The organism is Pseudomonas sp. UW4 (assembly GCF_000316175.1).
Taxonomy (GTDB): domain Bacteria; phylum Pseudomonadota; class Gammaproteobacteria; order Pseudomonadales; family Pseudomonadaceae; genus Aquipseudomonas; species Aquipseudomonas laurylsulfatiphila.
In genome coordinates this window covers 3,711,901-3,766,864 of sequence record NC_019670.1, presented here as the reverse complement: position 1 = coordinate 3,766,864, position 54,964 = coordinate 3,711,901, and the positions used below count along the sequence as shown (strand labels likewise).

The window sequence follows — 54,964 nt, the reverse complement described above, 5'->3', positions numbered from 1 at the left end:
GCAGGTCGGCGATGCCCTTGCTCCAGACCGCCACGCTGCTGACGTCGATCAGCCGGTCCTTGCGCCCCCACAGCAACAGCGCCGGGACGCTGATGTCGGGCAGGCGGGGCTCCATCGGCGGGCTGGCGCGGAAATCGCGGAAGATTTCTTCCAGCTCCTCGCGGGACTGTTCATAGCGCTGGGCCACGGCATCGAGCACGAGCTTCGGCACCCAGGGCGGGGACGCCATGGTCATGGCGTAGAAACGCCGGAATTCTTCCCGCGAATGAATCAGAAACGGGTTGTGGCCCTTGGCCAAATGCCGCTCCAGGTCACTGGGCTCGGGCGAGGTGACCCCGGCCGGGTCGATCAGGGCCAGGGACACAATGCGCTCCGGGTAATTGGCCGCGAGCCATGCCGCCATGTAGCCACCCATGGAGTTGCCGATGACATGGACTTTCTCGACGCCGCACACGTCCAGCAGCTGGATCATGCGCTTGGCCTGCAGCGGGATGTCGTAGCCGCCGCCGGCCTTGAAGCCGGTTTCGCCATGGCCGGCGATGTCCGGGATGATCACCCGGTGGCTGCCGACAAAGTGCCGGGCGAAACGCAGCCAGAGGTTCTTGTCGGCGCTGAAGCCATGGAGCATCAGCACACTGCTGGTGGCTTCGTACGGCCCGCCTTGCCAGGTCGAGACGGTCATCTCGGGGATGGGCACGACGATCTTGTGCAGCCGGTACAGCTTGGCCTCGGCCGCCATGCTCAGGTCATAGAGCCAGTAGCCGATGGCCGGGTAGGTCAGCCAGCTCCAGGCGACGAACACTGCGAGAACCACGAACAACAAAAGCATCACGCGTCTCCCTTCTATCAGCTCAGGACAAAATGTGATCGGCGGGTTTCAGCGCTCGGGTCAAGCGATGAAAGCTGAAACTGAACCCCGGAAACATCGCAATCACATGACCGCTCTTGCTTTGATACCAACTGTGGCAACCACCGGACTTCCACACGGTACGTTCCATTTCCCGGTGGATCATTTCAGTGTAGGTACGTTCCGCCTCATGGCGAACTTCGATGCTGCGTAAACCTTGAGCCTGCAAGGTGCGAATGCAGTCGAGGATGTAATTCATCTGCGATTCGATGATGAACAGCGCCGAGGTGTGGCCGATCCCGGTGTTCGGCCCGGTGACGATAAACAGGTTGGGAAAGTCGGGCAGGGCGGTGCCGAGGTAGGCCCGAGGGTATTGCGCCCAGACCTCCTTGAGGCGGGTGCCGTTTTTTCCCGTGACCGGGTAGGAAATCACCCCGTCGGTGGCGTCGTAACCGGTGGACCAGACGATCAGGTCCAGGTCGATGTGCTGGCCATCCAGGGTGACGATGCCGGTTTCGTCGATGGCGGCGATGCCTTGCTCGCGGCTATGCAGCGTCACGTTGCGCCGCGCCAGTGCCGGGTACAGCGTGCTGGACAGGATCACCCGTTTGCAGCCAATGGTGTAGTCCGGGGTCAGTTGACGCCGCAGTTTGGCGTCCGGCACCTGGCGTTTGAGAAAACGCAGGGCCTGGCGCTGGACCATGTGTATCGCCGGCTTCGAATACTTGAAGGCAATCACCCGGGTTTCGAACTGCCAGTAGATCCCCCAGCGCAGCAGTTTGTAGGCCGGCTTGAGCCCCAGCAGCCAGCGCTGGAAACGGCCAAAGCGGCGGTCGGCCCGGGGCAACACCCAGTGGGGCGTGCGCTGGAACACATGCAAGTGCCCCACGTCCGGGGCGATGGCCGGTATCACCTGGGCCGCACTGGCGCCGCTGCCGACGATGGCCACGCGTTTTTGCCGATAGTCGTAGCCGTGATCCCAGTTGTTGGTGTGAAACGATTTACCTTGAAAACGCTCCTGTCCCTTGAAGCGCGGCACCACCGGTTGGCTCAGCGGCCCGGTCGCGTTGATCAGGAACTGCGCGCAATACGTGCCCTTGCCGGCGGTGTAGACGGTCCAGCGCTTGCTGGTGTCGTCCCATTCGATGCGTTCGACATTCGCGTCCAGTTCCACCTTGTCGCGCAGGCCGAAGTGTTCCACCACGTGGCGGGTGTAGCGATGCAGCTCGGCCTGTTCGGCGAACATCTGCGTCCAGCGATAGGGCGCGAAAGACAACGAATACAGCGGCGAAGGCACGTCGACGGCCGCGCCGGGGTAGGTGTTCTGGCACCAGGTGCCGCCGAAGAAATCCCGCCGCTCCAGCAGGCGAAAATCGTCGATGCCGGCCTTGAGCAAATTGATTGCTGCACATTGGCCGCCAAACCCGCTGCCGATGATCAATACTTGAAAGGTCTGCATGGGCCTCCTCTTATGGTCATTGATCAACCCCTTCTTTCATGTATAGCCGTTTCTGGGGTGAGGCTTTTGCTTTTATGTGAGGGTGATGTCGCGATATTCAGCCCGCCAGCCGGTGATGGCTATTTAATCTCGCCCTGATAGACTCCAGCGCACAGGCACAGGCTGTTATCGCATTTCGTCGAGTGGCACAGAGGCCTTATGGAAAAAGCGGGAGGAAAGGGTTTCTCATTGGCCAGGAGGCTCTATACATCGCGAATCCTGGGGGTGGCCCTGGGATTGGTGTGCGTGAGCGCGGCGATGTATCCACTCGATCCGGCGCCTTGGGTCTGGGGGTTCATGTGGTTCAATGGCCTGGTCTGGCCGCACGTGGCTTATCAATGGGCGCGTCGGGCCAGAAAGCCTTATCACGCCGAACACCGCAATCTGCTGATCGATGCCTTTCTCGGCGGCTTCTGGATTGCCGCGATGCATTTCAATCCACTGCCCAGCGCGACCACCATTTCCATGATGGCCATGAACAACGTGGCCATCGGCGGCATGCGCTTCCTGCTGGCCGGGACGGCCGCGCAAGTGCTGGGCATTGGAGTCGGTTTGCAGATTTTCGCCCCGGCGTTCATTCCAGCGACCAGCCCGCTGCAGCTCTATGCCTGTTTGCCCTTGCTGTGCCTGTATCCGTTGGCGCTGGGCTGGATCTGCTTCCGCCAGGCCCATACCCTCGGCCGCCAGAAGCGTGAACTGCTGGCACTGAGCCGCACCGACAGCCTGACGGGCCTGTTCAACCATGGCACCTGGAAGGACCAGCTGGAAGTCGAGTTCCAGCGCTGCAAACGCCAGCAAAAAGGCGGGGCGATTGCCCTGATCGACATCGACCATTTCAAGGCCATCAACGACACCTACGGCCATGTTGCCGGTGACATCGTCCTGCGTCAGTTGAGCAAAATGCTCAAGCAGAACCTGCGAGCGACCGATGTGGCCGGGCGCTACGGCGGTGACGAGTTCTGCGTGATCCTTCCGGACCTGCCCCTGAACCGCGCTGCCATGGTCATGGATGCCCTGCGTGATCGCTTCGCCACCTTGGGCTACGAGCAGAGTCCGGCGCTGAAAGTCAGCCTGAGCATTGGCCTGGCGTCATTCGACCCGACGCACACCGATGCCACGCTTTGGCTCAACGACGCCGATCATGCACTGTACGAAGCCAAGACCACCGGGCGTAACCGCGTGATCTGTTGCGGCAATGGCAAACCCCATCGCGAACTGCTCGACTCGGCGTGACCTGTGGGAGCGGGCTTGCCCGCGATGGCGGAGTGTCAGGCAGCGGGGATGTTGGCTGTGATGGCCTCTTCGCGAGCAGGCTCGCTCCCACAAGGATCTGGGGTGAATACAAAATTTGTGTTCAACAAAAATCAGCTGTGGGAGCGGGCTTGCCCGCGAAGGCGGAGTGTCAGGCGGCATGGATGTTGGCTGTGATGGCCTCTTCGCGAGCAGGCTCGCTCCCACAAATGATCACGGGTGGATGCAAATGATGTGTTCACCGCAGATCCACTGTGGGAGCGAGCCTGCTCGCGAAGGCGGTGTATCGGGTTAAACCGTCATTCCTTCACGCTCATGAACTCTTCCGCGTAGCGGATGTATTCCTCAGGTTGCGTGTAGGTGTGAGTCAGTTCGGTCGCGCTCAGGTCCGACGTCTGGGTGAGGATCTGGCGTTGCTCGCGCAGGCTGTCGTAGGTCGCCTTGATCGCGGCGAAGTAGGCGCCATGGCCGTCGATGGTCACGCGCACACCCAGTTCGGCCAGGCGCTTGTCGTCCCGCAGCAGCGGGTTGCCGTAGGTGACCAGCATCAGCGGCACGCTCAGGTGCTCGGCGATCTGCTCCAGATGGTCGAAGTCCTTGACGCCCACCATGCAGATCCCGTCGGCCCCGGCTTGCTGGTATTGCCGGGTGCGGCTGATGATTTCCTGCACCGGCAGAATCCCGGCGTGGGTGCGGGCGATGATCGCCATTTCCTTATCGCAGCGCGCTTCCAGTGCCGCGCGGATCTTGCCGACGCCTTCGGCGACCGTGATCAGGTCGGTGGATTTGCGGCCGAACTGCGCGGGCAGCAGGGTGTCTTCGATGGTCAGCGCGGCGACGCCGGCGCGTTCGAGCTCGACGATGGTGCGCATGACGTTGAGCGCGTTGCCGTAGCCGTGGTCGGCATCGGCAATCACCGGCAACTGGGCGACACGGCCGATGCGGGTGGCCTGTTCAGCGAACTCGCTGAGGGTGATCAGGGCAAAGTCAGGGGCGCCCAGCACCTGCAGCGAGGCGACCGAGCCACCCAGGATCCCGACTTCGAAGCCCAGGTCGGCGGCGATGCGCGCCGACATCGGGTCGAACACCGAGGCCGTGTGGTAGCAGGTGTTGGAGGCGAACAGTTGGCGAAAATTGCGGCGCAAATCTTGATGAGAAAGCCTGGACATATGAGTTCCACCAATGGAATGGAAGGGCTTGAGCAAAAGTGTCAACGCCGAAGAAATAAAAGGCTATCACGCGAGCAGTGGGAGAATGATGACGAATTTGCTGGGTAAGCCAGATTGACGCCTGAGGCAGGAAACTGATAGGTCACGCCGCTGCGGCCTGGTGCCGCTGGTTGAGCAGCGGCACGGCGCGCACCGAGTCGCCGGGCTGCAGCTGCAAGCGCTTGGCGGTCAGGCGATCGACCACCAGGCTGTTGCCCGCCAGGCGGGCCGGGACGCAGGTAATGCGGCAGTTTTCCAGGCGACGATTGTGAATCAGCCAGAGCGGATCGTTAGCGTCCGGCGAGCCGATGGCCAGTTGCAGCGGTCGGCTGTCGCATACGGTGCGGATACCGGAAACCGGGGCCTCGATGACCGGTCCGCCGTCGAAGATATCGATATGGCCGTTGTGGGCAAAGCCTTCGGCGCTGAGGATTTTCAGGGCCGGCTCGGTGTTCGGGTGGGCCTTGCCGATCACCGCCTGGGCCTGTTCGGTGAGCAGGCAGGTGTACAGCGGCTGGCGTGGCATGAGTTCGGCGATGAACGATTTGTTGCCCAGCCCGGACAGGTGATCGGCATGGCTGAAATCCATCTTGAAAAAATGCCGGCCGAGGCTGTCCCAAAACGGTGAGCCGCCTCGTTCATCGGTACTGCCGCGTAATTCGGCGATCAGCCGGTTGCCGAACAGCTGCGTAAACTCGGCCACGAACAACAAACGCCCGAGCGAAAGCAAACGGCCGTTGCTTCCCTGGCGCTGATCGGGGCGCAGGTACAACGAGCAGACTTCCGATTGCCCGGTCAATTCGTTGCTCAGGAACAGGGTCGGGATCTGGCGCTGGATACCCAGGTCCGCGCAAGCACTGACCGTCAGCCCGACCCGGTAGTTGTACCAGGGCTCGCGCAGACCGATTCCACCCGTCAGGGCACTGACGCCCACCACCTGCTGCTCGTCGTCCTCGAGCACGAACAGGTAATCGGCATCGGCCCGATCGACCTGCCCGGCGAAGGTGCGTTGGGCCCAGCGGATCCGGTAGGCCAGGCGTTCTTCGTCGGCCGGCAGGCTGGTGAGTCCGGGGCTGGCCTGACGCACCAAGGTGAACAAGGCGGGCAGGTCGGTGATCTGGACCGGGCGGACAATCATGCGGCTGTTCCTTGTTCATGGGTGTTCAGGCGTTGGCGTTGACCCAGGCGGGCACTCACAGGGCGATCAGCCTGACCGGGCTGCCTTCGGTGACCTTCAACGCCGTGCACATGGCCGCGTCCAGCGTGACGGGTTGCCCGGCGATGTAATCGAGATCGGCGACGATGGCCCGATAATCCGTCAAGGACTCGTTGCTCACCAGATAGCTGCCCCGGGCATCGATCACCGGGCCAGGCTGCGTGAGGCCGCACTGGCTGTGGGTGATCGACCGAATGCCCGAGGTGCGCGCATAGAGCGTCGGGCCGCCATCGAACAGATCGATGTAGCTGTTGGTTTCGAAACCTTCACGCTCGAGGATATCGAAGGCCTCCTGGCCATCGGGGTGGATGCTGCCGATGCAGTCCTGTGCCGCTTGCGGCAGCATGGGCACGTAAATCGGATACTGCGGCATCAGTTCGGCGAGAAAGGTGCGGCTCTGCAGGCCGCACAGCCGTTCGGCCTCGACGTAGGGCAGGTCGAAGAAATGCTTGCCCACGGCATCCCAGAATGGCGAGTGCCCTTCCTCACTGCTGTAACCAACGATTTCGGTGATCACCGTTGCGGAAAACCGCCCGGGGTGGGCCGCGATGAACAACAGGCGCGCCCGTGACAGCAGTTCGGAATGGGCGGTGCGTACCTGTGCGGCATCGATATGGAAGCCGCGCAGCAAGGTGTGGCCACTGAGGTCGTGACACAACGACAAGGCCGGTACACCGTGCTCGATGTTCAGTTCCCGCGAGGCGCTGGTGAAGTGCCGGTTGCGCAGGTTGTAGAACGGCTCGCCGTACCCCGCCGTGGCGAGGATTTCCGAGCAGCCGACCAGGTGCTGCGTCGTCGGGTCTTCGAGGACAAAGAAATAGTTTTCCGGGCCATGACCCTCGACGTCTTTCTCGAACGAGGCACAGGAATCGAGAATTTTTTCGCGCAACCGTTCGCTATCGTCGGGCAGGGATGTGGCGCCCACCAGGCTTTCACGAGCCAGCTTCTGCAACTTTGGCAGGTCGGCCAACTCGACTGGACGCAAGACCAGCATGGAGACACTCCTGTATCAAACGATCCGGCGGTTTGAGCCGAACCTGACTATCACTGTCGGTTTTTCCACACATTTATTCGGTGGACATCTGATCGTTGTCAGGCGCCACTCTTTTTCTTGTCAGATGCTTGCTGGGGTTGCCTGCATTAAACGAGGAACGGACGGTTCGGCCGCTGGCGTTGCCGGGCCTGGCGCATTGATCGGGCATTGGAGAAAGGGCATCCGGGCTCCTGCTGGATGAGCGTGGCACATGTTTTAACAGTCCGTTGAAAAGAGTATTTAATTATCGCGTGCTGCCTGTCTAGTTAATTTTCGCATGGTCCGACCGTGCCCGAAAAAGGGGCGAAGTGCCTACAGCAAGGGGCTACGCCGATGTCGCAAAGTCTTGTAGGCAATTGCCTTGGTTGCAGTCAGTGATAACAGAAAATCCGCCGGGAAATGCCTGACGGAGCCCGCTTCAAACCGGAAAATTAAACACCCCCAAGGCCTGATGCCAGTCAGTTAAGCGTTTGATCACCGCAAACCTTGTGGGAGCGAGCTTGCTCGCGATGACGGCTGGACAGTCAAACAAGGGGTGCCTGACAGTCTGCCATCGCGAGCAAGCTCGCTCCCACAATGTCCGGGGCTTAACTGATCGGCATTACCCCCAAGGCCTGCTTGCTTGCGGCACAATTGCACGATGGCGCTCCCCTGACGCCGTTGTTCCTTTCCATCCCTGGAGTGATTGCCGGTGCAGGCGACCCGTTTAACCCTGATTTGTCACGCTCGAACCGTCGCACAGAAACTGGCGCGTTTTCCATTGGACGAACCTCTGGAGATGGACTGGCAAGCGCTAAGGCTTTCCCGTTGCAATCAGTTCAAGGGCGTTCCACGTCTTGTCTGCGGTCCGGAACTGCGCACCCGGCAAACCGCTGAGCTTTTCAGCAGTGCACCGGAAATTGTCGATGCACTGAAAGATTGCGACTTCGGGTGTTGGCGGGGTGAGCGCATCGGCGCTCTGCAAAAAAACGACCCCGGGGCGCTCGAGCATTGGCTGGAAGATCCGGCTTCGGCACCCCACGGTGGCGAGTCGCTGGTGCAATTGGGCGAGCGGGTGGGGGCGTGGTTGACCGCGTTGCAATCGACACCCGGACACATCGTTGCCATTACCCATCCCTTTGTCATCCGCGCTGCGCTGACGCACGTATTGCAGGGCGCATCGTCCAGCCTGATCGACGTCGAACCCCTGTCGGCGGTCGAACTGAGGTTCCATGGCCGCTGGCGGTTGCGCTTGCCGGGCACCGACCCCGAGGACCTGCTGTGATGAAAAGACTCCTGGTCATCGGCATCGGCGCCGGCAATCCCGACTACATCACGATGCAAGCGGTGAAGGCGCTGAATCAGGTCGATGTTTTTTTCCTCATGGACAAGGGGGAGAGCAAAGACAGGCTCATCGACTTGCGGCGCGAAATCTGCGAACGCTACATCACCGACCACGCTTACCGTTTTGTCCAGGCCCACAGCCCCGAGCGCGAGCGCGGTGAGGTGGACTACAGGAGCAGTGTCGACGACTTGAACCTGGCCAAACAACAGACCTTCGAACGGCTGATCAATGAAGAACTGTCCGACGACCAGTGTGGTGGTTTCCTGGTGTGGGGCGACCCCGCGCTGTACGACAGCACAATCCGTATCCTTCAGGCGATTCAGGCCTCGGGCGCCTGTGAATTCGAGTTCGAGGTGATCCCCGGCATTACCAGCGTCCAGGCCCTGGCGGCACAGCACAAGGTGGCGCTGAACCAGATTGGCCGCTCAGTTGAAATCACCACGGGCCGGCGGTTGGCGGCAGGGCAGGTGAGCGATGCCGACAGCCTGGTGGTGATGCTCGATGCCCAGGATGCTTACCATCAGGTGGCGGATCAGGACACCGAGATTTACTGGGGGGCCTATCTGGGGACGCCGAATGAAATCCTGATCAGTGGCAAGCTCAAGGATGTGGCGGATGAAATCGAACGGGTGCGCAAGGCGGCGCGGCTGGCCAATGGCTGGATCATGGATACCTATCTGTTGCGCAAGCCTTGATCAGTCGGTGACCGGGCTGACGCCTTCGCGAGCAGGCTCGCTCCCACACAGATGGTGTGAACACTGAAAGTCCACTGTGGGAGCGAGCCTGCTCGCGAAGGCGTCTTATAGGCCAACCGAAGGTAAAGCACTGCCCCCACGCCCAAACCGCTCCCGATACACCGATGGCGGCACGCCAACCACGGTTCGAAAGGCCACCCGGAAGCTTTCCACCGAGCGATAACCGCAACGTTCGGCAATCTGCTCGGTGTTCTGGTCGCTGCTTTCCAGCAGTTCGCGGGCGCGTCCCAGACGTTGCTGCTGCAACCAGGTTTTCGGTGACTGGCCGCTGGCTTCGGTGAAGCGACGCAGGAAGGTACGTTCGCTCATGGCGGCTTCACTGGCCAGGTCGCGCACTTCCAGCGGTTCGTGCAAGCGCTCACGTGCCCACTGCATGACGCGGGAAAGATCACTGCGCGGTGTAGGACTGACCGGCGTCGGAATGAATTGCGCCTGGCCACCGCTGCGTTGCGGCGACATGACCAGGCGCCTGGCCACGGAATTGGCCACTTGCGTGCCGAAATCCCGGGCCACCAGATGCAGGCAGGCGTCGATGCCAGCCGCGCTGCCGGCGGAGGTGATCAATTGACCGGAATCGACATACAGCACGTCCGGGTCCACCAGGATGCCGGGAAACCGCTCGGCCAGTTCCGAGGTGTAGCGCCAGTGCGTGGTCGCACCGTGCCCGTCGAGCAAGCCGGTGGCAGCGAGGACGAACACCCCGGAGCAGATCGACAGTAACCGTGCGCCCCGCGCATGGGCCTGGCGCAGGGCGTCGATGAGCTCTGCGGGGACCGTGGCGCTGCGGTCGCGCCAGCCGGGAATGATGATGGTGCGGGCATCGGCGAGCAATTCCATGCCGCCGTCGGCCAGGACCTGGATGCCGCCCATGGCACGCATCGGGCCTTGATCGACGGCGACGATACGATGTTCGTACCACGGGAAATCGAACTCAGGGCGTGGCAGGCCGAAGATCTCCACGGCGATGCCGAATTCGAATGTGCAGAGGCCGTCGTAGGCCAGAATCGCGACCATTGCCGGGTTGGGATGCATTTGGCGGAAAATTCCCGATCGGTGTCTTGTGCGCCACTTTAGCCGCAAATGCCGGGCGGATAAAGTCTTCCCACACCCACCGCCTCTTTGGAGTACAGCCCATGACCAGTCTGGTTCGAGAAATTCCCGCCGCCCCATCGGCCATCGCCCTTATGCATTTCAGCAACCGTCTGACGTTCGAAACCGATTGTTCAGACGTCTACGGCAGCCAGCAGGCTGGCGAAGTCGATTTCATTCTGGTGGATGTGCGTGGCCCGCTGGCGTTCGAGCGCGGGCATGTACCGGGAGCGATCAACATTCCCGGGCGCTTGCTGACTGCCGAAGGTTTGGCCGGTTATCCGAAAAACACTTTGTTCGTGGTCTATTGCGCCGGGCCTCACTGCAACGGCGCCAACAAGGCGGCGGTGAAGCTGGCGGCCCTGAGTTATTCGGTCAAGGAGATGATCGGCGGCGTGACCGGGTGGCTGGATGAAGGGTTTGAGTTGAGTGTCACGGAGCCGCGGCTGGCCCGTGAAGTGATCGGTTGCGAATGCTGACCTTCAAACACTGTTGATTTTTGTGGCGAGGGGGCTTGCCCCCGTTGGAGTGCGAAGCGCTCCCAAAACTCTCGACTATTAGTGAGATTCTGGGGGTTGCTGCGCAACCCAACGGGGGCAAGCCCCCTCGCCACAGGCAAGCCCCCTCGCCACAGGAATGTGCTTTGATCTGATTCAGCGACAGGCAGCGACCCACCACTCATCCAGCGTCGCCTGCAACCACGCCAACACCTCGGCATAGGCCGCACCGTCCTGCCCCCCCCGTGGCAATGGCGACTCATGGCCAAAATGCGCATTGAGCGTGGCCACCGACCCGGCGTTCCACTCCGGATGAAACTGCAACCCCAGCCGCGCCGGCCCGGCGCGGTACATCTGCTGCACACAGTGCTCGCTGCTGGCCAACAACTGCGCGCCAGGCGGCAGGTCGATGGCGTCTTCGTGCCACTCGAGTACCTTCAGCGCTTGCCCATCGATAAAGCTCACCGTGGTCCATCCGGTTTCGCTGCGGTCCATGCGCCGTACATTGCCGCCCAGACTCAACGCCAGCAACTGAGCCCCCAGGCATATGGCGAACACGGCCCCACCCAGATCCAGACTGCCTTTGAGCCATTGCCGTTCGGCCGCAAGCCAGGCCGGGCCGGCGTTGGATTCATAAGGCCCGCCCAGCAGGATCACCGGATCGGCGCTGACGGGCGGCAACTGCCCCAGGTCGGCGCGAAACACCTTCAGCGTCAGCCCTCGGGACTCGGCCCAAAAGGCGATGGCCCCCGGGCCTTCGGCGGGGTGGTGCTGGATCAGGTTCAACGTGGGCATCGCGCTACTCTCGATGGGACTCAAGGGCGCTCAATGTGCCGTAAAACACCCGGTATCGCCAGCCGGCCCGTTGCGTCTGATGGCGTCGAAAAGCCTGTAGGTCTGGTCTGCAAATGCGATCTGTCCGACAGACGTTGCGCCTTCATGGCGCGTTCACCGCAATGACTCGATCACGGTGCCACTTTTTTATAAGTTTTTGTCGTCCTGGCGTAATTTGCCCTCCTGTAGCCGCTCTAGACTGCCGGCCACTTCGGTTTCCGCTTACAAAACGAGGACCGAACGCTGCCAATCGAAGCTGCCAATAAAAGCCTCCGCACACAGGAGTTATAAATGAAGAAGCTAGTGATGTTCGGTGCCCTGGCACTGTCGATGTTGTCCCTGACCGCCGTGGCTGACGATGCCAAGCCGATCCGTATCGGCATCGAAGCCGGCTACCCGCCATTCTCGATGAAAACCCCTGACGGCAAACTCACCGGTTTCGACGTGGACATCGGCGATGCCCTGTGCGAGCAGATGAAGGCCAAGTGCACCTGGGTCGAGCAAGAGTTCGACGGCCTGATCCCTGCGCTGAAGGTCAAGAAAATCGACGCCATCCTGTCGTCCATGACCATCACTGACGACCGCAAGAAGAACGTCGATTTCACCATCAAGTACTACCACACCCCGGCGCGCTTCGTGATGAAGGAAGGCAGCGACGTCAAGGACCCGCTGACCGAACTCAAGGGCAAGAAAGTCGGTGTTCTGCGTGCCAGTACCCACGACCGCTTCGCCACTGAAGTGCTGCAACCGGCGGGGATTGTCCTGGTGCGCTACGGCTCCCAGCAGGAAGCCAACCTGGACATGGTCTCCGGCCGCGTTGACGCGCTGCTGGCCGACTCGGTCAACCTGGACGACGGTTTCCTGAAAACCGACGCCGGCAAGGGTTTTGTCTTCGTTGGTCCTGAGTACAACGATCCGAAATACTTCGGTGGCGGCGCCGGCATTGCCGTGCGCAAGGGCGATACCGCCCTGGCCGAGCAGTTCAACAAAGCCATCACCGAGATCCGCGCCAACGGCAAGTACAAGCAAGTGCAGGACAAGTACTTCAAGTTTGACGTTTACGGCGAGTAATCCAGCCGTTCGAGAAAGTGGCAGCCGTTGACGCGGCTGCCATTTTTTTTGTGCAATCATTTTCAGCACAAAGATCCCTGTGGGAGCGAGCCTGCTCGCGAAGGCGCCGGTACATTCAACATCCATGTTGGCTGGCTTGACGCATTCGCGAGCAGGCTCGCTCCCACAGGTGATTTCGCCGTGCAGACATCAGGAGTCCGTCCATGCAACGCATCGATCACAAACTTCCCTGGAGCCACTTGGGCACCGAGCGCACCCTCAGCGTGTTTCGTTATGGCGCGGGGCCGCGCAAGGTGTATATCCAGGCCAGCCTGCATGCCGACGAATTGCCGGGCATGCGCACGGCCTGGGAGTTGAAGAAGCGCCTGACCGAACTTGAGCAACAGGGACAGTTGAACGGTGTGATCGAACTGGTGCCGGTGGCCAATCCCATTGGCCTCGACCAGCACCTGCAAGGCAGCCACATGGGGCGTTTCGAGCTGGGCAGCGGCAAGAACTTCAACCGCTCGTTCGTCGAGCTCAGTGCGCCGGTGGCCGCGTTGATCGGTGATCGCCTCGGCAGCGATGCCCAGGCCAACATCGCACTGATTCGCCAGACCATGGGCCAGGTGCTCGACGACTTGCCGGCAGCGACATCGCAGCTGGAAGCCATGCACCGCCTGTTGCTGCGCCATGCCTGCGACGCCGACATCACCCTCGACCTGCATTGCGATTTCGACGCTGCGATACACATCTACGCGTTGCCGCAGCACTGGCCACAATGGCGATCCCTGGCTGCGCGTTTGCAGGCCGGCGTGGCGCTGTTGTGTGAAGACTCCGGCGGCAGTTCGTTCGACGAGTCCTGTTCTTCGCCCTGGTTGCGCCTGGCCCGGGCATTCCCGGCGGCGGCGATTCCCCCGGCCAACCTGGCGACCACGCTGGAGCTGGGCAGCATGGGGGACACTCGGGTCGACCAGGCCCGGGCCAATTGCGAGGCCATTCTCGGCTTCCTCGCCGAGCAGGGTTTCATCTGCGGCACCTGGCCGGCGGCACCGGCCGACTGCTGTGAAGGCATGCCGTTCGAAGGCACCCAATACCTGTTCGCGCCGCATCACGGCGTGGTCAGTTTCCTGCGTGAAGCCGGGGAATGGGTGGAGAAGGGCGATGCGCTGTTCGAGGTGGTTGACCCGTTGAACGACAAGGTCACCACCGTGCAGGCCGGCACCAGTGGCGTGCTGTTCGCCATTGATCGTGGGCGCTACACCCAGCCAGGTACCTGGCAGGCTAAAGTCGCCGGGCGTGAGCCGATTCGGGTGGGGAAGCTGATCAACGACTGATCCCGTAATTGTCTTTGGCTGTACTGGCCTCATCGCGGGCAAGCCCGCTCCCACAGTGGATTTGTGGCGTTTACAAAACCTGTGGGAGCGGGCTTGCCCGCGATGACGGCATTCGCCTCACCGGAGATGTTCCTGCCTGATTCACAGTGTTAGGCTCTTGCGCGAATCCTGCATTCAGTGAAGGAAGACCCATGTTGAAGATTCTCGCGCTGCTCACGCTGTTGGCATCCACTGCCGTTCACGCCCAAACCCCGCTGCAAACCGACCTGCCACTCAAGTACCTGGCGCAGGCCACCACCGATTCGAACCCTCAACCCCTGGTGATTTTCCTTCACGGTTACGGCAGTAACGAACAGGACCTGTTCGACATCAAGGACGACTTGCCCGCGTCCTACACCTACCTGTCGGTGCGGGCACCTTTGGTGATGGAGGCGGGCAGTTATCAATGGTTCCGCAAGAAGGGCGAAGGGGCCTATAACGGCGAGACCGATGATTTGCAGTCCAGCGGCCAGTTGTTGCTGGACTTCGTCGCACAGGCCGCGAAGAAATATCACACCGAGCCCGAGAAGGTGTTCCTGGTCGGTTTCAGCCAGGGCGCGATCATGTCTTACGAAGTGGGCTTGCGGCATCCCGAAGCGCTCGGCGGGATCGCTGCGTTGAGCGGGCGGATTCTGCCGGTGCTCAAGTCCGAGCTCAAACCGGATGAAAAGCGTCAGTCGCTGGCGATTTTCATTGGTCATGGCGAGCAGGACAAACGCCTTCCCTACAGCGACGGCACTGAAGCCAACAGCCTGTTGCAGAGCGTGTCACTGGAACCCGAGTTTCACGGCTACCCCGGTGTCGGCCACAGCATCAGCGCCGAAGAGATGCAGGACTTGAGCGCCTGGTTGCAGCGTCTTAACCCCTGAGCCTTATTTTCCGCTGACGATCTGTTTGATCAGGGTTTCATGGGCCGCCATGTCGCCGGGGCGGGAAATCACCTGGATCACCGCCATACGGGTGCCGGAGGCGGCCATCAGTGTGGTGGTGAGGGTCATGCCACCGCCTTGCGTGGCAGTGCCGTCGATCTGGCGCAGGCCCAGCCCGGATTTCTGGGTCAGGGTTTTCTCGCTGAGCTTGTTGTAGTCGGGCAGGGATTTGTGTTGCGCCGCATCGAAGTCGGCCACGGTACCGTCGAGGAAGCCGCCGTCGTTGTCCTTGACGCTGATACCGTTGGGCAGGGTGTTTTCAGCGGCGATCACCACGGTCTTGGTGGTTTCATTGCTGTACAGGGTGCCGCTGGCACCGTCCGGGCTGGCCGGCAGCGGGTTGGCGATGAAACCCTTGGGCAGGTTGAAGGTGAACTTGCTGCCGAGCATCGAGACTTTCCGGGCTGGCGCATCGCTGGAAGTGGCCTTGGCGGCCTGCGCATTCAAAGCCCCCAGGCCGGTAGCGGCTGCCAGTAGCAGGACAAGGGCTTTTTTACTCAACAAAAACATCGAAATCTCCAGGGATGGGCGCACGGTGGGGCGCGATCATCCCACGGAGGTTGTGCTGCATTCCAGCCTGCCCTACCGAGTGGTCACTTGCGGTGAGGTCGCTTTCCTGTGGCGAGGGGGCTGTCGGTGGCGAGGGGGCTTGCCTGTGGCGAGGGGGCTTGCCCCCGTTGGGTTGCGTAGCGACCCCAGAGTCTCGGCAACTTTCGAAAATTTTGGGAGCGTTTCGCACTCCAACGGGGGCAAGCCCCCTCGCCACATTGATCACTGATCTCATCACCCTCACAGGCTGGAACCGGCGGATCAGGCCTGGTTTTGCGGAAACAGGTTGCGACGGGTTTCTTCGTCGAATTCGGCCTTGAGCACCAGTTTCTCTTTCAGGCCGTGGGCGCGCAGGGCGGCCGGGCGGGTGCTGATTTCATCGTACAGGCGCTTGACGTTGGGGTACGCCGCCAGACCGTTCTCACCGAGGATGTACGGTGCGTAGTTGGCCCAGCCCCACAGGGCCATGTCAGCGATGCTGTAGGTGTCGCCGGCCAGGTACTGATGGCTGGCCAGGCGCTCGTCGAGGATGCGGTAATGGCGTTCGACTTCCTTGGAATAGCGGTTTTTTGCGTAAGGCAGATCTTGCGGTGCGTGGTGCAGGAAGTGCACCGCCTGGCCGGAGAACGGCGACAGGCCGGTGCCGATGAACATCAGCCAGGAGAGCATTTCGGCCTGGCCGGCCGCGGACGTCGGCACAAAGCGCTGATGTTTGTGCGCCAGGTGCAGCAGGATCGCCTGGGAGTCGAACACGCTGGCCTCGCCATCCACCAGCGCGGGTACCTTGGCGTTCGGGTTGATCGCCAGGAAGGCTGGCTGGTGTTGCTCGCCCTTGAAGGTGTCGACGCCGATCAGTTCGTAGGGCGTTTGCAGTTCTTCGAGCAGCAGGGCAACTTTCATCGGGTTCGGCGATGGGTGGAAAAAGAATTTCATGGTGCAGGCCTCAGTCGGGTAGGGGTTGGAACTGAGGCTGATGTTGAAGCAAACCCGTTCGATTGACGTACGGGGAAGTTGTTCTACTCGTGCGAAACCATCGAACGGGTTGCGGCTGCTTCAAAGGGCGGGATGCCTACGGTGAGGGCGGGCGACATCCTGGCTCGATGACATCATGCGGCTTAGCGTTTGATGGCCGCTCCTCCAGTGTCCGTCGTCGGGCCAACCGGCCGCGCCAGCAAGCGTTTGGTCACCCCCAGCATGGCCACCGACACCGCGACGCCCAGGACAAAAGCGTTCATCCCCATCGACGGTAGGGCCAGGGCCAATACCAGGCAAAACGCGGCGAACGAATACATGCCGGTGGCGGTGGCGCGCAGCAACGCGGCGGTAAAGGCCGGGCCACGGGTTTGCTGGGAGAACACCGCCATCACGCTGCCCAATACCGGGAACACCGCCAGCAGGCCGCTCCAGCGGTCGCCGACGGTGCTGGCCAGCAGCGTCACGACCAAGGTGAGCAATGCACCGGCCACCATGCGCAGCACAAGCTTGTCGGATTTCGGCCCCGGGCCACTGAGCACCGGTTGCACGGCGGGGAACAGATAAGGCGCGGCGAGCAGCGCGGTCGCGGCGGCGCACAGCGAGAACACCAGGGATCCCGGGATCAGCGACAGGGCAACCGCCACCAGCGTCCAGACCACCAGCGAGATCATCAACGCCAGGGGCCATCCGGCCCGTTGTGCGACCTGGGCGTAGGTCACGCAAAACGCAATCATCGCGAACATGGCTGACAGCGCCGCCGTGGCCGATTGCGCAGCGAACGCCTGGCCTTGCTCAAGGGCAAGGAACAACAGGATCGGTCCGACCACCACCGGCAATCCCGACAACCAGCCGGCCACGCTCGGTCCCCAGCGTTTGCCGGCCAGGGAAATCAGCAGCAGGAAGCCTGGGATTACCAGCAGTTTGAGGATCAACACGCGCATGTCTCCGACCTGTGTGAGGTGGCAACGGTAACATTGCATCGGCTAGATTGCTTTATCTGTGTGCGGATTTTGTATACATAAAACCCTTCGGAGTTTGTACGAAAGGAACTTTTACGCTTACGTTTCCTGGGCATCCTGCGATGAGGCCAAACCGCCATGAACCACCCACGATCACCGCTGCGTCATGGTCTGTGGCTGCTTGTAATGTTGAGCTGCCAGGCTTCCAGGTCAGCAGATGCCGGGTATGGCTCCGTAGACTTTGCTTTGTGGTGATCAGTGGCGCGGACAGTGGGTTGATTCTGCAGTTTTTGGGGTGACTCGTCGGGCTCCTTCGCGAGCAAGCTCGCTCCCACAGGGGAGTGCATGTTCGCTCCTACAGGCCGGGCGGCGTTCCGTTTTTCCAAGTACACAGTCAAAAGCAAAGACGAATCAGCGAATAAAGTGAATCTTCCCGCTGTCATCATTGCCCATGTAAATGCCATAAACCCCGGCCTGCCGCTCCTCGATATAACGCTCGAGAATCTGCCGGATCGCCGGATAATAAATGCTGTCCCAGGGAATCTCTTCAGGCGCGAAGAACTTGTAGTCGAGGGTTTCCGGCCCATACTGCCCGGTGATCTCCAGCGCGATGGCGCGGAAGATGATGTACACCTCACTGATCCTGGGCACGCTGAAAATCGAGTAGGGCGAGACGATTTCCGCACGCACGCCACTTTCTTCCCAGACCTCGCGCAAGGCCGCCTGTTCGGTGGTTTCGCCGCTTTCCATGAAGCCCGCGGGCAGGGTCCAGGTGCCGGGGCGCGGCGGGATCGCGCGCTGGCACAGGAGGTACTTGCCGTCCTGCTCGATGATGCAGCCCGCGATGATTTTCGGATTGATGTAATGGATGTAGCCGCAACCGCGGCACATCAGGCGCTCGTGCGTATCGCCCGGCGGCAGCTGCTGACCGAGATCAGCGCTGCCGCACTTGGGGCAAAAGCTCGGGCTGAACATTTCAGCGACCTATGCGCGGTTCTTTCAGCGCGATGGGCAGGGTGATCGCCGGGATGTCGCCGGTTTCTTCCTGCTTGCGCTTGAGGTAGTCCAGGGCCACGGCAGCAGCCGCGCGCACGTGGTCGACGCAAGCCTGGTGAGCGGCCAGCGGATCGCCGCCCTTGATCGCCTCGACCATGCGTTCCATTTCCTGGTTGCTGGCGCCGCGACGGTTCTCCTGGGACACCGAGGTCGCGCGCAGGTAGCTGATGCGTGCCTGCAACTGGCGCAGCTGGGTGGCCGCGACATGGTTGCCCGAGCCTTCGAGCAGCACGTCGTAGAAACCCTGCACCGAATCGATGACCTGTTGCAGTTCGCCGTCCTTGAGCGCCTTGCGGTTTTCTTCGAGGGCTTTTTCCAGGGCCTTGATGTCCTTGGCCTTGGCGCGCAGGGTGAACAGTTGCACGATCAGCCCTTCGAGCACGCAGCGCAGCTCGTAGATGTCCACGGCGTCGGCCAGGGTAATGATCGCGACACGCGGGCCCTTGGCATCGGCGAATTCCACCAGGCCTTCGGATTCCAGGTGACGCAAGGCTTCGCGCACGGAAGTACGGCTGACGCCCAGGCGATCGCACAGATCGCGTTCGACCAGACGGTCTCCCGGCAGGAGCTGGAAGTTCATGATGGCGCTTCGCAGTTTATCCAGCACGATTTCGCGCAGGGTGACGGGGTTGCGATTGACCTTGAAGCTGTCGTCGAGTGGCAGGCGTTTCATGGGGTCCGCTCTGATTGTGGCTGTCCATGCAAAAAGAGCACTTCGATTACGGGAATCCCTGTGCTCGGTCGGATCAAACAGCCAAGGGTTAACTGGAGGCCTCGGCATCGGCTTCGGCGAAGGCTTCACGGGCGAGCCGGAAACTGTCTACGGCAGCGGGGACACCGCAATAAATGCCGACCTGAAGCAATATTTCGCGTATTTGCTCACGACTCAGGCCGTTACGCAAGGCGCCGCGCACATGCAGCTTGAGTTCATGGGGCCGGTTGAGGGCCGAGATCATCGCCAGGTTGATCATGCTGCGTTCCTTGAGCGACAAACCCTCACGGCCCCAGACATGACCCCAGCAATACTCGGTGACCATCTCCTGCAAGGGGCGGGTGAAGTCGTCGGCGTTCTCGATGGAGCGCTTGACGTAGGCCTCGCCCAGCATCTGGGTGCGGATCTTCAGGCCTTTTTCGTATTTTTCGTTGTTCATTGGCGTAGCTCCCCTGGGCTCAAAGGCCGCCCATCAAGGTGTATTTGAGTTCCAGGTAATCCTCGATGCCGTACTTGGAGCCTTCACGGCCCAGCCCCGAGGACTTGATGCCGCCAAACGGTGCGACTTCGGTGGAAATCAGCCCTTCGTTGATCCCGACCATGCCGTACTCCAACGCCTCGCTCATGCGCCAGGCGCGGCCCAGGTCGCGGGTGTAGCAGTAGGCGGCGAGGCCGAATTCGGTGTCGTTGGCCATCTCGATGGCCTGGGCCTCGGTGTCGAAACGGAACACCGCGGCCAGCGGACCGAAGGTTTCATCGCGGGCGACTTTCATCTGTGGGGTGACGCCTGTGACCACGGTCGGCTGGAAGAAACCGTTGCCCAGCGCATGGCGTTCGCCGCCGCACAGCAGGCGTGCACCCTGGGCCAGGGCGTCTTGCACGTGCTCTTCGACCTTGGCCACGGCGCGCTCGTTGATCAGCGGGCCCTGGGTCACACCTTCTTCGAAACCGCTGCCGACCTTGAGCTGCGAAACCCGTTCGGCCAGTCGAGCGACAAAGGCATCGTGGATGCCGGCCTGCACCAGGAAGCGATTGACGCAGACGCAGGTCTGCCCGGCGTTGCGGAATTTGGCGATCAGCGCACCGTCGACTGCGCGCTCCAGATCGGCGTCGTCGAAGACAATGAATGGCGCGTTGCCGCCCAGCTCCAGCGAGACTTTTTTCAGCGTCGGCGCGCACTGGGCCATCAGCAGTTTGCCGATGGCGGTGGAGCCGGTGAACGACAATTTGCGCACCTGCGCACTGGCGGTCAGCTCGGCGCCGATGGCGATGGCGTCGCCGGTGATCACGTTGAAAATACCCGCTGGAATGCCGGCCTGTTCCGCCAGTGCAGCCATGGCCAGTGCCGAGAAGGGTGTTTCCGGAGCCGGCTTGACGATGCACGGGCAGCCGGCGGCCAGCGCCGGGCCGGCCTTGCGGGTGATCATCGCCGCCGGGAAGTTCCACGGCGTGATGGCCGCGACCACACCAATCGGCTCCTTGCTGACCACGATGCGCGCATCGCCCTTGTGGCTGGGAATGGTGTCGCCGTAGATGCGCTTGGCTTCCTCGGCGAACCACTCGATGAAGCTCGCGGCGTAGAGGATCTCACCCTTGGCTTCGGCCAGTGGCTTGCCTTGTTCGAGGGTGAGAATGTGTGCCAGGGCGTCGGCATTTTCCAGCATCAGGGCATGCCAGCGCTTGAGCGTATTGCTGCGCTCCTTGGCGGTCAGCGCGCGCCAGGCCGGCCAGGCCTTGTTGGCGGCCTCGATAGCCAGGCGCGCATGCTCGGCGCTGAGGTTCGGCACATGGCCGATCAACTCGCCGGTGGCCGGGTTGAAGATGTCCTGTTGCGCACCATCGGGTGCATCCAGCCATTGGCCATTGATGTAGGCCTGCTGGCGGAACAGTAACGAGGCTGCTGGGCTCATGCCGGCTCCTGACAAAAAAAGAATATGCACAGCGGTACCTGTGGGAGCGAGCTTGCTCGCGATAGCGGACTGACACTCAACATCTATGTCACTGATACACCGTCATCGCGAGCAAGCTCGCTCCCACAGGGTTTTGTGGTGAATCATCAAGCCAGGGCAGGCAGCGGGCCCAGCTTGCCTTTGTGGTAGATCATCGGTGTCACCGGTTGCTCGGGCAGGATCAGGTTCTTCACCGCGCCGACGATGATCGCGTGATCACCGCCGTCGTATTCGCGCCACAGTTCGCACTCGATGATCGCTGTGGCCTTGGCCAGGATCGGGTTGCCCCGTTCGCTCAGGTGCCACTCGATGCCTTTGGCCTTGTCCTTGCCTTTACCGGCGAAGGCATAGGCTTCGGCGGTCTGCTCGGCGGACAGCAAATGGATCGCGAACTGCTTGCTGTCGCGCAGCACCGGGTAGGTGTCGGAGCCGTAGTTGGGGCAGAACAGCACCAGTGCCGGGTCGATCGACAGCGCACTGAAGGCGCTGGCGGTGATGCCGACGATGCCGCCGTCCGGGTCCAGGGTGGTGACCACCGTGACCCCGGACGGGAACGAGCTCATGACGTCTTTGTAAATGCCGGGTTCGATCATTTTCCAGGACTCCTAGCGCATCACGAAGGGATCAGGCATCGGTGCCTGGGACAGGTTGATCCACACCGTTTTCAGCTCGGTGTAGGCCAGCACCGAATCGATGCCGCTTTCGCGTCCATAGCCGCTGTTCTTGAAACCGCCGATCGGCGCCATGGCCGAGACCGCGCGGTAGGTGTTGACCCAGATGATCCCGGAGCGCACGTCCCGGGCCAGGCGGTGGGCACGGCCCAGGTCGCGGGTCCAGATGCCGGCGGCGAGGCCGAACTGCGAGTCGTTGGCGATCGCCAGGGCTTCGGCTTCGTCCTTGAAACGGATGACCGAAGCCACCGGGCCAAAGACTTCTTCCTGCATGATCTTCATCGAGTTGCGGTCGCACTCGAACAGCGTCGGTTCGTAGAACCAGCCATCGCCTAGGTTCTGCGGACGCTTGCCGCCCAGGCGCAGGCGCGCACCTTCGGCAATGGCATCGGCCACCAGGCCTTCGACCACCGCCAGTTGCTGCGCGGTGGCCATCGGGCCCATTTCGCTGCTGTCTTCCTGGGGGTTGCCGATGCGAATGCGCTGGGCGCGCTCCACCAGACGACCGACGAACTCGTCGTAGATTTCATCCTGCACCAGCAGGCGCGAACCGGAGACACAGCTCTGCCCGGAGGCGGCGTAGATCCCGGCGATGGCGCCGTTGATCGCGCTGTCGAGGTCGGCGTCGGCGAAGATGATGTTCGGCGATTTGCCGCCCAGTTCCAGCGACAGCTTGGCGAAGTTCTCCGCGCTGCTGCGCACCACATGCCGCGCCGTGGCCGCGCCGCCGGTGAAGGCGATCTTGCGCACCAGCGGATGGCGGGTGAGGGCGGCACCGGTGCTTGGGCCATAACCGGTGACGACGTTGACCACCCCCGGCGGAATCCCGGCTTCCAGAGCCAGGCGCGCCAGTTCGAGGATGGTCGCCGAGGCGTGCTCCGACGGCTTGATCACGATGGTGTTGCCTGCGGCGAGGGCCGGAGCGAGTTTGATCGCGGTCAGGTACAGCGGGCTGTTCCACGGGATGATCGCGGCAACCACACCCATGGCTTCGTGCACGGTGTAGGCAAACAGGTCCGGCTTGTCCAGCGGCAGGGTGCCGCCTTCGAGCTTGTCCGCCAGGCCTGCGGTGTAGTGAAAGAACTCCGGCAGATAACCGACCTGGCCACGGGTTTCGCGGATCAGCTTGCCGTTGTCGCGGCTTTCCAGCTGCGCCAGTTGTTCTTTGTTCTCGGCGATCAGGTCACCCAGGCGTCGCAGCAATTTGCCGCGTGCCGTGGCGGTCAAGCCGCGCCAGGTTGGGCTGTCGAAAGCGGTTTGCGCGGCTTGTACGGCGCGCTCGACATCGGCTTCGTCGGCATCGGGCAATTCGGCCCAAGGCTCGGCCAGCGCCGGGTTGAGGCTTTCGAAGGTCTTGCCGGACAGGGCATCGACCCATTCACCGCCGATGCACATCTGGAAGCGTGCGAGTGTCATGCAACGATCCCCTTGATCTGGTTTTGTTGGGAGTGCGCGGCCTGCAGAAACTCCAGCAACAGCTGGTTGACCAGGCGCGGCGATTCTACGGGCATCATATGCCGTTGCTCGGCGAGCACGGCAACGCTCGCGCCGGGAATGCGTTCGGCCAGTTGCCGGGCCATTTCCGGGGTCGAACCGGGGTCCAGTTCGCCGGTGGCGATCAGCGTCGGCACCCGGATGCTGCCCAGGTCGTCGGCGCGGTACATGTCCTGGGTGGCGAACAGTTCATAGGTGGTCAGGTAACCCTGCGGGTCATTGCCGGCCAGGGTCTGGCGGATCGCGGCGATCTGCGCCGGGTTCGCCGCCTGGTATTCGCGGCTGAACCAGCGCGACAGCGCCGCTTCGGCATTGGCGTCCGGCCCGTGTTCGGCTGCCTGGCTGGTGCGGGCGATGACCCCCGCGCGCTGTTCGGCGCTGCGGTTGAACACACTGTTGAGCACCACCAGGCCTTCCAGGCGTTGCGCGTAGTGCAGGGCAAACGCCCGTGCCACCAGCCCGCCCATGGAAAAGCCGATCACCGTTGCCTTGGGCAATTGCAGGTGGTCGAGCAGCTCCAGCAACTGGTCGGCATAGCCGAGCAGCGGTGTGCCACTCTCTGGCCGCGGACTGGCGCCATGGCCGAGCATGTCGTAGGCGATGACGCGGTACTTCGTGGCCAGGCCAACGATCTGGCCGCCCCACATTTCTTTGTTCAGGCCCACGCCGTGGATCAAGACCACGGGCTGGCCTTGGCCGGTCGCCAGGTAACTGGTGCCAGCCGGGGTGAGTTCAGCGGTGAGCCGAATCATGGAGCGCTCCTGCAATGCCTTCTTGTTGTCGTTCTGCTGGCCGGTTACTGGGCTTTTTCGGCGGCCAGTTCTTCCAGGTCGATGTAGCGGTTGCCGATGCGCGGGTGCAGGCGGCCGCCGTCGGCGCAACCCAGGACCACGACGATTTCGTCGGCACGCGGGGCGTCTTCGATCTGCATTTCCAGGGTGATGTAGTGCGAACGCAGGCCTTCGTCGTCCTTGTGCATCATCGGGATCTGGATCGAAGTGCCCGGGCCGCCGCGCTTGTTGGTGAAGCTCAGGTAGCTCTTGGCCTTGACCGCTTCGCGGTAGTGGTTGCCGAAGCGCAGGGTGTGGATCACTGCCGAAGCGTGCTCGATTTCGCCATCGGCACCGACCACCGCAGCCTTGCCGTAAGCCTCGATTTTTTCAGCGCCGCCAATGATGCCCACCAGGCGCTCAACCATCAGTGCGCCGAGGTCGGAGCAGTTGGCGCGGATCTGTGGTTTCAGGTCTTCGACGAAACCGTTGCCCAGCCAGGGGTTTTTCATCACCACGGCCAGACCGACCATGGTCACGGGCTTATCGGTGGCTTTGCCGCCTTCAATAAAGGTTTCTTCGACATAGCTGACGATCTTGCGAATTTCGAAACTCATGAGCTGCTCCGTAGAGGTTTTGGGTGTCTGTGCGTCTGATGGTATACCATAATACCGATAGCACAAGTCCCCGAACGGAGTTTCTGGCTGGATGGCGTGCAAAAGTGTGCGCCACCGGTCGCAGCGGACAAACGGCAGGCACGGGGTTGCTTCGGGCACAGGCCCAACATCGGGAGAGAAAGGCAGAAGGGGATCAGCGGTGAAGCGGCGTGTCGGTGCACCTGGAGAGAAAGATTGTGGCACCGGTTAGAACGATTATTTCTTTCCGCTATTTATATAGATGCAATCTGCATATCCATAACCGAATAATCAGCGTCATGGTTTTCATCTTGTCCGTGATCGAATCCGATTGTTTGTCACAGCAGAAACAATCGTCCTGCCTGCCTCGTTAAGCCTGCCCCGACATCGACTTTGGCTGTTCGATCGCCAGCTTGTTGCGCTCGGCCGATTCCCTAGAATCGGCCTCCATCAGCTTCGCCCAACTATCCAGTCCTTCAGGGAGCAACACCATGATGAATGCCATGCAGATGCCAATGCCGATGAACGCCACCATGCCAATGATGCCGATGATGGGCATGCCGATGATGATGGCGACCATGTCCTGCGACCTGATGGACGACGGGATGATGTGCAAGATGATGCCGGCCGCTGGCATGGACATGGCCATGTTCAAGAACAGCGCTGAAATGATGCAGATGATGATGAACTGTGGCATGCCGATGATGATGCACTGCGGCAACATGAGCATGATGTGCATGTCCCGGGCGAGCATGGCCATGCCGATGATGAACATGATGATGCCAATGCCGATGATGGGCATGCCGATGCCGTCGATGAAGTGCGTGATGGAATGCACCATGATGGCTGACGGCATGATGTGCAAAATCATGCCGATGGCCGGCATGAACATGGACATGATGAAAAACTGCTGCACCCTGATGATGAAAATGATGAACGACTGCAGCATGCCGATGATGATGAGCTGCAATGGCATGCCGCTGATGTGCTGCACCTGCTGATCCCTGCACTGTACCTGTAACTGTACCTGTAGGAGCGAGCTTGCTCGCGATGGACTCGAGGCTGACGCGTTTTTTCAGGAAACCCGCGTCATCGTTGACGTCCATCGCGAGCAGGCTCGCTCCTACAAGGTCGTTTCAGTCCAGGCGTTCTGGGTAGGTCACTACAAGATAAGCCACCGCTTCACTGTCGGCGGGGTTGCGATAGCGGTGGGGCTGGTCGGCATAAAACAGGATCGAGTCCCCCGTGGACAGCAGGTAACGCTCGTCGTTGACGCTGATTTCCAGCACACCCTGCGCCACCACCAGGTTTTCCTGGACGCCTGGGCCATGGCCCTGCGAATGGTCCTCTCCCAACGGGCTCAGGCGCAGCTCGTAGAACTCCGATTGGCGCGCCACGTCAAAGGGGAACAGGGCGCGGCTGACAAAAGCGCCGTTGGCACTGACCAGGCGTTTGCTCTGGCTCGCCGACAGCACGGCCACACCTTCGAAGGCCCGATGCTCCAGAAACGCAGCCACCGATACCTTCAAGCCTTTGGCGATTTTGCACAGCACCTTGATGGACGGCACACTGCGCCCCGATTCGATTTGCGCCAGCATGGCACGGCTCACGCCGCACTGTCGGGCCAGGGCATCGAGGGACAGATGGCGCTTGCCCCGCAGGCGCAGCAGGTTTTGAGCTACCCGTTCGCAGATCGGGTCCTCTTCAGGGGCATCCGGATTGTTCAGGTCCAGCACAGGCTCGCCCGCGCTTATCAGAAAGCGCGAGGGTTCGTGCGCGTTCACGCCTGACGTGTCTCGGTAGACCGAGACGCCTGAGCCCACTGGAATGCCTGTAATCCGGCGTTGCGTGCGTACATCTCCCACATGGCCCGTGCCCGTTGCTGAGCTTGTTTGCGCTTGCGGTAGCTGGCGAAATCGATGAGGTTGTCAGTCGGATTCATGGGGCACTTCACTGTGGTGATGAATGACGGGATGACTGGAGAGTACGCTTCTACTTTTATAACGATAAATACTTAATATTTATTTGGTAATTCTTTTTTGTTATTTGAGGCGGCGGTATCAAGTGTCGATGAAGTGCCGTGGACGCGTGGCCTTCCGGTTTAAAAAACCATGAAAATGTATGGTCAGCCCATCTCCTGCAACCTCATGGGCTGTTTTCGGTAAAGCTGGCTTGCGCTAATGTATCCGGGCTCATTGTGAGCGTTGCTGCAACAACGCTCGACCCTCGATGAGTAGCCGCTCCCGACTGTCCTGAAAAAACCCTCAGCCTCTAAAGCTGATTTTTATGGCAGGTTCTCAGTCGGGCCGTTTGCCGTTTACTGTCATCAGTCAGTGACGTCGCAAAAGCCGGTGGTAAAGCTGTTCAAGCGTTCGGATGTGGGTCGTACTGGCCGCCTTTGGCCAGTACCGCCCACACGATGCGCGCCAGTTTGTTCGCCAGCGCGCACGCGACAACATTGGAGTGGCGACGCGTCAGCAGCTCTCGAACCCAGGGCCCCAAGGCGTCTTCCCGCTTATCGATATGCTGCATGATGGATCGCGCGCCCTGCACCAGCAGTTGGCGGATGTGCTTGTCGCCGCGCTTGCTGATCCCCAGTAGTACTGTTTTTCCGCCCGTCGAATACTGCCTCGGCACCAGCCCTAGCGAAGCGGCAAAATCGCGTCCACTTCGATAGTTCGACGCATCGCCCACATCCGCCAATACCGCGCTGGCGGTGATCGGGCCGATGCCAGGAATACTCTGCAAACGACTCCCGGCATCGTCTTCTTTCAGCTGCTGCTTCAGATCGGACTCGATGTCCTTGATTTCATCATTCAGCTGTTGAATTTGATGATGGAGACGCATCACTACGCCCTTTAGGCGCAACGGAACCGGGTGCTGCGGGTCGTCCAACAGCGCCGGCACGCGGTGCAACGCAGCGGCACCTATAGGCAGGCTGATCCCGAACTCCAGCAGAAAGCCATGAATCTGGTTGGTTGCGACGGTTCGCTGGCCAATCAAAGATTTACGGACACGATGCAGGGCTGAAAGCGTTTGTTGCTCTGCGGTTTTGATCGAGCAGAAGCGCATCGCGGGGCGGCTCGCCGCCTCGCAAATCGCTTCGGCATCAATGAAGTCGTTTTTGTTGCCTTTGACGAATGGTTTGACGTACTGCGGGGCGATCAGCTTCACCTCGTGGCCCAATGCACCAATCTGTCGAGCCAGCCAATGGGCGCCGCCGCAGGACTCCATTACCACCGTACAGGACGGTACCTGCGCCAATGTGCTGAGCAATTGGCCGCGGTTGGTTTTCTTGCGCAATACCTGATGACCTTTGGCATCCTGGCCATGCAGGTGGAAACTGTGTTTGCCAATGTCGATACCGAGAAGCGTCATCGTATTCATGAGAGATCCTCCGCCGAAAACGAGAAAAGCCCTGCAAGCGTAAACCTGCAGGGCTTCTCGGTCAGGCTGACCATCTCATTAAACCCGGCTGATCAGGCCGGGTTTTTCATGGGCGTTGTGGTGCCGCGGTCAGTTATGCCGCGCGGTTCTGGATCAGACGATCCGAACCACCTTCGGCGACGCGGTTTTCGATCAGGCGATCGGAACCACCTTCAGCGACGCGGTTTTCGATCAGGCGATCCGAACCACCTTCGGCAACGCGGTTTTCGATCAGGCGATCCGAACCACCTTCGGCAACGCGGTTTTCGATCAGGCGATCGGAACCACCTTCAGCAACGCGGTTTTCGATCAGACGATCCGAACCGCCTTCGGCAACGCGGTTTTCGATCAGGCGATCCGAACCACCTTCAGCGACGCGGTTTTCGATCAGACGATCGGAACCACCTTCGGCCACACGGCTTTCAATCAATCGATCCGAGCCGCCTTCAGCGACCACAGGTTGAGCAGAGGTAGCGGCAAAAGCGTTAACTGCGAAAACCGAGAAAGCGATGCTGAGGAGGGTCTGGCGTTTCATGATCGTGTGCTCCGGGGTGCTTATGGGTTGGTATGGAGCAGATGTTACGCCGTGGATTTTTTATGAGAACTTCATTGAGTTGATGGTGACTATTGATGCAGTCAATGGATGATTCGGTGCCCCCCTGTGTGGGCTTGCTCCGGGCGGCGATCCGACGAATGCGTTGTGTCAGTTGACAGCATTGCTGGCAATGCCGACGCCTTCGCGAGCAGGCTCGCTCCCACAGGTTTTTGCAGTGGCCACAGGGGGGCGGGGGGTTAGCGGGAAATGAGGCCGTGATCGATGGCGTACTTGACCAGCGCCGCCGGCTTGTCGATGTTGAGCTTGCGCCGGATGCTCAGGCGGTGTGTCTCCACCGTGCGCACGCTGATGTCCAGCTCCCGGGCCATTTCCTTGTTGTTCAGCCCTTGCGCCATCTTCGACAGCACCTGGCTTTCCCTCGGGGTCAGTTCGTTGTCGGTGTTCTTGTCGGCGATCAGTCGTTGGGCGATGTCGGCGCTGTAGAAGGTGCCGCCGCTGGTGATGGCTTCGATGGCGGCGATGATTTCCCGTGACGGGGCGTTTTTCAGCACGTAGCCGCTGGCGCCGGAGCGCACCGATTCACTGACGTATTCGTAATTGTCGTACATGCTCAGCACCAGCACCTTGAGCGACGGGTACTGGCTGCGCAGCACGCGGGTCAGTTCCAGGCCGTTCATGTCCGGCAGGCTGATGTCGACCAGCAGCAGGTCCGGCTGGCAGCGCCCGACCATGTCGATGGCGTCGGCGCCGTTTTCCGCTTCGCCGACCACTTCCAGGGGCGACATCACGGCCAGCAGTGCCTTGATGCCGTCGCGCACCAGGGAGTGATCGTCGACCAGGGCGATGCGGATCGGGGAGGGCAGGTTCATCGCAGCTATTCACTCTTGTAGTGGTGGGGCCGGCTCAGCGTTTTGCGCCGGGTTTCATCGGCAGTCGTACGTCCAGCTCACTTCTGCCCGGCATCGAGATCAAATCGAAGCGCCCGCCATAATGTTCGACGCGCTCGCGGATGTTACGCAAGCCAATGCCGGCATGACGACGTTCGACCTGGGCGACGTTGAAACCGATGCCGTCATCGACCAGCGTCAGCCGCACGGACTCGTCGCAGCCGCGCAGTGTAATGGACACGTGCTTCGCCTGGGCGTGGCGTTCGATATTGGTCAGGCCTTCCTGGACGATGCGAAACAGCGACACCGCCGCGCCGTCGACCAGTTGGCAGTCGAATTCATTTTCGTCGTAGGTCACGGTCAGCCCGCTGCGCTGCTCGAATTCGGCCGCCAATTGGCCGATGGCCGCCGGCAGGCCGAGGGTGTCGAGCAAGGAGGAGCGCAGGTCATGGGAGAGGCTGCGCACTTCACCGATGGCATCGCCCAGGCGTTCGGTGGCGTCCTTCAGGGTGTTCAGGCCCTTGTCTTGGGCTTGTCCGCTTTCGAGCAGATGGCTGGCCAGTTCGAACTGGAACTTGATCGAGACCAACACCTGGCTGACGCCGTCGTGCAACTCGCGGGACACCCGGGATCGTTCCTCTTCTTGCAGGCTGACGATGCGCTGGGTCAGGCGCTGCAGTTTCTTGTCCGCCAGGCGATGCTCGCTGACGTTGAGGGTCATGCCGGTGGCGAAGACGAACAGCACCGCGACCAGTGCGACCACGGCAATCGCCATCATGGTCTTGCGGATGCCCATGGCCACTTCAGCACGGGCCTGCTGGGTGGCGCGCTCGACGTCCTCGAGGTAGATGCCGGTGCCGAGCATCCAGCCCCAGCGGTCGAGCATAACCACGTAGGCGAGCTTGTCGGTCACCTGGCCGGAGGAGGGCTTGTTCCAGGCATAGCGTTGGAAGCCTTCACCGGACTGCGCGCTTTTGAGCAACGCCTGAATCACCGGCAGGCCATGGGGATCCTTCATGTCCCACAGGTACTGGCCCACCAGGTCCGACTGGCGCGCATGCATCAGGCTGCGGCCTTCGTGGTCGTAGACGAAGAAGTAGCCGTTGATGCCGAAGCTGAGCTTGCGCAGTTCCTCCAGCACTTGCTGCTGGGCACGGGCGTCGCCATGGCCGTCGTCGTACAGCGGGGCGATCAGGCTCTGGGCCATTTCCACGTAGTTTTTCAGTTCCGCACGCTTGCTCGCCAGAATGCTGTCTTCGATCAGTTGCGCCTGTTGATCGCCCAATTGGCGGTTGAGGGAAATCACCAGCGCGCAGATGACGGCAATGGCCAGCACCAGCGGCAGAATCCCGAGGGCGACGATCTTGTGTTTGAGCTGCATGTTGACTCCTGCCCGCGCGAAGGCTGGGGATCATATGCCAAAGATACACAGCATTGTTGGACGCAATGACCATTGGCGGGTGAGGTCATTCAGTTGAAATACTGAACCTGTGGGAGCGAGCCTGCTCGCGAAGGCGGTGTATCAGTCGACATCCATGTGAATGACAGAATGCCTTCGCGAGCAGGCTCGCTCCCACAGGGAGATCGTGGTCTCTACGTAGAACTACGTAGACGCCACGTACGTAGTAACGCGGATTTATTTGTGGACGGCATGCGCAGATATTGGGCCAGCTCCGCACCGCGGACACAATTATAAAAATTACCGCCGCAGTCACTGGCTGTCGGCAGGAGACACGCTATGCCCCGTCTGGCTAAACACCTCGCCTGGTTTGCCGTGGCTGTCCTGGGAGCGATTGCGCTGAGTGTCGTGGCCCTGCGCCGCGGCGAAGCGATCAACGCCCTGTGGATCGTAGTCGCAGCCGTCGCCATCTACCTCGTTGCCTACCGCTACTACAGCCTGTTCATCGCCAACAAAGTGATGCAGCTCGATCCCACTCGGGCCACACCGGCTGTGCTCAATAATGATGGTCTGGACTATGTTCCGACCAACAAACACGTGCTGTTCGGTCACCACTTCGCGGCCATTGCCGGTGCCGGTCCGCTGGTCGGTCCGGTACTGGCGGCGCAGATGGGCTACCTGCCCGGCACGCTGTGGCTGATCGCCGGCGTAGTGCTGGCCGGTGCCGTGCAGGACTTCATGGTCCTGTTCATGTCCACCCGCCGCAACGGCCGCTCCCTGGGCGACATGGTCCGTGAAGAAATGGGCCGCATCCCCGGCACCATCGCGCTGTTCGGTTGCTTCCTGATCATGATCATCATCCTCGCGGTGCTGGCGCTGATCGTGGTCAAGGCCCTGGCCGAGAGCCCCTGGGGTATTTTCACGGTAATGGCGACCATCCCGATCGCGATGTTCATGGGCATCTACATGCGCTACATCCGCCCGGGTCGCATCGGTGAGATCTCGGTGATCGGCGTGCTGTTGCTGCTCGGCTCGATCTGGCTTGGCGGGCAGATTGCCGCGGATCCGGTGTGGGCCAAGGCCTTTACCTTTACTGGTATCCAGATCACCTGGATGCTGATCGGCTACGGTTTCGTTGCCGCGGTGTTGCCGGTGTGGCTGATCCTGGCACCCCGTGACTACCTGTCGACCTTCCTGAAAATCGGCACCATCGTGGCCCTGGCCATCGGCATCCTGGTGACCATGCCCGAGCTGAAAATGCCGGCCCTGACCCAGTTCATCGACGGCACCGGTCCGGTATGGAAGGGCGGTCTGTTCCCGTTCCTGTTCATCACCATCGCCTGTGGCGCGGTGTCGGGTTTCCACGCGCTGATCTCTTCCGGTACCACGCCGAAGTTGCTCGCCAATGAGGGGCATGCCCGTTACATCGGTTACGGCGGCATGCTGATGGAGTCCTTCGTGGCCATCATGGCCATGGTCGCGGCCTCGGTGATCGATCCGGGCGTGTACTTCGCCATGAACAGCCCGGCGGCCGTGGTGGGCGCCGATGCGGTGGCCGTTGCGCAAACCGTCAGCAGCTGGGGCTTTGCGATCACGCCGGAAGCGTTGCAAGCGGTGGCCCACGACATCGGGGAAACCACCATCCTGGCCCGTGCCGGCGGTGCGCCGACCCTGGCGGTGGGGATCGCGCAGATCCTGCACCAGCTGTTGCCGGGCGAGAACACCATGGCGTTCTGGTACCACTTCGCGATCCTGTTCGAAGCGCTGTTCATCCTGACCGCAGTCGACGCCGGTACCCGTGCCGGGCGCTTCATGCTCCAGGACCTGCTCGGCTCGTTCGTGCCGGCCCTGCGCCGTACCGAGTCCTGGACCGCCAACCTGATCGCCACCGCCGGCTGCGTGGCCATGTGGGGTTATCTGCTGTACCAGGGCGTGATCGATCCGCTGGGCGGCATCAACACCTTGTGGCCGCTGTTCGGTATCTCCAACCAGATGCTGGCCGGTATCGCGCTGATGCTCGGCACCGTGGTGCTGATCAAGATGAAGCGCCAGCGTTATGCCTGGGTCACCTTGCTGCCGGCTGTGTGGTTGCTGATCTGCACCACCACCGCCGGCTTCATCAAGCTGTTCGATGCCAACCCGGCGATCGGCTTCCTCGCCCTGGCGAAGAAATACAGCGATGCCCTGGCCAATGGTCAGGTGCTGGCCCCGGCCAAGAGCATCGAGCAGATGCAGCACGTGATCTTCAACGCCTACACCAACGCCACGCTGACCGCACTGTTCCTGTTCGTGGTGTTCAGCATCCTGTTCTTCGCGCTCAAGGTCGGTATCGCCGCCTGGGGCAACAAAGAGCGTACGGATAAAGAAGCGCCATTCCAGGCGCTGCCGAATGCATAGGCGAGGAGGGCAGCATGTTCAATGACCTGAGTCGCCTCGGTAAATACCTCGGTCAGGCCGCGCGCCTGATGGTCGGAATGCCCGACTACGACAACTACGTCGAGCACATGCAGACCAAGCACCCGGACAAACCGGTGATGGACTACGAGGCGTTCTTCCGCGAGCGCCAGGAAGCCCGTTACGGCAGTAAAGCCGGACCCAAGTGCTGTTGAGTGAACAATAAAAAACCGGCTGAAAAGCCGGTTTTTTATTGCGTGCAGCAAAGTCTCGAGTGATTGAGGCCGCGCGGCGATCCGAATCGTCACCGCCCCTGTTGTCCTTGTTGCCCCGGGTCAGTCATGGGGCCTTGTCATTCTTTCTCCCGTGAGGCTGATGATCCGGCTTGGCGATCTTGAGTGCCCGGTCGGCGACCTTGGCGTTATGCACCAGGCGACCGAGCACGGCGACAACGATGATCGCCAGCAATACCCAGATGACAATGGCTTTGAGGTACATGGCGAAACCTCTCGCGGCAAACAATCCTTCCAGTTGCCCACGTCCTTGTAGCAATTGGTGTTAATCCATTGTGGCAGGTGTTGATGATATTGCATCGCGTGACTGATTTGCGCTGTTTATCAGCTATCTCCACCGGATGAAGCGACAGTTTCCCGGACCGGTACTTTAATGGATGTTCTGGAGCGACTGATCGCTGGGCTGTCATAGCCTCAAGGCTATGGATCCCATACCGAAAAGCTATTTCATCAATCGGTGATCCGGATCCACGCTCAAGGGTGGTTAGCTGAAAACAAAATCAAGAGGAGATGCCATGTCAACTGAATCGAAATGCCCGTTCAATCACGCCGCTGGCGGTGGCACGACGAACCGCGACTGGTGGCCGAACCAACTGAATCTGAAGATCCTGAGTCAACACTCGCCCAAGTCTGACCCGTTGGGGGGCGACTTCAACTACGCCGAAGCCTTCAAGAGCCTTGACTTCCAGGCGCTGAAAAAAGACCTGACTGCGCTGATGACCGACTCCCAGGACTGGTGGCCGGCGGACTTCGGTCACTATGGGCCTCTCTTTATCCGCATGTCCTGGCACGCCGCAGGCACCTATCGCACCGGTGACGGCCGGGGCGGCGCCGGTTCCGGCCAGCAACGCTTTGCACCGCTCAACAGCTGGCCGGACAACGTCAGCCTCGACAAGGCCCGCCGGCTGCTCTGGCCGATCAAGCAAAAGTACGGCAACAAGATCTCCTGGGCCGACCTGATCGTCCTCACCGGAAACGTCGCCCTGGAATCCATGGGCTTCAAGACGTTTGGCTTTTCCGGTGGACGCGCGGATGTCTGGGAACCGGACGAAGACGTTTACTGGGGTTCCGAAAGCAAATGGCTGGGCGGTGACTCGCGTTACGGAAAAGAAGACAAACCGGTGCAGAAACCCGGCGATGTGCCCTTGGTGGCTGAGCCCGGAAGAAACGAGGACAGCCGTACCGAAAATGGCCGCAATCTGGAAAACCCCCTCGCCGCGGTGCAGATGGGTCTGATCTATGTGAACCCGGAAGGCCCGGAAGGCGAACCGGACCCGGTCGCCTCGGCCAAGGACATCCGCGAAACCTTCGGCCGCATGGCGATGAACGATGAGGAAACCGTGGCGTTGATCGCCGGTGGCCACGCCTTCGGCAAGACCCACGGCGCCGGGCCTGCCGACAACGTCGGGCCGGAACCGGAAGCCGCGGGCCTGGAGCTGCAAGGCCTGGGCTGGAAGAGCACATTCGGCACCGGTAAAGGGGCCGATGCCATCACCAGCGGCCTGGAAGTGACCTGGACCACCACGCCCACCAAATGGAGCAACAACTACCTGGAAAACCTGTTCGGTTTCGACTGGGAACTGACCAAGAGCCCGGCCGGCGCCCATCAGTGGAAACCGAAGAACGGTGCCGGTGCCGGGACCATTCCCGATGCCTTTGATCCGTCCAAACGTCGTGATCCGACCATGCTGACCTCGGACCTGGCCCTGCGTTTCGACCCGATCTACGAACCGATTGCCCGGCGCTTCCTGGCCAACCCCGATCAACTGGCCGATGCCTTCGCGCGCGCCTGGTACAAACTCATTCACCGGGACATGGGCCCGCTCTCGCGTTATCTCGGCCCGGAAATGCCGGGCGAGGAACTGTTGTGGCAAGACCCGATCCCTGCTGTCGATCATCCGCTGGTCAACGACAGCGATGTGGCGGGCCTGAAAAGCAAGGTGCTGGCGTCCGGCCTGTCGGTCTCGCAGCTGGTATCGACGGCGTGGGCCGCCGCGTCCAGCTTCCGTGGTTCCGACAAACGCGGCGGTGCCAACGGCGGGCGCCTGCGCCTGGCGCCGCAGAAGTCCTGGCCGGCCAACCAGCCGGAGCAACTGGCCAACGTGCTGGCCAAACTTGAAGGCATCCAGAAGGAGTTCAACAGCGGCGGCAAGAAAATCTCCCTGGCCGACCTGATCGTGCTCGCCGGTGGCGCGGGTGTCGAACAGGCGGCAAAAAACGCCGGCCACAGTGTGACGGTGCCGTTCACCCCGGGACGCACGGACGCCAGCCAGGAACAGACCGATGTCGAGTCCTTCGGTTTCCTTGAACCGATTGCCGACGGTTTCCGTAACTACCTGAAAACCCAGTACCGCGTGCCCGCCGAATCCTTGCTGATCGACAAGGCACAACTGCTGACGCTCAGCGCACCGGAAATGACGGTACTGCTGGGTGGCCTGCGGGTGTTGAACACCAACGTCGGCCAGAGCAAACACGGTGTGTTCACCCAGCGGCCGGAAGCGCTGACCAATGACTTCTTCACCAACCTGCTGGACATGGGGGTGGAGTGGAAGCCGGTGTCGGATGCCCAGCAGGAGTTCGAAGGGCGTGATCGCAAAACCGGTGCGGTGAAGTGGACGGGCACCCGGGTTGACCTGGTCTTCGGTTCGAACGCGCAGCTGCGTGCGCTGGCCGAAGTCTATGCCAGCGCCGATGCGCAGCAGAAATTCGTCAAGGACTTCGTGGCTGCGTGGACTAAAGTGATGAACCTGGATCGCTTCGATCTGGCGTAATCAAAAGGCCTGAACTTGCCGCGACCTGCAGGAACCCGGTCGCGGCAAGCCTTTCTACTGTTGTTCAGCACCGACAGACCAGGCCGACCAGTACCGGGCCATTGTGGCGATCTACAAATCCCTCACCACCTGTGGGAGCGAGCTTGCTCGCGATGGTCGTTAACGAAAACGCATGCTTGCTGGATTAGCGCGGCGCACTTGAGTCCATCGCGAGCAAGCTCGCTCCCACAGGGTTAGTGGGTGTACGCAGTATTTGTGAACTACCGAATCTACTGTGGGAGCGGGCTTGCCCGCGAAAGCCGTAGTTCAGCCACCGATGATGTTGGCTGTGGCGGCCTCTTCGCGAGCAAGCTCGCTCCCACAGGGTGAGTGGGTGTACGCAGTATTTGTGAACTACCGAATCTACTGTGGGAGCGGGCTTGCCCGCGAAAGCGGTAGTTCAGCCACCGATGATGTTGGCTGTGTCGGCCTCTTCGCGAGCAAGCTCGCTCCCACAGGGTTAGTGGGTGTACGCAGTATTTGTGAACTACCGAATCTACTGTGGGAGCGGGCTTGCCCGCGAAAGCGGTAGTTCAGCCACCGATGATGTTGGCTGTGGCGGCCTCTTCGCGAGCAAGCTCGCTCCTACAAGTCAACGCAACGGCATTTTCCGTTTATTGACCATCAACAATGCGCGGCAACCCCAAAGGATTCCCCTCGCGCAGAGGTTCCGGCAGCAGCTCGTCCGGAAACCCCTGGTAAGCCACCGGGCGCAGGAAGCGTTCGATGGCGGTCATGCCCACCGAGGTAAAGCGACTGTCCGAGGTGGCCGGAAACGGCCCGCCATGCACGGTGGCAAAACACACTTCCTGCGGATGGGCGAAGGCGTTGACCACGATGCGCCCGGTGCGTCGTTCCAGGGTTGGCAGCAGGCGACGGGCCAGTGGCAAGTCGTCCTGTTCAAGGTGCAGGGTCGCGCTGAGTTGCCCCTTGAAGGAGCGCGCTACCCGTAACAGCTCTGCTTCATCCCGGACCTTCACCAGCAGCGCGGACGGGCCGAATACTTCCTGGGAAAGCGCCGGCTCGGCGAGAAAATGTTCGCCATCGACTTCGAACAGCGCCGAGCGGCCATCGACTTCAGCGGTGGATGTCGAGCCCACGGCGACGAGGCGGGCGCCGGCGTTTTCCAGGGTGCGCAGCCCGTTCAGATAGGCCCCATGAATGCCCGGTGTCAGCATCGTGCGCGCCGGTGCTGCGCTCACGCGTGTGCTCATGGCGTGGCGCAGGGCTGCAAATCCTGCACCTTCGACGGCCAGCAGGATCGCCGGCTTGAGGCAGGCTTGCCCGACGTTGACCAACATGCGCTCGACGAAGCCATCGCCAATCGCCGCGCCGCGTTCGGCCAGTGCCCGGGGCAGGATGAAGGTCGGGTTGACGCTGGTCATTTCGGCGAAGACCGGAATCGGCTCGGGGCGCAATTGCGCACGCCGATACAGCGCCATGCCACCCTGTTCGGAACCGGTGAAGGTCACGGCCTTGATCAGCGGATGATCGACCAGCGCTTCGCCGATGGCATTGCCGCCGCCACGCACCATGGAGAACACGCCTTCGGGCAATCCGCAGTCTTGCACCGCCTGGCGGATCGCCCGGGCCTGGATTTCCGAGGCGCCGGGATGCGCGTTGTGCGCCTTGAGAATGACGGTCGAGCCCGCCGCCAGCGCCGACGCGGTATCGCCACCGGCCACCGAATAGGCGATGGGGAAGTTGCTCGCACCGAAAATCGCCACCGGGCCGATGGCGATTTTTTGCAGGCGATGATCCATGCGCGGGCGTGGCTGACGCTCGGGCTGCGCCGGGTCGATGGCCAGTTGCAGGAAACGCCCCTTGCGCACCACATCGGCGAACTGGCGGAACTGGGTGGCCGCCTTGATTGCCTCGCCTTCCAGTTGCGCCTCCGGCACGCCGGTTTCCAGGGCGGCCCGTGCCGCCAGCGCCGTGCGAACGCGGTCGAGGTTGTCGGCGATGCATTCGAGAAACGCCGCCCGCACGGCGAGCGAGGTATGGCTGTACACATCGAACGCTTCATCGGCCAGGGTCGCCGCCCGGTCGACATCGGCCACGCTACCCAGCGCAAACACCGGTTCAATCGGCTGGTTGGTCGCGGGATTGAGCGCCTTCAGGGTGCCTTCGCTGGCGCCGACATCGCTGGCGCCGATCAGCAGCTTGCCGGTCAACTGCATCACGCACCTGCCTGTGCCAGTGCGGCAACCAGTTCATCGGTGGTCAGGATGGCGTGAGCGAAGGTCGGACCGTTCAGCTCATGGGCCGAATGCATCATCTCCGGCATGAAGGCCGCGGTCGCGTCGCGTACCAGGGTGACGTGATAGCCGAGTTCTTGAGCGTAACGGGCGGTTGCCTCGATGCAGGTATTGGCCAGCAGGCCGACGATGATCACGTGGGTGATACCCTTTTGCTTGAGGCGAAAATCAAGGTCGGTATTGGCAAAGCCGCTGGAACCCCAATGTTCCTGAACGATGATGTCGCCGTCCTGCGGCGCGAAGTCGGGGTGCCATTCGCCGCCCCATTCCCCGCGGGCGAAGTGGTGCATGTGCATGATCTTGCACTGGGTGGGGCTTGGGTGATCCCAGTTTTCGTAGTCGCCTTTTTCCCAGCGGTGGTGCGGTACGATGACCACCGGAATGTTGAGCCCGCGAACGGTGCGATCGAGCGTGCGCAGGTTGTCGAGCAGGCCGACTCGCGTGGCAATGGGCTCGATCAAGGGGTAGATCTTTCCGCCTTCCGACAGAAAATCGTTGTAGGGGTCGACCAGCAGGTAGGCCGTCCGATCAAGAGGGTAGGTGGCGTTGGACATGGCGGTTCTCCGCAAGATAATCCGTGGATGATGAAGTGTAGCTGCCAGCAATTCACGTAGATATGATAATCATAGTAACTAGGCGAGAGGCAATACCGCATGTCGGTGAAAGCAACCGTTTCTGAAACCCTGTGTCCGATTTCCCGGGCCGAAGCCGTCGTGGGCGACCGCTGGACGGTGCTGGTGCTGCGTGAGTTGTTCATGGGCAGTCATCGCTTCGATGAAATCCAGGCGCAGACCGGCGGTACGCCGCAAATGGTCGCGGCGCGCTTGAAGAGCATGGAGGCCGACGGGCTCCTGGAGCGACGTGCCTACAGCGAACGGCCCAAACGCTACGAATACCACCTCACGGAAAAGGGCGATGCGTTCCATTCGGTGGTGCTGGCGCTGCGGGCCTGGGGCGAAACCTGGTGCAAATCACCCGGAGAAGGTTTGGCGGTGGTCTATACCCACCGCAGTTGCGGCGAGCCCGCCGGCCTCGGTCCACTGTGCGCCCATTGCGGGCAGCCCTTGCGCCGCGCAGACCTGATCAGTGAACCGAGTGCCGCCTATGTCGCCGAACGCAGTGCCCGGCGCGAAGCGTTCAAGGGCTAGCGGCGGGTTTGTATCCGCAGGTATCGGCAACGTCCGCCGTTACCCGGGCATACAAAACCGGGGTTTCCAGACACTCGGGCGATACACGGCGGCCTTCTAATGCAACCACCGGCACCGTGTCATTTTCGGCACGGCTGGCCAGGGTTCAACTGGAGGAAAGGCAATGTTGCGCATCAACACCCGTCATACCATCGGCAAGCTTGGTCTGGTTCTGACCGCTGCAGGGCTCGCTGCCTTCGCGAGTCTCTCTCAAGCCCAGGAAACACAGCCGGCTCCGGCGATGAAAAGCTGGCAGCAGGGCCTGCATCGCACCGATCTGGTACGCGAAGACCTGGGCGCCGCCGATCGCGAAGTCACTCAGGTGCTCGTGGACTTCGACCCGGGCGTGACATCACCCAAACACGCCCACCCCGGCGTAGAAGTGGCGCACGTGATCAGCGGCACCTTCGAGTATCAGCTGGAAGGGCGGGCACCGGTGACGCTCAAGGCCGGTGATTCGTTGTACATCCCCGAAGGCGTCGCGCATGTGGCGAAGAACGTGGGCCAGGACAAGGCCTCGGAGCTGGCAACCTACATCGTCAAGAAAGGCCAGCCGCTGCTGATCCTCAAGGAGTAGGTCAACTGTAGGAGCGAGCCTGCTCGCGATGGTCTCGAGAGCGCTGTGTTTAACCAGTAAACACGCGTTATCGTTAACGACCATCGCGAGCAAGCTCGCTCCCACAACAACGAAAACGATTGCGGTGTCCGCGTCGGTCAAACCAGATTGATTTCGACGTCGATATTGCCGCGGGTCGCTTTGGAGTAAGGGCAAGTCTGATGCGCCAGTTCCACCACGTTGCGTGCGATGGCCGGGTCCAGGCCCGGCAGGCTGACATTCAGGCGGGCTTGAAGGAAGAAAGCATTTTCGGACTTGCCCAGGTCGATTTCGGCATCCACCGCAACATCGCTCGGCAATGCCACCTTCAGCGCGACGCACGCCTTGCCCATCGCCCCGATGAAACAGGCTGACCAACCCGCCGCCAGCAGTTGCTCAGGATTGGTGCCGGCGCCCGAAGAGCCGGGAGGCGAAAGCTGGATGTCCAGGCGTCCATCGGTGCTGCGCGCCTGACCGTCGCGGCCGCCGGTGGTGTGGGTCTTGCCGGTGTACAGCACGGTCTCGATTGCATTGATCATGGTGTTTTTCCTGTCAGTGGGTCGCTGGAATGCTCGGAAAACCTGCGCTTTCCGATGCGCCCCACTGTTTCATTTCCATGTACTGCACATATGTCCTGAACCTGGCGGATGTGTATCGCTGTGTAAGGTGGCCGGGGGGACATACAGTTCGATACAAACCGCTGGAGTGCGCGCGGCGCCGGAGGTTATTGACTGCAAACCTCCCACACGCAACCGCGCAGCCAGCGATGCGCCGGGTCGGCGTCCATGCGCGGGTGCCAGAGCATCGACACCGTGATCGGCGGCGTGGGGAAGGGCAACGCAAAGCAATGCATGCCCTGGCACAGGTTGCCGACGTGCCGCTGCGGCACGCTGGCGACCAGGTCTGAAGCCCGCGCCAATGCAATCGCGGACGAAAAGCCGGCGACGATGGTGATGATCTCCCGCTTCAGTCCCAACTCAGTCAAGGCGTCGTCCATCACGCCTTTTTCGTGGCCCCGGCGTGAAACCAGGATGTGCCGGGCGTCGGCATAACGCACCGGTGTGACTTCGCCGTGAGCCAGTGGATGGCCCTCGCGCACCACGCCAATGAAGCGGTCGCGAAACAGCATCCGGGTCCGCACTTCCGGGCTGGTGGATTCGTCGATCACGCCGGTTTCCAGGTCCACCGAACCGTCGCGCAGCAGGGTGCTGTCCTTGTTCAGCTTCTGCACGAAATTCAGGCGGACACCGGGCGCCTCGCGGTGGATGCGGGCGATCAGTGGCGCGCCGAAATTTTCCACGAAGCCGTCGCTGGTGCGCAGGGTGAAGGTGCGTGCCAGTTGGTCGAGGTCAAGTGCCTCGGCGGGGCGCAGGACGGATTCGGCGTCCTGTACGAGCACGCCGACGCGTTCACGCAACTCCAGCGCCCGGGGCGTGGGAACCAGTCCGCGCCCGGCCCGCACCAGCAACGGATCGCCCGTGGTTTCGCGCAATCGCGCCAGCGCCCGGCTCATGGCAGACGGGCTCAGGCGCAAACGCTGCGCGGCCCGGGCCACGCTGCCTTCCTCCAGTAACACGTTCAGGGTGATCAGCAGATTCAGGTCGGGCATAGGTTCCTGTGGGAGCGAGCCTGCTCGCGAAGGCGTCAGGCCAGTCGATATCACTGTTGAATGAAGCACCGCATTCGCGAGCAGGCTCGCTCCCACATGGTTTTTCAACATATGGCGTCTGGTGCATGTATTCAGTGCATATGCTGCGTCTTCCGCCATGTTATGACCGGGCTTAGGCTCAGGACAACCAATTTGCGGAGTCGCGAAAAAATGAAGTCCATATCGATTCGGGGCGCGCTGGCCAGCCTGTCGCTGTCCATGCTGCTGTCATCCCTGGGCACGAGCATTGCCAACGTGGGTTTACCGACACTGGCCGCCGCGTTCTCGGCCTCCTTCCAGCAAGTGCAATGGGTGGTGCTCGCTTACCTGCTGGCGATCACGGCGCTGATCGTCAGCGTCGGAAAACTTGGCGACATCATTGGCCGTCGGCGTTTGTTGTTGATCGGGATGGCTGTGTTTACCGCCGCTTCAGTCCTGTGCGCCGTCTCATCCGGTCTCGGGTGGCTGATTGCCGCCCGGTCCCTGCAGGGCATCGGCGCGGCCATCATGATGGCGTTGACCATGGCGCTGGTGAGCGAGGCGGTGCCCAAGGCAAAACTGGGCAGTGCGATGGGCCTGCTCGGCACGATGTCGGCGATCGGCACCTCGCTCGGCCCGACCCTCGGCGGATTTCTGATTGCCAATTTCGGGTGGCAGGCGATTTTTCTGCTCAATGTGCCGCTGGGCGTTTTGGCGATGGGCCTCGCGCAGCGTTTTCTACCGAAAGATGGCCCTGAGAAAAGGGCGGATCGAGCGGGTTTCGACGTCCTCGGCACCCTGGTACTGGTTTTGACGCTGCTGGCCTATGCGCTGGCGATGACCCTCGGGCGCGGCAGTTTTGCGCCGCTGAACGCGGCACTGCTGCTGGTGGCCGTGGTGGGGTCGGGCGTGTTTGTGTTCGTCGAGCGCAGCGCCGAGTCGCCGCTGGTTCGACCGGCGATGTTCCGTAATTTGCAGCTGAGCGCAGGTTTCGCCATGAGCCTGCTGGTGACGACCGTGGTCATGGCCACCCTGGTGGTGGGGCCGTTTTATCTCACCGGCGCACTGGCGCTGAATGCAGCGAGCGTTGGCCTGGCGATGTCGATGGGGCCGCTGGTCGCCGCACTGGTCGGGGTTCCGGCGGGTCGATGGGTCGACAGATTGGGCGCACATCGATCCGGCACGCTCGGATTGCTGGCCATGCTGACCGGCGCTTGCATCCTGCCTGCCGTGCCGACGAACTTCGGTGCGCTCGGCTACATCGTGCCACTGGCGCTCATGACCGCCGGTTATGCGCTGTTCCAGGCGGCCAACAATACCGCCGTGCTGGCGGACATCACGCCGCAAGAGCGCGGCGTGGTCTCCGGTCTGCTCGGGTTGTCGCGCAATCTCGGCTTGATCACCGGCGCTGGCGTGATGGGCGCCGTGTTCGCCTTCGGCACGGCCAGCCATGATGTTTTGCAGGCGCCACCCGAGGCCATCGCGCAGGGGATGCGCTTGACGTTTGCGGTTGCGGCGGGGCTGATCTGCATCGTCCTGGCGATTGGCGCGGTCAGCAAAATCCTTTCACGGCGCCTGATCGCGTCGTGTTGAAAAACGGCGCGACTGTCGTGAAAACGACCTGTTTGCGCTGAACGCGAAGCCTTGTGAGTTTTCTGTTGAACGAGTGTTCAGTCTGGACTATGTTGAGGGCCACCTTCCCCCGGCTGGTTGCGGGCTTGCGTTTCTTCAATTCGAACGAGGCACTGGCATGCGGTTTTCACCCTTTGTAGAGCGGATCAGTGGCCAAGGCGTTGCCGCCTGGGATATTCACTACGCGGCCAACGCGGCACAGCGCAACGGCGAGGACGTGATCATCCTCAGCGTCGGCGACCCGGATTTTCCCACCCCGGATTTCATCACCGATGCCGCCATCCACGCCTTGCGCGAAGGGGATACCCACTACACCGAAATCGCCGGCCGCCAGGCGCTGCGTGAAGCCATCGCCGGCCGCTACAGCCGGTTGATCGACCGCGAACTGCAGGCGTCGAACATCATTCTCACCGCCGGTGCGCAGAACGCTTTGTTCGCCACCTCGATGTGCCTGCTCGGTGCCGGCGACGAAGTGATCGCCTTCGACCCGATGTACGTCACCTACGAAGCCACGCTCAAGGCGTCCGGCGCCACGCTGGTGCGGGTGCCCTGTGCGGCGGATTCGGGTTTCCGCCTCGATGCCGCCGTGTTGGCCAAGGCCATCACCCCGCGTACCCGGGCGATTTTCTTCTCCAACCCGAACAACCCCACCGGCGTGGTGCTGGGTCGCGAAGAGCTGCAAGCCATCGCCGATCTCGCCATCGCCCATGACCTGTGGGTGGTGGTGGACGAGGTCTACGAGAGCCTCGCCTACGAACGTGAACACCTGAGCCTGGCGGCGTTGCCGGGCATGGCCGAGCGCTGCGTGGTGATCGGCAGCCTGTCGAAATCCCATGCCATGACCGGCTGGCGCATCGGCTGGGTCGTGGCCAACGAAGCCCTGGTCAACCATGTCGAGACCCTGGTGCTGAGCATGCTGTACGGCTTGCCCGGTTTCGTCATGGAAGCGGCGCTCAAGGCGGTGCAGTCCCATGATGAAGTCACCCACGGCATGCGCGAGATCTATCGTCGGCGCCGCGATCTGGTGGTGTCCGGCCTGGCCGATTGCCCGGGGATCAGCGTGCTCAACCCCGATGCCGGCATGTTCGTGCTGGTAGACGTGCGCGGCACCGGCCTGACCTCGCTGGAATTCGCCTGGCGCCTGTTGCGTGAAGCCGGTGTCTCGGTCCTGGATGCCGCGGCATTCGGTGAGCCGGCCCAGGGTTTTGTACGGCTTTCGTTCACCCTCAGTGAAGAGCGACTGGCCCAGGCCTGCCAGCGCATTCGCGGCTTTGTCCAGGTACTCAACGGTGAAGCGCCGAGGCCGGTGATCGGCACCGTGACCAGTACCGCTACCGTCGAACCGGTCGCGGCCAGGACCATGATCGAGGTCGATCACCTGCACAAACGCTTCGGCAATATCGAAGTGCTCAAGGGCGTTTCCCTGACCGCCCGCGAGGGCGAGGTGATCTCCCTGATCGGTGCCAGCGGCTCGGGCAAAAGTACCTTGCTGCGCTGCATCAACATGCTCGAAGTGCCGGACCAGGGCCGCATCCTGGTCGATGGCGAAAGCATTCACCTCAACCAGAATCGTCCTGGCGCACCACTGGTGTCGGACGCCAAACAGCTGGTGCGCATCAGGTCGAGCCTGGGCATGGTGTTCCAGAACTTCAACCTCTGGCCCCATCGCACGGTGCTGGAAAACCTCATCGAAGCGCCGACCCAGGTCCTGCGTGAAAGCCGTGCGGAGGCCACCGAACGGGCCGAAGCCCTGCTCGAACGCGTAGGCCTTGCGGCCAAGCGCAACGAGTACCCGGCGTTTCTCTCCGGGGGACAGCAACAACGGGTGGCCATCGCCCGGGCCCTGGCCATGCGGCCCAAGGTCATGCTGTTCGATGAACCCACCTCGGCACTCGACCCGGAACTGGTCGGGGAAGTGCTGCGGGTGATCCGCTCCCTCGCCGAAGAAGGCCGGACCATGATCCTGGTGACTCATGAAATGGCGTTCGCACGCGATGTCTCTTCCAAAGTCGCCTTCCTGCATCAAGGGCTGATCGAGGAAACCGGTTCGCCGGACGAAGTGTTCGTACACCCACGCAGCGAGCGTTGCCGACAATTCGTCAACGCTCATCAGACTCGCTAACTCATCATAAAAAGACGGGAAAACAACATGGGAAATCGACGTTTTGCAAACTGGTTGACCGGTGCGGCCTGCGTAATGCTGGCCGGCATGAGCGCGGCACAGGCACAACCGATCCGCTTCGCGGTGGCCGCCGAACCCTATCCGCCGTACACCGAAAAGCAGGCCAACGGTGAGTGGAAGGGCTTTGAAGTCGACCTGATCCACAAGCTGTGCAGCGAAATGAAAGCCGATTGCGAGATCAAGGAAGTGGCGTGGGACGGCATCATTCCGTCGCTGCTGGCGAAGAAGATCGACGTGATTTTTTCCTCGATGTCGGTGACCGAAGAACGGGAAAAACAGATCGCCTTCAGCAAGGCCTACTACGATTCGGCGATTGCCGTCGTCGGCCCGAAAGAGACGTCGGTGAAGAAGTACCCGGATGACCTCAAGGGCAAGATCATCGGCGTGCAGAACTCGACGGTGAGCGCCAGCTACCTGAAGACCTACTACGAAAAAATCGCCGAGGTTAAGTACTACGACACCCAGGACTCGGCCAACGCCGACCTGATTGCCGGGCGCATCGACCTGATGATGGCCGATGGCACCGCCATGGCTTCGTTCGTCAAGACCCCGGATGCCAAGGACCTGGCCTACCTCGGCACCGTGCCCTATGACCCGATCTTCGGCAAAGGCGTAGGCGCCGGCCTGCGCAAGGACGACACCGAACTCAAGGCCAAACTCGACAAGGCCATCCAGGAATTGCTGGCGAGCAAGGACTACGACGAGCTGTCCCAGAGCTACTTCGGCACCAGCGTGAAGCCGGCGTTCTGACGACTGGCTAAACGCAAGTCCTGAGGAAAAGCAGATCCCTGTGGGAGCGAGCTTGCTCGCGATAGCGGTGGTTCAGTCAGCATTGATATTGACTGGCATGGCCTCATCGCGAGCAAGCTCGCTCCCACAGGATCCGGCGGTGTGTTCATGACCGCATACTGGAGACTGAAATGCCGGCAATGTTCGATCTGATCAATTTCACCGAACAGGGATGGGGCAGTGCGCTGTTGAAGGGGCTCTGGATGACCCTGCAGATTTCCGCCGGGGCCTTTGTGCTCGGGCTGGCCATCGGGCTGGTGGTGGCATGCCTCAAGCTCGGCGCGCCGAAGCCGATTGCAGCGCTGATGCGCGGCTACACCACCTTGTTCCGCGCGGTGCCGGAGTTGCTGCTGATTCTGTTGCTGTACTACGTCGGCTCCATGCTCCTCAATTCACTGATGACCAAACTCGGCTACGGCGTGGTGAACGTCAGCGGTCCGCTGGCGGCCATCGTCGTGCTGGGGCTGGTGCAGGGCGCCTACGCTTCGGAGATTTTCCGCGCGGCGATCCAGGCGATTCCCTTCGGCCAGATCGAAGCGGCCAAGGCATTCGGCCTCAACGGTTTCGGTCTGTTCCGCCGGGTCACGCTGCCGATCATGGCGCCTTACGCCATGGCCGGGATGGCCAACCTGTGGATCAACCTGATCAAGGACAGCGCGCTGATCAGCGTGGTCGGCACCAACGAGCTGCTGTACACCGCCAAGCAAGGCGCGGGTTCGACGCGCCACTATCTGTTGTTCTACCTCACGGCTGCCGCGCTGTACTACGCGGTGACCTTGGCGTCGAACTATCTTTCGGGACGGTTGGAGCGACGCATTCGTCGCTGGATGCCTCTTGTTGACTGAACCGGCAGAGAGAATGAAATGATTCCAGCGTGGATAGTTGAATACGGGGCGCTGTTGGGCCGGGGGCTGCAAACCACCCTCATCATTCTGTTGGTCTCCAGTGTGTTCGGTTACCTGCTGGCGGTGCTGGTGGCGCTGGCGCGGATCTCGAAAAACAAGGTGATCGCCAAGGTCAGCCTGTTCTACACCAGCGTCACGCGCGGCACGCCGTTGCTGATCCAGATCTACATCTACTACTACGGGCTGGGCAGCCTGTTTGCCCAGTTCCCGCTGATTCGCGGCAGCTTCCTCTGGCCTTACCTGCGCGATGGCTACTGGTACATCGTGTTCGCCCTGGTGGTGTCGATGGGGGCCTATGTCGGCGAAGTGATTCGCGGAGGCCTGCTGGCGGTGCCCAAGGGTGAGATGGAGGCCGCGTCGGCCTTTGGCATGACCGCGCGCCAGTCGTTGCTGCGCGTGCGCTTGCCCCGGGCCCTGCGCCTGCTGTTGCCGACCCTGGCGGGGGAGACCGTGATGCTGCTCAAGTCCACGGCACTGGCCTCGACCATCGCCGTGATCGACCTGCTCGGCGCCGCCAACGTGGTCCGCGCGCAAACCCTGCAAGTGTACGAACCCCTGTTGCTGGTGGCCGGTGTCTATGTCTGCCTGACCTTCCTGATCGAAGCGCTGTTTGCCTTCGCCGAGCGGCGCGGAACGCCCGTGCGCAGGTCGGCCTGATGAGCTCGTCCAACGTCGACCGCTCGCTGCAGGGCATTGGCCTGTGCACCCTGGGCTACGCGTTCCTGTCGTTGCAGGATGCGGTCATCAAGTGGCTGGTGGCCGATTATTCGGTGGTCACCATTCTGTTCTGGCGCGCCGCCGTGGTGGTCGTGGCCGTGCTGCTGGCGGGGCGTTCGCGGGTTATCCAGCGGGCCTGGCATTCACCGAGCAGGCGCCTGCTGGTGGTGCGCGGCTTGCTGTCGATAGTGGCCTGGGTGTTGTACTACACGGCGGCCCGGGACCTGACCCTGGCCGAGATGACCACCCTGTATTTTTCCGCGCCGATCATGGTCACGGTGCTGGCGGCGGTGATCCTCAAGGAGCGCGCCAGCGGCTGGCAATGGTTCAGCCTGATCGTCGGATTCGTCGGGGTGGTCATTGCCTGTCGCCCCGACCACATGACCGAGCCGTTGCCGATCGTCCTGACCCTGCTGGCGGCGATGTGCTGGGCGTTCACCTACATCCAGCTGCGTCAAGTGGATGACCAGACCTCCGTGCTGGAACAGATGCTGATCACCAACGTGGTGTTTGTGATTTGCATGGCGGTGGCCCTGCCGTGGACCTACACACCCTCGCCGACACCGGCCTGGCTGGGCATGCTCGGCGCCGGCCTGGTGGGCGGCATCGGCCAGTTCCTGCTGTTCGCCAGTTTCCGCCGCGCCACCGCGACCTTGCTCGCGCCGTTCGAATACACCGGCTTGATCTGGGCGTTTGCCCTGTCGAGCCTGGTCTGGGGCACGCTGATGGACACCTCACTGATGATCGGCGCTGGGCTGATCGCCGTCAGCGGCACCCTGGCGATGATCTTCGGCCGGCACGCCTCACAAGACGTCGTCGGTGCTGAATGCTCCGTGACGCAGCCCCTTTATCCAGCAACGGCAGATATGCAGTCCGTTGGCGGCGCTGAAGGTCTCGGGGTTCAGGCACCACTCGAGCCAGAGACCGTCGAGCATCGCCGATAGGCCGATGGCGGCCAGGCGCGTGTCGTGAATCACGAAGCCTTCGCTGGCCGCCAGGCCGTCGAGCAACTGGCGGATCAGATCGAGGTAGGCGCGGTAGCTTTTTTCGTGGGACTGGCTGACGTGTTCGGAGTGACGGATCAGGCTCCAGAACACCACCCACACCCCGAGCAGTTTCGGGTCCATGACCCTGGGTGAAAACGAGCCTTCGAGAAAGGCATCGATCTTCTGCGCAGGTGTCTGTGCCTGTTCGATTTCCTGGAGCAGGGCAGTGGTCAGCTCGCTCGCGAGCCGCTGGTAGGTGTCGGCGATCAATGCCTCGATGCTGCCGAAGTGATGGTTGAGCAAACCCACGGACACCCCGGCTTCGGTGGCGATGCGCCGCACGGATATCCCGGCGTGACCGTCGCGGCCCAGGCAGCGCAGGGTGGCCGCCACCAGCATTTCGCGGCGGTCTTCGGGTTCGGCGCGGCGGTTTTTCGGGGCATCGGTTGTCACAAGGCTGTCCCTGGATGAGCTTCCACGCTGTCGAGCTTAGTTGAACACCTGTTCAATCACCAGCCTCGACAGCCGCGATACAGCGTTTTTCAACGGTCATGACAGGAGGGAAAACCAATGCCGCAGGATATTTCGTTCAGTGTCAGCAACAACAACGGCGATGCCGTGCGGGTCGGCGCCTGGCGCTATGCCGGCGACGGCAGCGGGCCGAACGTGCACCTGCAAGCCGGGGTGCATGCCGATGAAATCGCCGGGATGCTGGTCCTGCATGTGCTGATGCAACGGCTGCAGATCGCCGAAGCCCAAGGCCGGCTCAAGGGCCAGGTGACCGTGGTGCCACAGGCCAATCCGCTGGGCATCGGCCAGTTTCGCCAAGGCCGGATTCTCGGGCGTTACCACGACGCGACCGGGCACAACTTCAATCGCGCGTTCGACCAGTCGGCGGCCATGGCGCGACCTTCGACCTGCGTCCAGCAATGGCAAAAAAAACTGGTGCAACTGGCCGCCCCGGCCGACGTGATGCTCGACCTGCACACCGATGACGAAGCCTTGCCGTACCTCTACGTGCACCGCAGTTTCTGGCCCCGCGGTCGCGAACTGGCGGCGGCGATGAAGATGGACGTGGCGATCATCTGGGATGACGGAGGCGATGGCTCGTTTGAAGAAACCATCATCGCCCCGTGGATACGCGACGGCGTCACAGCAGGGCGCATGGCCGCGACCCTGGAGCTGCGCGGGCAGGGCGACGTCAACGACCGATTCGCCGAGTCGGATGCCGAAGGGCTGTACCACTGGCTGTGCACGTTCGGCGTCATCGATGAGTCCGTGGCGCCAGCGGACTGGCCTGTCGAAGCCGTGGAAATGGGCCACATGGAAACCCTCATCGCCCCGCAACCCGGCGTACTGATCTTCGAAAAGGAGCTGGGAGATTTCGTCGAAGAAGGGCAGCGCTTTGCCCGGATCCTCAGAACCCCGGGTGACCCGACTTCCGAAGTGGTCCTGCATGCCGAACAAGCAGGGCGCCTGGTGACGCGCTATCGCGATCGACTGATCGCCCAGGGTATGGGCGTGGCGAAATTCACCGGCAGCCGGGTGTCACGTCACTGGAGCGGCGGCTTGCTCGACCCGAACTAGCCATCCCCCAACATCAAACACACACCCTGTGGCGAGGGGGCTTGCCCCCGTTCGGCGGCGAAGCCGTCGCAAAACCTGCCTGCACGACTGGACTGAAGAAAAGCGGGGGCCGCTTCGCAGCCCAGCGGGGGCAAGCCCCCTCGCCACAAAAGCAGTTAGTCAGCGTTTCAGTGTTTATTCACGCGGATCAATCTGATCCAACACCCGATTCGCCGTAATCTCCGCCAGCATCACACTATTTGAAATCCCCAACAGGGCATTGCGCGACCCACCCTCCAGATGATCCACCAACTGATGCACCATCACATCCACCGAGGCCAGCGTCTCGACCAGATACACCATCAGCGTTTCGGTATCGGCCTCGGGGTCGACGGTAAACAGAGTGCCAGGCGTGCGCGGTGTGGCTTTGATGTCTGCGGTGGAGGGGACGTGGAAGGCGGATTCGGCGGCTTCATTGAGCCTGTTTGAATCGGATTCGCAGGGGGATGTCGGATCGGTGTCCGGCGGGTTGGGGGTGACCTTGAACATGGGAGTCTCCGCTTCATGGTTGAAGCTGCCACGTTCGTTTCCAGGCGAAGAGGTGGCAGCTGTACGCAGGCTGGAAACCCGGGGAAACGGCAACCCGGTAGACCCGAAGGTCTCCCGCGCACAGCCGCCATAACGGAGTGCACACTGAAAAGCGTGCAAGCATAGGTTATGAAGGGTGCAGTGGCGCCATTTTCATTTCGGGGTTTCCAGACCCGGCCGCTGAGTAAGCAGCGGCACGCGAACGATAGAACCCGCCCCCTAAGCGCACAAGCCGGCGGATTCTGGCGTACCCGTAGGCAACGACGCAAGGTCTTGTAGCCCGCCGGAAATACCCTACAACCTTTTTAAACAAGCGCTCGTGGGCAATGTCGAGCGATCCCTGCGCAAGCAAAAAACATCCCCGATCACTGAATACCAGCTTTCGTGTATCGCTGTGTATCAGCGCACGAAATCCGACTACAACCCTACAAAACCCACTCATCACGGATACAGCCCGGATACACCACTGGAGCCAAATAGACCGGCCAAAGCGAGAAGCACAACGCAGCTCGCAACCAGGTTCATCAACCCTTGTGGTACGACCAAAAGTGGTCCCGCCACGCCATTGATCCGGAGTATCAACATGTCTCGTATCCAGTCGAACAAAACCCGTATTGGCCTGATCGCTGTCGCGCTGGTCGGCGGTATCAACTTCGCGTCCTCGGCGTTTTCCGCCGAAGCCTTGCCTCAGGGCTATCAACTGGCCTCCGCCGAGAAGACCAGCGAAGGCAAATGTGGCGAAGGCAAATGCGGTGCCAGCGAAGCCAGCGCCCAAAAGACCCAGGCCGAAGGCAAGTGCGGTGAAGGCAAATGCGGCGATGCGTCTTTCGCCCGCACAGACACCGATGATGACGGACGCGTGTCGCTCAAGGAACTGCTGGCCGTGGCGCCCAAGGGCACAGAGGAATTCAAGGCGATGGACGCCAACGGCGACGGCTTCCTGTCCGAGGGGGAGGTGTACAAGTTCCGCACCAACCAGTACACCTCCAACGGCAAGAAAGTGCCGACTGAGCTGTTTACCAAGTTGAGCCAGGCTAAAGAGTGATCAGCCGCAAATAAAAAAACCCTTCCTGCGTTGATGCGCAGGAAGGGTTTTTTGCGTGGGTAGTAGTGGTTTGGTCGTCAGGCGAGAAATTGCACTCTACTTGAGCACCCGTTTACATTTGACCTGATTAGTTATTCGTATTCGTTCTGACGACGGATTGCGTCGGATTTAACCATCAGGCTTTGTAACCATGGCCGGAAGAGAACGGCCAAAATCGGACCTCAGTGATTTGTATTCAGGCGCAAAGCTGTTGGTAGATAGATGCACAATGCCCTGCGGCACAGCACGTTTAGAAAAGACAAACAGAACGACATTGGAATTAACCACCGATAGCATGGATCGCTTCGAGAAAGCCAGCCTGTTCCAGTTGCGGTCGCAAGACAACCAAGGCAGCAGCAGGAACCGCCAACCAAAGTAGATTGCGGGCGCGAGTCACCGCAACATAGCCAATACGGCCAACCTCAGTATCCATACCAGCCAACATGGCTTCGATGTTTGCCCGATTGGCCACATACAAGACGGCATCGATACTTTCGCCCTTAACCTGGTGAACGGTTCTAACACGGGCCTTAGGCTCCTGCTCAACCGCCACATCGGGCTCCATTCTAAGGGGCCCGGCAGGCAGTAAGGCGCGTGTTAATCGGCGATTCAGCCCATCCAATGCGGCCATGCCAAAATCACGCTGAATGTCACGAAGCAAACGAGCAACTCGTTCTTGCAGCAGGGGAAGCCATTGGCCTGAGGCCGGCAGACTCGAAGCTGGTAAACCTTGAGCAGCATCTCTAGTGAACAACCACAGTCGACGTCGCAACTTGCGCAACTCACGGTCATGGGCGACGCCACTCAGTCTGTTGAGCAACCCTGGAGGTGGACCTTCTAACTGGCTGACAATGCCTCGTGCGACCATCCTGAATGCCCCCAGGAAGTCTGAGCGCTGATCTCGAAGTACTGCAGCTTCAGCAAACAGCTTTACTGCTCCCCGGCCATCAGGATCTCTTTGTCCCGAAAGCCTAGAGGCCATTGCAGCCGCGCGGCATACGACAGCGGCTCTATCAGGGTTGATTGTTTGCCGTCCGAGCTCCGCATGGAAAGACTCCAGCAGATGTGGAAGCGCCTGCTCGTCATAGCCAATGAAGTAGGCCCCCAAGGGTGGGGGCTCGTCATCACGATCAGGATCATCTGCCCTTCCCGAAAGGTGGTTTGCAACGCTTAGAATCGAGGGCAGGGAGCGATAGTTACGAGTCAGGTTGTAGGGAACAACACCTTCTCGCTCATGGTAGGTCCGCAAAAAAAGACCGTTAGCGTCGGCGAACTCGTAGATCGCCTGATTTGGATCGCCAATCAGTGACACCTGCACGCCCGCACCGATCAGAAGCTCCAGAAGCTCCTGATGCAGTACTCCAATGTCCTGGGCCTCATCGACGATGATATGAGGGTAGCGTCGAGCCAATGCTCTAAGTACCACAGGCTGCTCGCTTAGGACGCGGTAACACCAATAGCGTCCCAGATCGTGCGTATAGCCGCCCACTCGCCCCAGTCGAGCAACCACTCGGCTAGCATCCGGCTGGTTAAGCGGCATCTCGTTACCATGGACCGTGTAGTAGAAAAGCGGCTGACCAGCGTTGAATCGAACCTTGATATCGCTTACAGGTATCGGGTGATCCCGCGTTGGGCAGTTGAACCCAACCAAGAAAGGCTCCCCACCGGTAACTAGAAAGGCTGTCTGGTTAGCCCCCATAGTTCGATGAGCATGAGTCCTTATGATTTGGCTCGTAATGAAGCCATCCAAGGTATCAATATCAACCCTGTTTCGACCGGAACCATGAGGCAGTATCTGCGAAAGCTCTTGGTAACCCTGACGAAATGTCTCTACGGCCACATTGGAGAATGACAGCAGTGCTATGCGCCCCTTCGCCCCAGCAAGGCGCCGGCGCATTTCAACTAGACGCAGGATCGCAGTAGCAGTCTTGCCACTTCCCGCACATGCCGTAACGGCTAGAGGCTCCAGAGGAGCATCGATGACGAGTTGCTGTTCGGGGGATGGCTCCATCATTCTGCTTCCGCTCCGGCCTCCGGTACCAGGCACACATGAGCAATAGCATCGAGGATGTAAGGTGGGACCTCACAGGCGGCGCCCTCTCCAATTACAAAGGCCAAGGATTGACCAAAGCGGCCTTTCTGCACGTTCTTCTGGGTGGATGGACGTTCAAACATTCCACAGAACAGTGCTCGCGCCTTGGCTGCATCGTCAGGGGCTGCATTAACAACGCCCTCAAGATCCTGGGCAATCTGCGGGTGGATTTCAGCCAAGGCGCTCAACATGGCTGTGCGATTGTTCGGGTGCAGAGCCAAGTCGTATTCCAATGTTTTAACACCATGGAAAACTCGGACGTATCTGTCCTGCCGCTCGAGCATATTCGCGGTGTTGTCGGAAACCTGAACCGC

General features: G+C 61.3%; 53 protein-coding genes and 3 pseudogenes (2 of these 56 running past the window's edge). 22 read left to right on the top strand and 34 right to left on the bottom strand.

The window, feature by feature from the left end; genetic code table 11:
* On the bottom strand, window positions 1–829 hold the 5' portion of the coding sequence (locus tag PPUTUW4_RS16325; RefSeq protein ID WP_015095684.1) for an alpha/beta fold hydrolase. Its footprint begins 128 nt before the window's first position; the window shows 829 of its 957 coding nt (coding positions 1–829); the start codon lies at window positions 827–829; its stop codon lies off the left edge, out of view.
* 22 nt (window positions 830–851) lie between these two features.
* Window positions 852–2,306 carry an NAD(P)/FAD-dependent oxidoreductase gene (locus PPUTUW4_RS16320; protein ID WP_015095683.1) on the bottom strand — a complete coding sequence of 485 codons (1,455 nt, stop codon included), beginning with the start codon at window positions 2,304–2,306 and terminating at the stop codon, window positions 852–854.
* A 198-nt stretch (window positions 2,307–2,504) separates the two neighbouring features.
* Here PPUTUW4_RS16320 and PPUTUW4_RS16315 point away from each other — a divergent pair, with 198 nt between their 5' ends.
* Window positions 2,505–3,578: a diguanylate cyclase gene (locus tag PPUTUW4_RS16315; RefSeq protein ID WP_015095682.1), complete on the top strand. Its 1,074-nt coding sequence runs from the start codon at window positions 2,505–2,507 to the stop codon at window positions 3,576–3,578.
* Here the strand turns inward: PPUTUW4_RS16315 and PPUTUW4_RS30335 are convergent.
* The 4 genes and pseudogenes from PPUTUW4_RS30335 to PPUTUW4_RS16300 form a co-directional block, all read right to left on the bottom strand.
* Window positions 3,577–3,693, bottom strand: a pseudogene (locus PPUTUW4_RS30335) (metal ABC transporter ATP-binding protein); the annotation flags it as partial. The gene PPUTUW4_RS16315 and the pseudogene PPUTUW4_RS30335 sit on opposite strands and share 2 nt — an antisense overlap.
* Window positions 3,694–3,895: 202 nt before the next feature.
* On the bottom strand, window positions 3,896–4,765 hold the full coding sequence (locus PPUTUW4_RS16310) for an oxaloacetate decarboxylase (RefSeq protein WP_007975765.1): 870 nt from the start codon (window positions 4,763–4,765) through the stop codon (window positions 3,896–3,898).
* 142 nt (window positions 4,766–4,907) lie between these two features.
* Window positions 4,908–5,942: an arginine N-succinyltransferase gene (astA, locus tag PPUTUW4_RS16305; RefSeq protein ID WP_015095681.1), complete on the bottom strand. Its 1,035-nt coding sequence runs from the start codon at window positions 5,940–5,942 to the stop codon at window positions 4,908–4,910.
* Window positions 5,943–5,997: 55 nt separating this feature from the next.
* Window positions 5,998–7,014: an arginine N-succinyltransferase gene (locus PPUTUW4_RS16300; RefSeq protein WP_015095680.1), complete on the bottom strand. Its 1,017-nt coding sequence runs from the start codon at window positions 7,012–7,014 to the stop codon at window positions 5,998–6,000.
* Between the two features lie 730 nt (window positions 7,015–7,744).
* Between PPUTUW4_RS16300 and PPUTUW4_RS16295 the strand changes: the two genes are divergently transcribed.
* Together PPUTUW4_RS16295 and cobF are read left to right on the top strand one after the other, a co-directional pair.
* The gene (locus PPUTUW4_RS16295) at window positions 7,745–8,317 is read left to right on the top strand and encodes a histidine phosphatase family protein (protein ID WP_015095679.1); all 573 of its coding nucleotides are present in this window, start codon (window positions 7,745–7,747) and stop codon (window positions 8,315–8,317) included.
* Complete coding sequence (gene cobF / locus PPUTUW4_RS16290; protein ID WP_015095678.1) at window positions 8,317–9,072, top strand: precorrin-6A synthase (deacetylating); 756 nt, start codon at window positions 8,317–8,319, stop codon at window positions 9,070–9,072. Before PPUTUW4_RS16295 ends, cobF begins: the two co-directional genes overlap by 1 nt.
* A gap of 105 nt (window positions 9,073–9,177) precedes the next feature.
* Here the strand turns inward: cobF and ftrA are convergent, their stop codons facing one another.
* Window positions 9,178–10,164 carry a transcriptional regulator FtrA gene (ftrA, locus tag PPUTUW4_RS16285; RefSeq protein WP_015095677.1) on the bottom strand — a complete coding sequence of 329 codons (987 nt, stop codon included), beginning with the start codon at window positions 10,162–10,164 and terminating at the stop codon, window positions 9,178–9,180.
* Between the two features lie 101 nt (window positions 10,165–10,265).
* On the opposite strand from ftrA, the gene PPUTUW4_RS16280 reads away from it, so the two are divergent.
* On the top strand, window positions 10,266–10,700 hold the full coding sequence (locus PPUTUW4_RS16280) for a rhodanese-like domain-containing protein (RefSeq protein ID WP_015095676.1): 435 nt from the start codon (window positions 10,266–10,268) through the stop codon (window positions 10,698–10,700).
* A gap of 174 nt (window positions 10,701–10,874) precedes the next feature.
* Here the strand turns inward: PPUTUW4_RS16280 and PPUTUW4_RS16275 are convergent, their stop codons facing one another.
* On the bottom strand, window positions 10,875–11,513 hold the full coding sequence (locus PPUTUW4_RS16275; protein ID WP_015095675.1) for a hypothetical protein: 639 nt from the start codon (window positions 11,511–11,513) through the stop codon (window positions 10,875–10,877).
* 330 nt (window positions 11,514–11,843) lie between these two features.
* Here PPUTUW4_RS16275 and PPUTUW4_RS16270 point away from each other — a divergent pair, with 330 nt between their 5' ends.
* The 3 genes from PPUTUW4_RS16270 to PPUTUW4_RS16260 all read left to right on the top strand — a co-directional run bounded on the left by PPUTUW4_RS16270 (window position 11,844) and on the right by PPUTUW4_RS16260 (window position 14,847).
* Window positions 11,844–12,623, top strand: a complete 780-nt coding sequence (locus tag PPUTUW4_RS16270; protein WP_015095674.1) for an ABC transporter substrate-binding protein — start codon at window positions 11,844–11,846, stop codon at window positions 12,621–12,623.
* Window positions 12,624–12,826: 203 nt separating this feature from the next.
* Complete coding sequence (locus PPUTUW4_RS16265) at window positions 12,827–13,939, top strand: succinylglutamate desuccinylase/aspartoacylase family protein (protein WP_015095673.1); 1,113 nt, start codon at window positions 12,827–12,829, stop codon at window positions 13,937–13,939.
* Window positions 13,940–14,130: 191 nt separating this feature from the next.
* Window positions 14,131–14,847: a dienelactone hydrolase family protein gene (locus tag PPUTUW4_RS16260; protein ID WP_015095672.1), complete on the top strand. Its 717-nt coding sequence runs from the start codon at window positions 14,131–14,133 to the stop codon at window positions 14,845–14,847.
* 3 nt (window positions 14,848–14,850) lie between these two features.
* Here the strand turns inward: PPUTUW4_RS16260 and PPUTUW4_RS16255 are convergent, their stop codons facing one another.
* From PPUTUW4_RS16255 to PPUTUW4_RS16205, 11 genes are all read right to left on the bottom strand, one after another.
* Entirely contained in the window at window positions 14,851–15,417 is a 567-nt protein-coding gene (locus PPUTUW4_RS16255; protein WP_015095671.1) for a hypothetical protein, read from the bottom strand.
* A 300-nt stretch (window positions 15,418–15,717) separates the two neighbouring features.
* Window positions 15,718–16,389, bottom strand: coding sequence for a glutathione S-transferase N-terminal domain-containing protein (locus PPUTUW4_RS16250; RefSeq protein WP_015095670.1), 672 nt, complete (start codon window positions 16,387–16,389; stop codon window positions 15,718–15,720).
* A 182-nt stretch (window positions 16,390–16,571) separates the two neighbouring features.
* Entirely contained in the window at window positions 16,572–17,366 is a 795-nt protein-coding gene (locus tag PPUTUW4_RS16245; RefSeq protein WP_041475056.1) for a hypothetical protein, read from the bottom strand.
* Window positions 17,367–17,801: 435 nt separating this feature from the next.
* On the bottom strand, window positions 17,802–18,365 hold the full coding sequence (locus tag PPUTUW4_RS16240) for an NUDIX hydrolase (protein ID WP_015095668.1): 564 nt from the start codon (window positions 18,363–18,365) through the stop codon (window positions 17,802–17,804).
* Between the two features lies 1 nt (window position 18,366).
* Window positions 18,367–19,119 (bottom strand): GntR family transcriptional regulator, encoded by a 753-nt coding sequence (locus tag PPUTUW4_RS16235; protein ID WP_015095667.1) that lies wholly within the window; start codon window positions 19,117–19,119, stop codon window positions 18,367–18,369.
* An 88-nt stretch (window positions 19,120–19,207) separates the two neighbouring features.
* Complete coding sequence (locus PPUTUW4_RS16230; protein WP_015095666.1) at window positions 19,208–19,597, bottom strand: carboxymuconolactone decarboxylase family protein; 390 nt, start codon at window positions 19,595–19,597, stop codon at window positions 19,208–19,210.
* 19 nt (window positions 19,598–19,616) lie between these two features.
* A complete protein-coding gene (locus tag PPUTUW4_RS16225) occupies window positions 19,617–21,068 on the bottom strand; it encodes an NAD-dependent succinate-semialdehyde dehydrogenase (protein ID WP_015095665.1) in 1,452 nt (483 codons plus the stop codon).
* A 146-nt stretch (window positions 21,069–21,214) separates the two neighbouring features.
* A complete protein-coding gene (locus PPUTUW4_RS16220) occupies window positions 21,215–21,700 on the bottom strand; it encodes a flavin reductase family protein (protein WP_007978701.1) in 486 nt (161 codons plus the stop codon).
* A 12-nt stretch (window positions 21,701–21,712) separates the two neighbouring features.
* The gene (locus PPUTUW4_RS16215) at window positions 21,713–23,194 is read right to left on the bottom strand and encodes an aldehyde dehydrogenase (RefSeq protein WP_015095664.1); all 1,482 of its coding nucleotides are present in this window, start codon (window positions 23,192–23,194) and stop codon (window positions 21,713–21,715) included.
* A complete protein-coding gene (locus PPUTUW4_RS16210; protein ID WP_015095663.1) occupies window positions 23,191–24,024 on the bottom strand; it encodes an alpha/beta fold hydrolase in 834 nt (277 codons plus the stop codon). The genes PPUTUW4_RS16215 and PPUTUW4_RS16210 overlap by 4 nt, the downstream gene beginning before the upstream one ends.
* Before the next feature lie 44 nt (window positions 24,025–24,068).
* Window positions 24,069–24,659: an amino acid synthesis family protein gene (locus PPUTUW4_RS16205; protein WP_007978708.1), complete on the bottom strand. Its 591-nt coding sequence runs from the start codon at window positions 24,657–24,659 to the stop codon at window positions 24,069–24,071.
* Between the two features lie 509 nt (window positions 24,660–25,168).
* Here PPUTUW4_RS16205 and PPUTUW4_RS28210 point away from each other — a divergent pair.
* Window positions 25,169–25,678 carry a hypothetical protein gene (locus tag PPUTUW4_RS28210; protein WP_083884582.1) on the top strand — a complete coding sequence of 170 codons (510 nt, stop codon included), beginning with the start codon at window positions 25,169–25,171 and terminating at the stop codon, window positions 25,676–25,678.
* A gap of 135 nt (window positions 25,679–25,813) precedes the next feature.
* On the opposite strand, the gene PPUTUW4_RS16195 is transcribed toward PPUTUW4_RS28210, so the two are convergent.
* The 6 genes from PPUTUW4_RS16195 to PPUTUW4_RS16175 all read right to left on the bottom strand — a co-directional run bounded on the left by PPUTUW4_RS16195 (window position 25,814) and on the right by PPUTUW4_RS16175 (window position 30,927).
* On the bottom strand, window positions 25,814–26,404 hold the full coding sequence (locus PPUTUW4_RS16195) for an XRE family transcriptional regulator (protein ID WP_162130295.1): 591 nt from the start codon (window positions 26,402–26,404) through the stop codon (window positions 25,814–25,816).
* Between the two features lie 53 nt (window positions 26,405–26,457).
* Window positions 26,458–26,619, bottom strand: a complete 162-nt coding sequence (locus PPUTUW4_RS30055; RefSeq protein WP_177325101.1) for a hypothetical protein — start codon at window positions 26,617–26,619, stop codon at window positions 26,458–26,460.
* A gap of 422 nt (window positions 26,620–27,041) precedes the next feature.
* Window positions 27,042–28,064 (bottom strand): IS110 family transposase, encoded by a 1,023-nt coding sequence (locus PPUTUW4_RS16190; protein ID WP_015093115.1) that lies wholly within the window; start codon window positions 28,062–28,064, stop codon window positions 27,042–27,044.
* A gap of 133 nt (window positions 28,065–28,197) precedes the next feature.
* Entirely contained in the window at window positions 28,198–28,638 is a 441-nt protein-coding gene (locus PPUTUW4_RS16185) for a hypothetical protein (RefSeq protein WP_015095660.1), read from the bottom strand.
* A gap of 257 nt (window positions 28,639–28,895) precedes the next feature.
* The gene (locus PPUTUW4_RS16180) at window positions 28,896–29,528 is read right to left on the bottom strand and encodes a response regulator transcription factor (RefSeq protein WP_015095659.1); all 633 of its coding nucleotides are present in this window, start codon (window positions 29,526–29,528) and stop codon (window positions 28,896–28,898) included.
* Window positions 29,529–29,562: 34 nt separating this feature from the next.
* Complete coding sequence (locus tag PPUTUW4_RS16175; RefSeq protein ID WP_015095658.1) at window positions 29,563–30,927, bottom strand: cache domain-containing protein; 1,365 nt, start codon at window positions 30,925–30,927, stop codon at window positions 29,563–29,565.
* Between the two features lie 357 nt (window positions 30,928–31,284).
* Here PPUTUW4_RS16175 and PPUTUW4_RS16170 point away from each other — a divergent pair, with 357 nt between their 5' ends.
* Both PPUTUW4_RS16170 and PPUTUW4_RS16165 read left to right on the top strand, forming a co-directional pair.
* Window positions 31,285–33,342 (top strand): carbon starvation CstA family protein, encoded by a 2,058-nt coding sequence (locus PPUTUW4_RS16170; RefSeq protein WP_015095657.1) that lies wholly within the window; start codon window positions 31,285–31,287, stop codon window positions 33,340–33,342.
* A 14-nt stretch (window positions 33,343–33,356) separates the two neighbouring features.
* A complete protein-coding gene (locus tag PPUTUW4_RS16165) occupies window positions 33,357–33,554 on the top strand; it encodes a YbdD/YjiX family protein (RefSeq protein WP_007976534.1) in 198 nt (65 codons plus the stop codon).
* A 124-nt stretch (window positions 33,555–33,678) separates the two neighbouring features.
* On the opposite strand, the gene PPUTUW4_RS30050 is transcribed toward PPUTUW4_RS16165, so the two are convergent.
* A complete protein-coding gene (locus PPUTUW4_RS30050) occupies window positions 33,679–33,837 on the bottom strand; it encodes a hypothetical protein (RefSeq protein WP_172435754.1) in 159 nt (52 codons plus the stop codon).
* 310 nt (window positions 33,838–34,147) lie between these two features.
* On the opposite strand from PPUTUW4_RS30050, the gene katG reads away from it, so the two are divergent.
* Window positions 34,148–36,403: a catalase/peroxidase HPI gene (katG, locus tag PPUTUW4_RS16160; protein WP_015095655.1), complete on the top strand. Its 2,256-nt coding sequence runs from the start codon at window positions 34,148–34,150 to the stop codon at window positions 36,401–36,403.
* Between the two features lie 653 nt (window positions 36,404–37,056).
* Here katG and PPUTUW4_RS16155 read toward each other — a convergent pair.
* Together PPUTUW4_RS16155 and PPUTUW4_RS16150 are read right to left on the bottom strand one after the other, a co-directional pair.
* The gene (locus PPUTUW4_RS16155) at window positions 37,057–38,622 is read right to left on the bottom strand and encodes an aldehyde dehydrogenase (NADP(+)) (protein WP_015095653.1); all 1,566 of its coding nucleotides are present in this window, start codon (window positions 38,620–38,622) and stop codon (window positions 37,057–37,059) included.
* On the bottom strand, window positions 38,622–39,254 hold the full coding sequence (locus tag PPUTUW4_RS16150) for an isochorismatase family cysteine hydrolase (protein WP_015095652.1): 633 nt from the start codon (window positions 39,252–39,254) through the stop codon (window positions 38,622–38,624). The genes PPUTUW4_RS16155 and PPUTUW4_RS16150 overlap by 1 nt, the downstream gene beginning before the upstream one ends.
* A gap of 99 nt (window positions 39,255–39,353) precedes the next feature.
* Between PPUTUW4_RS16150 and PPUTUW4_RS16145 the strand changes: the two genes are divergently transcribed.
* Both PPUTUW4_RS16145 and PPUTUW4_RS16140 read left to right on the top strand, forming a co-directional pair.
* Complete coding sequence (locus tag PPUTUW4_RS16145) at window positions 39,354–39,848, top strand: helix-turn-helix domain-containing protein (RefSeq protein ID WP_015095651.1); 495 nt, start codon at window positions 39,354–39,356, stop codon at window positions 39,846–39,848.
* Window positions 39,849–40,011: 163 nt separating this feature from the next.
* Window positions 40,012–40,464, top strand: coding sequence for a cupin domain-containing protein (locus PPUTUW4_RS16140; protein WP_015095650.1), 453 nt, complete (start codon window positions 40,012–40,014; stop codon window positions 40,462–40,464).
* 137 nt (window positions 40,465–40,601) lie between these two features.
* Here the strand turns inward: PPUTUW4_RS16140 and PPUTUW4_RS16135 are convergent, their stop codons facing one another.
* Entirely contained in the window at window positions 40,602–41,021 is a 420-nt protein-coding gene (locus tag PPUTUW4_RS16135) for an organic hydroperoxide resistance protein (RefSeq protein WP_015095649.1), read from the bottom strand.
* A gap of 185 nt (window positions 41,022–41,206) precedes the next feature.
* Window positions 41,207–42,091, bottom strand: a complete 885-nt coding sequence (locus PPUTUW4_RS16130; RefSeq protein WP_041474897.1) for a LysR family transcriptional regulator — start codon at window positions 42,089–42,091, stop codon at window positions 41,207–41,209.
* An 8-nt stretch (window positions 42,092–42,099) separates the two neighbouring features.
* On the opposite strand from PPUTUW4_RS16130, the pseudogene PPUTUW4_RS30325 reads away from it, so the two are divergent.
* The 7 genes and pseudogenes from PPUTUW4_RS30325 to PPUTUW4_RS30310 form a co-directional block, all read left to right on the top strand.
* Window positions 42,100–42,186 (top strand): annotated as a pseudogene (locus PPUTUW4_RS30325) (metal ABC transporter ATP-binding protein); the annotation flags it as partial.
* 115 nt (window positions 42,187–42,301) lie between these two features.
* Window positions 42,302–43,702 carry an MFS transporter gene (locus PPUTUW4_RS16125; protein ID WP_015095647.1) on the top strand — a complete coding sequence of 467 codons (1,401 nt, stop codon included), beginning with the start codon at window positions 42,302–42,304 and terminating at the stop codon, window positions 43,700–43,702.
* A 157-nt stretch (window positions 43,703–43,859) separates the two neighbouring features.
* Window positions 43,860–45,863, top strand: a complete 2,004-nt coding sequence (locus PPUTUW4_RS30560) for an aminotransferase class I/II-fold pyridoxal phosphate-dependent enzyme (protein ID WP_015095646.1) — start codon at window positions 43,860–43,862, stop codon at window positions 45,861–45,863.
* A gap of 27 nt (window positions 45,864–45,890) precedes the next feature.
* Window positions 45,891–46,673 (top strand): transporter substrate-binding domain-containing protein, encoded by a 783-nt coding sequence (locus tag PPUTUW4_RS16115; RefSeq protein ID WP_015095645.1) that lies wholly within the window; start codon window positions 45,891–45,893, stop codon window positions 46,671–46,673.
* Between the two features lie 170 nt (window positions 46,674–46,843).
* Window positions 46,844–47,557: an ABC transporter permease subunit gene (locus tag PPUTUW4_RS16110; protein WP_007977785.1), complete on the top strand. Its 714-nt coding sequence runs from the start codon at window positions 46,844–46,846 to the stop codon at window positions 47,555–47,557.
* Window positions 47,558–47,575: 18 nt separating this feature from the next.
* Window positions 47,576–48,274 carry an ABC transporter permease subunit gene (locus PPUTUW4_RS16105; protein ID WP_015095644.1) on the top strand — a complete coding sequence of 233 codons (699 nt, stop codon included), beginning with the start codon at window positions 47,576–47,578 and terminating at the stop codon, window positions 48,272–48,274.
* The gene (locus PPUTUW4_RS30310) at window positions 48,274–49,278 is read left to right on the top strand and encodes a DMT family transporter (RefSeq protein ID WP_015095643.1); all 1,005 of its coding nucleotides are present in this window, start codon (window positions 48,274–48,276) and stop codon (window positions 49,276–49,278) included. The genes PPUTUW4_RS16105 and PPUTUW4_RS30310 overlap by 1 nt, the downstream gene beginning before the upstream one ends.
* Here PPUTUW4_RS30310 and PPUTUW4_RS28205 read toward each other — a convergent pair.
* A pseudogene (locus PPUTUW4_RS28205) lies at window positions 49,234–49,719 on the bottom strand (TetR family transcriptional regulator C-terminal domain-containing protein); the annotation flags it as partial. The gene PPUTUW4_RS30310 and the pseudogene PPUTUW4_RS28205 overlap by 45 nt on opposite strands.
* A gap of 171 nt (window positions 49,720–49,890) precedes the next feature.
* On the opposite strand from PPUTUW4_RS28205, the gene PPUTUW4_RS16090 reads away from it, so the two are divergent.
* Window positions 49,891–50,907, top strand: a complete 1,017-nt coding sequence (locus PPUTUW4_RS16090) for a succinylglutamate desuccinylase/aspartoacylase family protein (RefSeq protein WP_015095642.1) — start codon at window positions 49,891–49,893, stop codon at window positions 50,905–50,907.
* Window positions 50,908–51,081: 174 nt separating this feature from the next.
* On the opposite strand, the gene PPUTUW4_RS16085 is transcribed toward PPUTUW4_RS16090, so the two are convergent.
* Window positions 51,082–51,435, bottom strand: a complete 354-nt coding sequence (locus PPUTUW4_RS16085) for a DUF6124 family protein (protein WP_015095641.1) — start codon at window positions 51,433–51,435, stop codon at window positions 51,082–51,084.
* A gap of 622 nt (window positions 51,436–52,057) precedes the next feature.
* On the opposite strand from PPUTUW4_RS16085, the gene PPUTUW4_RS16080 reads away from it, so the two are divergent.
* On the top strand, window positions 52,058–52,519 hold the full coding sequence (locus tag PPUTUW4_RS16080) for a hypothetical protein (protein WP_015095640.1): 462 nt from the start codon (window positions 52,058–52,060) through the stop codon (window positions 52,517–52,519).
* A gap of 319 nt (window positions 52,520–52,838) precedes the next feature.
* On the opposite strand, the gene PPUTUW4_RS16075 is transcribed toward PPUTUW4_RS16080, so the two are convergent.
* Both PPUTUW4_RS16075 and PPUTUW4_RS16070 read right to left on the bottom strand, forming a co-directional pair.
* Window positions 52,839–54,572 (bottom strand): UvrD-helicase domain-containing protein, encoded by a 1,734-nt coding sequence (locus PPUTUW4_RS16075; RefSeq protein WP_015095639.1) that lies wholly within the window; start codon window positions 54,570–54,572, stop codon window positions 52,839–52,841.
* Window positions 54,569–54,964: the end of an AAA family ATPase gene (locus PPUTUW4_RS16070; protein ID WP_015095638.1), read on the bottom strand. Its footprint extends 1,368 nt past the window's final position; the window shows 396 of its 1,764 coding nt (coding positions 1,369–1,764); the start codon falls outside the window, past its right edge; it ends in the stop codon at window positions 54,569–54,571. Before PPUTUW4_RS16070 ends, PPUTUW4_RS16075 begins: the two co-directional genes overlap by 4 nt.

Excerpts from the sequence above, each read along its gene's own strand:
- PPUTUW4_RS16190 (WP_015093115.1), bottom strand. The coding sequence starts at position 28,064 with ATGAATACGATGACGCTTCTCGGTATCGACATTGGCAAACACAGTTTC.
- PPUTUW4_RS16230 (WP_015095666.1), bottom strand. The coding sequence starts at position 19,597 with ATGAACAACGAAAAATACGAAAAAGGCCTGAAGATCCGCACCCAGATG.
- PPUTUW4_RS16175 (WP_015095658.1), bottom strand. The coding sequence starts at position 30,927 with ATGCAGCTCAAACACAAGATCGTCGCCCTCGGGATTCTGCCGCTGGTG.
- PPUTUW4_RS28210 (WP_083884582.1), top strand. The coding sequence starts at position 25,169 with ATGATGAATGCCATGCAGATGCCAATGCCGATGAACGCCACCATGCCA.
- PPUTUW4_RS30050 (WP_172435754.1), bottom strand. The coding sequence starts at position 33,837 with ATGTACCTCAAAGCCATTGTCATCTGGGTATTGCTGGCGATCATCGTT.
- PPUTUW4_RS16110 (WP_007977785.1), top strand. The coding sequence starts at position 46,844 with ATGCCGGCAATGTTCGATCTGATCAATTTCACCGAACAGGGATGGGGC.
- PPUTUW4_RS16155 (WP_015095653.1), bottom strand. The coding sequence starts at position 38,622 with ATGCAGTTGACCGGCAAGCTGCTGATCGGCGCCAGCGATGTCGGCGCC.
- PPUTUW4_RS16215 (WP_015095664.1), bottom strand. The coding sequence starts at position 23,194 with ATGACACTCGCACGCTTCCAGATGTGCATCGGCGGTGAATGGGTCGAT.
- PPUTUW4_RS16255 (WP_015095671.1), bottom strand. The coding sequence starts at position 15,417 with ATGTTTTTGTTGAGTAAAAAAGCCCTTGTCCTGCTACTGGCAGCCGCT.
- cobF (WP_015095678.1), top strand. The coding sequence starts at position 8,317 with ATGAAAAGACTCCTGGTCATCGGCATCGGCGCCGGCAATCCCGACTAC.
- katG (WP_015095655.1), top strand. The coding sequence starts at position 34,148 with ATGTCAACTGAATCGAAATGCCCGTTCAATCACGCCGCTGGCGGTGGC.
- PPUTUW4_RS16280 (WP_015095676.1), top strand. The coding sequence starts at position 10,266 with ATGACCAGTCTGGTTCGAGAAATTCCCGCCGCCCCATCGGCCATCGCC.
- PPUTUW4_RS16310 (WP_007975765.1), bottom strand. The coding sequence starts at position 4,765 with ATGTCCAGGCTTTCTCATCAAGATTTGCGCCGCAATTTTCGCCAACTG.
- PPUTUW4_RS16080 (WP_015095640.1), top strand. The coding sequence starts at position 52,058 with ATGTCTCGTATCCAGTCGAACAAAACCCGTATTGGCCTGATCGCTGTC.
- PPUTUW4_RS16075 (WP_015095639.1), bottom strand. The coding sequence starts at position 54,572 with ATGATGGAGCCATCCCCCGAACAGCAACTCGTCATCGATGCTCCTCTG.
- ftrA (WP_015095677.1), bottom strand. The coding sequence starts at position 10,164 with ATGCATCCCAACCCGGCAATGGTCGCGATTCTGGCCTACGACGGCCTC.
- PPUTUW4_RS16140 (WP_015095650.1), top strand. The coding sequence starts at position 40,012 with ATGTTGCGCATCAACACCCGTCATACCATCGGCAAGCTTGGTCTGGTT.
- PPUTUW4_RS16090 (WP_015095642.1), top strand. The coding sequence starts at position 49,891 with ATGCCGCAGGATATTTCGTTCAGTGTCAGCAACAACAACGGCGATGCC.
- PPUTUW4_RS16180 (WP_015095659.1), bottom strand. The coding sequence starts at position 29,528 with ATGAACCTGCCCTCCCCGATCCGCATCGCCCTGGTCGACGATCACTCC.
- PPUTUW4_RS16240 (WP_015095668.1), bottom strand. The coding sequence starts at position 18,365 with ATGTTCAGCCCGAGCTTTTGCCCCAAGTGCGGCAGCGCTGATCTCGGT.
- PPUTUW4_RS16085 (WP_015095641.1), bottom strand. The coding sequence starts at position 51,435 with ATGTTCAAGGTCACCCCCAACCCGCCGGACACCGATCCGACATCCCCC.
- PPUTUW4_RS16135 (WP_015095649.1), bottom strand. The coding sequence starts at position 41,021 with ATGATCAATGCAATCGAGACCGTGCTGTACACCGGCAAGACCCACACC.
- astA (WP_015095681.1), bottom strand. The coding sequence starts at position 5,942 with ATGATTGTCCGCCCGGTCCAGATCACCGACCTGCCCGCCTTGTTCACC.
- PPUTUW4_RS16265 (WP_015095673.1), top strand. The coding sequence starts at position 12,827 with ATGCAACGCATCGATCACAAACTTCCCTGGAGCCACTTGGGCACCGAG.
- PPUTUW4_RS30055 (WP_177325101.1), bottom strand. The coding sequence starts at position 26,619 with ATGAATCCGACTGACAACCTCATCGATTTCGCCAGCTACCGCAAGCGC.
- PPUTUW4_RS30310 (WP_015095643.1), top strand. The coding sequence starts at position 48,274 with ATGAGCTCGTCCAACGTCGACCGCTCGCTGCAGGGCATTGGCCTGTGC.
- PPUTUW4_RS16145 (WP_015095651.1), top strand. The coding sequence starts at position 39,354 with ATGTCGGTGAAAGCAACCGTTTCTGAAACCCTGTGTCCGATTTCCCGG.
- PPUTUW4_RS16275 (WP_015095675.1), bottom strand. The coding sequence starts at position 11,513 with ATGCCCACGTTGAACCTGATCCAGCACCACCCCGCCGAAGGCCCGGGG.
- PPUTUW4_RS16105 (WP_015095644.1), top strand. The coding sequence starts at position 47,576 with ATGATTCCAGCGTGGATAGTTGAATACGGGGCGCTGTTGGGCCGGGGG.
- PPUTUW4_RS16300 (WP_015095680.1), bottom strand. The coding sequence starts at position 7,014 with ATGCTGGTCTTGCGTCCAGTCGAGTTGGCCGACCTGCCAAAGTTGCAG.
- PPUTUW4_RS16320 (WP_015095683.1), bottom strand. The coding sequence starts at position 2,306 with ATGCAGACCTTTCAAGTATTGATCATCGGCAGCGGGTTTGGCGGCCAA.
- PPUTUW4_RS16150 (WP_015095652.1), bottom strand. The coding sequence starts at position 39,254 with ATGTCCAACGCCACCTACCCTCTTGATCGGACGGCCTACCTGCTGGTC.
- PPUTUW4_RS16185 (WP_015095660.1), bottom strand. The coding sequence starts at position 28,638 with ATGAAACGCCAGACCCTCCTCAGCATCGCTTTCTCGGTTTTCGCAGTT.
- PPUTUW4_RS16225 (WP_015095665.1), bottom strand. The coding sequence starts at position 21,068 with ATGAGCCCAGCAGCCTCGTTACTGTTCCGCCAGCAGGCCTACATCAAT.
- PPUTUW4_RS16315 (WP_015095682.1), top strand. The coding sequence starts at position 2,505 with ATGGAAAAAGCGGGAGGAAAGGGTTTCTCATTGGCCAGGAGGCTCTAT.
- PPUTUW4_RS16260 (WP_015095672.1), top strand. The coding sequence starts at position 14,131 with ATGTTGAAGATTCTCGCGCTGCTCACGCTGTTGGCATCCACTGCCGTT.
- PPUTUW4_RS16125 (WP_015095647.1), top strand. The coding sequence starts at position 42,302 with ATGAAGTCCATATCGATTCGGGGCGCGCTGGCCAGCCTGTCGCTGTCC.
- PPUTUW4_RS16130 (WP_041474897.1), bottom strand. The coding sequence starts at position 42,091 with ATGCCCGACCTGAATCTGCTGATCACCCTGAACGTGTTACTGGAGGAA.
- PPUTUW4_RS16165 (WP_007976534.1), top strand. The coding sequence starts at position 33,357 with ATGTTCAATGACCTGAGTCGCCTCGGTAAATACCTCGGTCAGGCCGCG.
- PPUTUW4_RS16220 (WP_007978701.1), bottom strand. The coding sequence starts at position 21,700 with ATGATCGAACCCGGCATTTACAAAGACGTCATGAGCTCGTTCCCGTCC.
- PPUTUW4_RS16205 (WP_007978708.1), bottom strand. The coding sequence starts at position 24,659 with ATGAGTTTCGAAATTCGCAAGATCGTCAGCTATGTCGAAGAAACCTTT.
- PPUTUW4_RS16115 (WP_015095645.1), top strand. The coding sequence starts at position 45,891 with ATGGGAAATCGACGTTTTGCAAACTGGTTGACCGGTGCGGCCTGCGTA.
- PPUTUW4_RS16235 (WP_015095667.1), bottom strand. The coding sequence starts at position 19,119 with ATGAAACGCCTGCCACTCGACGACAGCTTCAAGGTCAATCGCAACCCC.
- PPUTUW4_RS16270 (WP_015095674.1), top strand. The coding sequence starts at position 11,844 with ATGAAGAAGCTAGTGATGTTCGGTGCCCTGGCACTGTCGATGTTGTCC.
- PPUTUW4_RS30560 (WP_015095646.1), top strand. The coding sequence starts at position 43,860 with ATGCGGTTTTCACCCTTTGTAGAGCGGATCAGTGGCCAAGGCGTTGCC.
- PPUTUW4_RS16170 (WP_015095657.1), top strand. The coding sequence starts at position 31,285 with ATGCCCCGTCTGGCTAAACACCTCGCCTGGTTTGCCGTGGCTGTCCTG.
- PPUTUW4_RS16250 (WP_015095670.1), bottom strand. The coding sequence starts at position 16,389 with ATGAAATTCTTTTTCCACCCATCGCCGAACCCGATGAAAGTTGCCCTG.
- PPUTUW4_RS16210 (WP_015095663.1), bottom strand. The coding sequence starts at position 24,024 with ATGATTCGGCTCACCGCTGAACTCACCCCGGCTGGCACCAGTTACCTG.